The sequence below is a fragment of the Paenibacillus sp. JZ16 genome (genome assembly GCF_015326965.1).
Classification (GTDB): Bacteria; Bacillota; Bacilli; order Paenibacillales; family Paenibacillaceae; genus Paenibacillus_AQ.
This window is the reverse complement of sequence record NZ_CP017659.1, coordinates 2768229-2825899: the sequence shown is the minus strand read 5'-3', so window position 1 is coordinate 2825899 and position 57671 is coordinate 2768229. Positions and strand designations below refer to the sequence as shown.

The 57671-nt window shown below is 51.2% G+C and carries 54 protein-coding genes and 1 pseudogene (2 of these 55 cut by a window edge); 41 read left to right on the top strand and 14 right to left on the bottom strand.

What is annotated here, in order from left to right; all coding sequences use genetic code 11:
* The 10 genes from BJP58_RS12720 to BJP58_RS12675 form a co-directional block, all read left to right on the top strand.
* Window positions 1-1381, top strand: partial view of a bifunctional metallophosphatase/5'-nucleotidase gene (locus BJP58_RS12720; RefSeq protein WP_194544216.1) — the 3' portion only. 53 nt of this gene lie to the left of the window's left edge; 1381 of the gene's 1434 nt are visible here — the last part of the coding sequence; its start codon lies beyond the left edge, outside the window; its stop codon occupies window positions 1379-1381.
* A gap of 69 nt (window positions 1382-1450) precedes the next feature.
* Window positions 1451-2275, top strand: coding sequence for an undecaprenyl-diphosphate phosphatase (locus tag BJP58_RS12715; RefSeq protein ID WP_071218035.1), 825 nt, complete (start codon window positions 1451-1453; stop codon window positions 2273-2275).
* 108 nt (window positions 2276-2383) lie between these two features.
* Window positions 2384-3469, top strand: coding sequence for an HD-GYP domain-containing protein (locus tag BJP58_RS12710; RefSeq protein WP_194544215.1), 1086 nt, complete (start codon window positions 2384-2386; stop codon window positions 3467-3469).
* A 29-nt stretch (window positions 3470-3498) separates the two neighbouring features.
* On the top strand, window positions 3499-5760 hold the full coding sequence (locus BJP58_RS12705; protein WP_194544214.1) for an MMPL family transporter: 2262 nt from the start codon (window positions 3499-3501) through the stop codon (window positions 5758-5760).
* A 139-nt stretch (window positions 5761-5899) separates the two neighbouring features.
* Entirely contained in the window at window positions 5900-7039 is a 1140-nt protein-coding gene (gene yfkAB / locus BJP58_RS12700) for a radical SAM/CxCxxxxC motif protein YfkAB (RefSeq protein ID WP_071218038.1), read from the top strand.
* A gap of 25 nt (window positions 7040-7064) precedes the next feature.
* Window positions 7065-8390 (top strand): hemolysin family protein, encoded by a 1326-nt coding sequence (locus tag BJP58_RS12695; protein ID WP_194544213.1) that lies wholly within the window; start codon window positions 7065-7067, stop codon window positions 8388-8390.
* Window positions 8391-8424: 34 nt separating this feature from the next.
* Window positions 8425-9456, top strand: coding sequence for a sporulation integral membrane protein YtvI (gene ytvI / locus BJP58_RS12690; RefSeq protein WP_071218040.1), 1032 nt, complete (start codon window positions 8425-8427; stop codon window positions 9454-9456).
* A 150-nt stretch (window positions 9457-9606) separates the two neighbouring features.
* Entirely contained in the window at window positions 9607-9828 is a 222-nt protein-coding gene (locus BJP58_RS12685) for a spore coat associated protein CotJA (protein ID WP_074961779.1), read from the top strand.
* Window positions 9829-9834: 6 nt separating this feature from the next.
* The gene (locus tag BJP58_RS12680; RefSeq protein ID WP_071218041.1) at window positions 9835-10110 is read left to right on the top strand and encodes a spore coat protein CotJB; all 276 of its coding nucleotides are present in this window, start codon (window positions 9835-9837) and stop codon (window positions 10108-10110) included.
* 96 nt (window positions 10111-10206) lie between these two features.
* Window positions 10207-10776, top strand: coding sequence for a manganese catalase family protein (locus BJP58_RS12675; RefSeq protein WP_071218042.1), 570 nt, complete (start codon window positions 10207-10209; stop codon window positions 10774-10776).
* A 79-nt stretch (window positions 10777-10855) separates the two neighbouring features.
* On the opposite strand, the gene BJP58_RS12670 is transcribed toward BJP58_RS12675, so the two are convergent.
* Complete coding sequence (locus BJP58_RS12670; RefSeq protein ID WP_194544212.1) at window positions 10856-12250, bottom strand: sensor histidine kinase; 1395 nt, start codon at window positions 12248-12250, stop codon at window positions 10856-10858.
* Window positions 12247-12933, bottom strand: coding sequence for a response regulator (locus BJP58_RS12665; protein ID WP_194544211.1), 687 nt, complete (start codon window positions 12931-12933; stop codon window positions 12247-12249). Before BJP58_RS12665 ends, BJP58_RS12670 begins: the two co-directional genes overlap by 4 nt.
* 182 nt (window positions 12934-13115) lie before the next feature.
* Here BJP58_RS12665 and BJP58_RS12660 point away from each other — a divergent pair, with 182 nt between their 5' ends.
* The gene (locus BJP58_RS12660; protein WP_194544210.1) at window positions 13116-13508 is read left to right on the top strand and encodes a DUF6220 domain-containing protein; all 393 of its coding nucleotides are present in this window, start codon (window positions 13116-13118) and stop codon (window positions 13506-13508) included.
* Window positions 13509-13515: 7 nt separating this feature from the next.
* The gene (locus tag BJP58_RS12655; protein ID WP_071218045.1) at window positions 13516-13722 is read left to right on the top strand and encodes a DUF5957 family protein; all 207 of its coding nucleotides are present in this window, start codon (window positions 13516-13518) and stop codon (window positions 13720-13722) included.
* A gap of 15 nt (window positions 13723-13737) precedes the next feature.
* On the opposite strand, the gene BJP58_RS12650 is transcribed toward BJP58_RS12655, so the two are convergent.
* Window positions 13738-14016, bottom strand: coding sequence for a hypothetical protein (locus BJP58_RS12650; protein ID WP_194544209.1), 279 nt, complete (start codon window positions 14014-14016; stop codon window positions 13738-13740).
* Between the two features lie 188 nt (window positions 14017-14204).
* Here BJP58_RS12650 and BJP58_RS12645 point away from each other — a divergent pair, with 188 nt between their 5' ends.
* A complete protein-coding gene (locus BJP58_RS12645; RefSeq protein WP_194544208.1) occupies window positions 14205-14891 on the top strand; it encodes an HAD family hydrolase in 687 nt (228 codons plus the stop codon).
* A 107-nt stretch (window positions 14892-14998) separates the two neighbouring features.
* Here the strand turns inward: BJP58_RS12645 and BJP58_RS12640 are convergent, their stop codons facing one another.
* The 6 genes from BJP58_RS12640 to BJP58_RS12615 are packed head-to-tail and all read right to left on the bottom strand — an operon-like array spanning window position 14999 to window position 21707.
* A complete protein-coding gene (locus BJP58_RS12640; RefSeq protein ID WP_194544207.1) occupies window positions 14999-16114 on the bottom strand; it encodes a YheC/YheD family endospore coat-associated protein in 1116 nt (371 codons plus the stop codon).
* A complete protein-coding gene (locus BJP58_RS12635) occupies window positions 16096-16635 on the bottom strand; it encodes a GNAT family N-acetyltransferase (protein ID WP_194544206.1) in 540 nt (179 codons plus the stop codon). Before BJP58_RS12635 ends, BJP58_RS12640 begins: the two co-directional genes overlap by 19 nt.
* Before the next feature lie 53 nt (window positions 16636-16688).
* Window positions 16689-17795 carry a YheC/YheD family endospore coat-associated protein gene (locus BJP58_RS12630; RefSeq protein WP_194544205.1) on the bottom strand — a complete coding sequence of 369 codons (1107 nt, stop codon included), beginning with the start codon at window positions 17793-17795 and terminating at the stop codon, window positions 16689-16691.
* Entirely contained in the window at window positions 17792-19165 is a 1374-nt protein-coding gene (locus BJP58_RS12625) for a YheC/YheD family endospore coat-associated protein (RefSeq protein ID WP_071218051.1), read from the bottom strand. The genes BJP58_RS12630 and BJP58_RS12625 overlap by 4 nt, the downstream gene beginning before the upstream one ends.
* Complete coding sequence (locus BJP58_RS12620; RefSeq protein WP_194544204.1) at window positions 19162-20298, bottom strand: YheC/YheD family endospore coat-associated protein; 1137 nt, start codon at window positions 20296-20298, stop codon at window positions 19162-19164. Before BJP58_RS12620 ends, BJP58_RS12625 begins: the two co-directional genes overlap by 4 nt.
* Before the next feature lie 14 nt (window positions 20299-20312).
* On the bottom strand, window positions 20313-21707 hold the full coding sequence (locus tag BJP58_RS12615) for a YheC/YheD family endospore coat-associated protein (RefSeq protein WP_194544203.1): 1395 nt from the start codon (window positions 21705-21707) through the stop codon (window positions 20313-20315).
* A 137-nt stretch (window positions 21708-21844) separates the two neighbouring features.
* Here BJP58_RS12615 and BJP58_RS12610 point away from each other — a divergent pair, with 137 nt between their 5' ends.
* The 4 genes from BJP58_RS12610 to BJP58_RS12595 all read left to right on the top strand — a co-directional run bounded on the left by BJP58_RS12610 (window position 21845) and on the right by BJP58_RS12595 (window position 25378).
* On the top strand, window positions 21845-23011 hold the full coding sequence (locus tag BJP58_RS12610) for a DUF445 domain-containing protein (protein ID WP_194544202.1): 1167 nt from the start codon (window positions 21845-21847) through the stop codon (window positions 23009-23011).
* A gap of 80 nt (window positions 23012-23091) precedes the next feature.
* Window positions 23092-23439 carry a YlbF/YmcA family competence regulator gene (locus BJP58_RS12605; protein ID WP_071218055.1) on the top strand — a complete coding sequence of 116 codons (348 nt, stop codon included), beginning with the start codon at window positions 23092-23094 and terminating at the stop codon, window positions 23437-23439.
* Between the two features lie 138 nt (window positions 23440-23577).
* Complete coding sequence (locus BJP58_RS12600) at window positions 23578-23865, top strand: hypothetical protein (protein ID WP_076324342.1); 288 nt, start codon at window positions 23578-23580, stop codon at window positions 23863-23865.
* A gap of 178 nt (window positions 23866-24043) precedes the next feature.
* A complete protein-coding gene (locus tag BJP58_RS12595; protein WP_194544201.1) occupies window positions 24044-25378 on the top strand; it encodes a DRTGG domain-containing protein in 1335 nt (444 codons plus the stop codon).
* Window positions 25379-25460: 82 nt separating this feature from the next.
* On the opposite strand, the gene BJP58_RS12590 is transcribed toward BJP58_RS12595, so the two are convergent.
* The 3 genes and pseudogenes from BJP58_RS12590 to BJP58_RS12580 form a co-directional block, all read right to left on the bottom strand.
* Window positions 25461-25772 (bottom strand): YtpI family protein, encoded by a 312-nt coding sequence (locus BJP58_RS12590; protein WP_194544200.1) that lies wholly within the window; start codon window positions 25770-25772, stop codon window positions 25461-25463.
* A 137-nt stretch (window positions 25773-25909) separates the two neighbouring features.
* Window positions 25910-26413 (bottom strand): sporulation membrane protein YtrI, encoded by a 504-nt coding sequence (locus BJP58_RS12585; protein ID WP_113057501.1) that lies wholly within the window; start codon window positions 26411-26413, stop codon window positions 25910-25912.
* Window positions 26414-26416: 3 nt separating this feature from the next.
* A pseudogene (locus BJP58_RS12580) lies at window positions 26417-26742 on the bottom strand (YtrH family sporulation protein).
* A 178-nt stretch (window positions 26743-26920) separates the two neighbouring features.
* On the opposite strand from BJP58_RS12580, the gene BJP58_RS12575 reads away from it, so the two are divergent.
* The 8 genes from BJP58_RS12575 (at window position 26921) to BJP58_RS12540 (ending at window position 36158) form a co-directional block, all read left to right on the top strand.
* Entirely contained in the window at window positions 26921-30646 is a 3726-nt protein-coding gene (locus BJP58_RS12575) for a DNA polymerase III subunit alpha (protein WP_194544199.1), read from the top strand.
* A gap of 146 nt (window positions 30647-30792) precedes the next feature.
* Complete coding sequence (locus tag BJP58_RS12570; RefSeq protein WP_194544198.1) at window positions 30793-31287, top strand: phosphatidylglycerophosphatase A family protein; 495 nt, start codon at window positions 30793-30795, stop codon at window positions 31285-31287.
* A gap of 156 nt (window positions 31288-31443) precedes the next feature.
* Window positions 31444-31632 (top strand): hypothetical protein, encoded by a 189-nt coding sequence (locus tag BJP58_RS12565; RefSeq protein WP_006212044.1) that lies wholly within the window; start codon window positions 31444-31446, stop codon window positions 31630-31632.
* 92 nt (window positions 31633-31724) lie between these two features.
* A complete protein-coding gene (gene accD, locus BJP58_RS12560; protein WP_071218063.1) occupies window positions 31725-32618 on the top strand; it encodes an acetyl-CoA carboxylase, carboxyltransferase subunit beta in 894 nt (297 codons plus the stop codon).
* On the top strand, window positions 32618-33601 hold the full coding sequence (locus BJP58_RS12555; protein WP_194544197.1) for an acetyl-CoA carboxylase carboxyltransferase subunit alpha: 984 nt from the start codon (window positions 32618-32620) through the stop codon (window positions 33599-33601). Before accD ends, BJP58_RS12555 begins: the two co-directional genes overlap by 1 nt.
* A gap of 120 nt (window positions 33602-33721) precedes the next feature.
* Complete coding sequence (gene pyk, locus BJP58_RS12550) at window positions 33722-35149, top strand: pyruvate kinase (RefSeq protein WP_071218065.1); 1428 nt, start codon at window positions 33722-33724, stop codon at window positions 35147-35149.
* Window positions 35150-35251: 102 nt separating this feature from the next.
* On the top strand, window positions 35252-35761 hold the full coding sequence (locus BJP58_RS12545; RefSeq protein WP_194544196.1) for an acyl-CoA thioesterase: 510 nt from the start codon (window positions 35252-35254) through the stop codon (window positions 35759-35761).
* A 4-nt stretch (window positions 35762-35765) separates the two neighbouring features.
* On the top strand, window positions 35766-36158 hold the full coding sequence (locus BJP58_RS12540) for an FxsA family protein (RefSeq protein ID WP_194544195.1): 393 nt from the start codon (window positions 35766-35768) through the stop codon (window positions 36156-36158).
* Window positions 36159-36265: 107 nt separating this feature from the next.
* On the opposite strand, the gene ytvI (BJP58_RS12535) is transcribed toward BJP58_RS12540, so the two are convergent.
* Window positions 36266-37384 carry a sporulation integral membrane protein YtvI gene (gene ytvI, locus BJP58_RS12535; protein WP_194544194.1) on the bottom strand — a complete coding sequence of 373 codons (1119 nt, stop codon included), beginning with the start codon at window positions 37382-37384 and terminating at the stop codon, window positions 36266-36268.
* A 376-nt stretch (window positions 37385-37760) separates the two neighbouring features.
* On the opposite strand from ytvI (BJP58_RS12535), the gene citZ reads away from it, so the two are divergent.
* From citZ to BJP58_RS12510, 5 genes are all read left to right on the top strand, one after another.
* On the top strand, window positions 37761-38873 hold the full coding sequence (gene citZ, locus BJP58_RS12530) for a citrate synthase (RefSeq protein WP_194544193.1): 1113 nt from the start codon (window positions 37761-37763) through the stop codon (window positions 38871-38873).
* Between the two features lie 144 nt (window positions 38874-39017).
* The gene (icd, locus tag BJP58_RS12525) at window positions 39018-40310 is read left to right on the top strand and encodes an NADP-dependent isocitrate dehydrogenase (protein ID WP_071218070.1); all 1293 of its coding nucleotides are present in this window, start codon (window positions 39018-39020) and stop codon (window positions 40308-40310) included.
* 14 nt (window positions 40311-40324) lie between these two features.
* Window positions 40325-41266 carry a malate dehydrogenase gene (gene mdh, locus BJP58_RS12520; RefSeq protein ID WP_113057492.1) on the top strand — a complete coding sequence of 314 codons (942 nt, stop codon included), beginning with the start codon at window positions 40325-40327 and terminating at the stop codon, window positions 41264-41266.
* A 152-nt stretch (window positions 41267-41418) separates the two neighbouring features.
* Window positions 41419-41844: a hypothetical protein gene (locus BJP58_RS12515; RefSeq protein WP_194544192.1), complete on the top strand. Its 426-nt coding sequence runs from the start codon at window positions 41419-41421 to the stop codon at window positions 41842-41844.
* A 288-nt stretch (window positions 41845-42132) separates the two neighbouring features.
* Window positions 42133-42999 carry an SDR family oxidoreductase gene (locus tag BJP58_RS12510; protein ID WP_194544191.1) on the top strand — a complete coding sequence of 289 codons (867 nt, stop codon included), beginning with the start codon at window positions 42133-42135 and terminating at the stop codon, window positions 42997-42999.
* Between the two features lie 108 nt (window positions 43000-43107).
* On the opposite strand, the gene BJP58_RS12505 is transcribed toward BJP58_RS12510, so the two are convergent.
* Window positions 43108-43482, bottom strand: a complete 375-nt coding sequence (locus tag BJP58_RS12505; RefSeq protein WP_071218073.1) for a hypothetical protein — start codon at window positions 43480-43482, stop codon at window positions 43108-43110.
* A 221-nt stretch (window positions 43483-43703) separates the two neighbouring features.
* Between BJP58_RS12505 and BJP58_RS12500 the strand changes: the two genes are divergently transcribed.
* The 11 genes from BJP58_RS12500 to polA form a co-directional block, all read left to right on the top strand.
* Window positions 43704-45257, top strand: coding sequence for a fumarate hydratase (locus BJP58_RS12500; protein ID WP_194544190.1), 1554 nt, complete (start codon window positions 43704-43706; stop codon window positions 45255-45257).
* Window positions 45258-45420: 163 nt separating this feature from the next.
* Window positions 45421-46392 (top strand): bile acid:sodium symporter family protein, encoded by a 972-nt coding sequence (locus BJP58_RS12495; RefSeq protein ID WP_194544189.1) that lies wholly within the window; start codon window positions 45421-45423, stop codon window positions 46390-46392.
* Between the two features lie 25 nt (window positions 46393-46417).
* Window positions 46418-48232, top strand: a complete 1815-nt coding sequence (gene pnpS, locus BJP58_RS12490) for a two-component system histidine kinase PnpS (protein ID WP_194544188.1) — start codon at window positions 46418-46420, stop codon at window positions 48230-48232.
* 70 nt (window positions 48233-48302) lie between these two features.
* Window positions 48303-49034: a response regulator transcription factor gene (locus tag BJP58_RS12485; protein ID WP_071218077.1), complete on the top strand. Its 732-nt coding sequence runs from the start codon at window positions 48303-48305 to the stop codon at window positions 49032-49034.
* A gap of 174 nt (window positions 49035-49208) precedes the next feature.
* Window positions 49209-50399, top strand: coding sequence for a methyl-accepting chemotaxis protein (locus BJP58_RS12480; protein ID WP_194544187.1), 1191 nt, complete (start codon window positions 49209-49211; stop codon window positions 50397-50399).
* Window positions 50400-50527: 128 nt separating this feature from the next.
* On the top strand, window positions 50528-51532 hold the full coding sequence (locus BJP58_RS12475) for a PstS family phosphate ABC transporter substrate-binding protein (RefSeq protein ID WP_071218079.1): 1005 nt from the start codon (window positions 50528-50530) through the stop codon (window positions 51530-51532).
* 59 nt (window positions 51533-51591) lie between these two features.
* Window positions 51592-52524, top strand: a complete 933-nt coding sequence (gene pstC, locus BJP58_RS12470; RefSeq protein WP_071218080.1) for a phosphate ABC transporter permease subunit PstC — start codon at window positions 51592-51594, stop codon at window positions 52522-52524.
* Window positions 52525-53400 carry a phosphate ABC transporter permease PstA gene (gene pstA, locus BJP58_RS12465; protein WP_194544186.1) on the top strand — a complete coding sequence of 292 codons (876 nt, stop codon included), beginning with the start codon at window positions 52525-52527 and terminating at the stop codon, window positions 53398-53400.
* Window positions 53401-53449: 49 nt separating this feature from the next.
* Window positions 53450-54205, top strand: coding sequence for a phosphate ABC transporter ATP-binding protein PstB (pstB, locus tag BJP58_RS12460; protein ID WP_009594645.1), 756 nt, complete (start codon window positions 53450-53452; stop codon window positions 54203-54205).
* 53 nt (window positions 54206-54258) lie between these two features.
* Window positions 54259-54918, top strand: coding sequence for a phosphate signaling complex protein PhoU (phoU, locus tag BJP58_RS12455; RefSeq protein ID WP_194544185.1), 660 nt, complete (start codon window positions 54259-54261; stop codon window positions 54916-54918).
* Between the two features lie 268 nt (window positions 54919-55186).
* Window positions 55187-57671 carry the 5' portion of a DNA polymerase I gene (gene polA, locus BJP58_RS12450; RefSeq protein ID WP_194544184.1) on the top strand. It continues 176 nt past the right edge of the window, so the window shows 2485 of its 2661 coding nt (coding positions 1-2485); it begins with the start codon at window positions 55187-55189; its stop codon lies off the right edge, out of view.

Here is a 57671-nt window from a genome sequence, read left to right as displayed (position 1 = left end):
ACATAGCCATTTTGAGATGATGAGCAGTGTGGCGGCACTTATTTCCCGGGAAAAGGCGGCTGCCGGCAACGGGGCAATCGTACTGGATATCGGTGATCATATGGACCGGGCATCGGTGGAAACCGAAGGCACCATGGGCCAAGCCAATGTGGATGTCATTAATTTGACAGGATACGACGCCATTACGATTGGCAATAACGAAGGGCTCACCATTTCATATGATGTTCTGGAGAGTGTATACGCCGGACTGCAGTGTCCCGTTGTGTGCTGCAACATTAGTGAGACTAAGAGTGGTAATCCTCCTCGATGGATGAAGCCGCATGTGATCCTGGAACGAGAAGGCATTCGAATCGGGCTCACCGGCGCAACGGCTGCTTTTGCAGGTTTTTATCAATTGTTAGGCTGGGAAGCCGGAGATCCGGTGATGGCTATTGCTGAGCAAGTGCGAGCGCTTCAGGGCCAGTGTGATATCATAATTGTTTTATCCCATTTAGGACTAACGATTGATAAAAGATTAGCAGAAAATGTTGAGGGGATTGATGTTATTCTTGGCGGTCATACCCATCATATACTCGAGGAGCCCCTGATGATCGGAAAGACAGCCGTGTGCGGTGCAGGCAAGTTCGGACAATATGTAGGTCGCCTCGTCATGCAGCGCAGTCATGCTGAAGATCGCTTTACCTGTATAGAGGGAAGTTTGCTCCCTGTGGATAAAAACTTAATAGAACCCATCGTAGAGCAGGCGATCATGAGGCACCATGAGCTGGCAAGGGAGAAATTAACGGAGACTGTTGCCGTTAATGATCGTAGTCTGCCCATCCACTATGAGGAGGAGTCGCCGTTTGCAAACCTGCTGGCTCAGGCCGTGCTGCAGCATACGGATGCGGATTTTGCCATCGTGAACTCGGGGCAGCTGCTCGGGCCGCTGCCGGAGGGCGAGATCAGCACCGGTATGCTGCATGGCCTGTGCCCGTCACCGATTAATCCCTGCATCGTGAAGCTACGCGGAGAACATATCTATCAGGCGCTTGAGGAGAGTTTGCTTCAAGAGTTCAGCGGAAAGAAGATAATGGGCTTTGGTTTCCGCGGTTATATATTAGGCGGCCTGGCAGTCGATGGGTTGAAAATTCACTACGACAAGAACGGAGAGCCTTACCGAAAGATTACGCATATCTCCATGAAGGGGCAACCGCTAGAGCCGCAGCGGGAATATAAGGTGGGGACACTCGATATGTTCACTTTTAAAATCGGATACGAGTCGTTGTCACTTGGTAAGGATACGGTATATATGCTGCCGGAGTTTATTAGAGACCTGCTGCGAAGTGAGCTATCGAGGCCCGGTTCGCTTGAAGAGTCCATGATTCCACGCTGGATATCCTGACAATCCCGACTAACTTCCTTTGGCCGAGCATACATATGAGGAGGACAAAGGTAAGGGAGGGGAAGGACGATGGATTTTATCACATCCATTATACTGGGGATCGTGGAAGGACTAACCGAATTCATTCCGGTGTCTTCCACAGGTCATATGATCTTGACGGCCAAGGTGCTCGGTTATGACGATCAAACTCCGATCATGAAGACGTTTGAGGTTGTCATTCAGCTTGGCGCCATTATGGCGATCGCGATCGTTTACTGGAATCGAATTTTGAACCTGCTCGGCTGGAGCCGAAGTGAACCGTTGACCAAGAAAGAGCCTCGAAAAAGATTGAATCTGATTCATATATTTTTGGGGATTGCTCCGGCCCTGCTGGTTGCATTTTTCGCGAGGGATTTTATCAAGAGCCTGTTCCATGCGCAGACGGTGCTGTTTGCACTCGTTGCCGGCGGTATTTTTATGATTTTTGCAGAATGGTACAATAAGCATAAAGTTCAAGTGACATCACATGATTTGGATGATTTGACATACAAGCAGGCCCTTCAGATTGGCGTCTACCAGATCATCTCCGTTTTATGGCCGGGCTTTTCCCGCTCGGGCTCCACCATCTCCGGAGGAATGCTTAGCGGGGTGAGCTATAAGGCATCGGCCGATTTCTCGTTCATTATTGCAATTCCCATTATGTGTGCTGCATCCGGATATGAATTGCTGGATTCTTACCGATATTTTACTTTAGATACGATCGGCGTATTTCTTGCCGGATTTATCGTTTCGTTTGTTGTTGCTTATTTTGTCGTCTTGGCCTTCATGAAGCTCATACAGAAGATAAGGCTTACTCATTTTGCGATCTACCGTTTTGTTCTCGCTGCCGTTTTTTGGCTGTTTATCATGCATTAAGCAGGAGTAGACACAAGGAGGAGATCCGGCTTCTTCGTATCGTGATCCACTGAAGACTGGACGCTATATCCCACACAAGTTTGAGAATAGCAGAGGAAGTGACGGATTTTGCGTCTTATACCTATCAACGCGTTGAGGCCGGGAATGGTTCTTGGTAAGAGAATATATAATAGTGACGGTTTAATTCTGCTTGCCGAAGGCGTGGAGCTGACGACAGGACTGATTCGCCGTCTGGGCACGTTGGAAATCGGGTATGTCTATATCGAGGAGCCGATGACAGAGGATATCGTGGTTCCGGAGTTGTTGACCGAGGAGACCCGGCTGCAGGCGATCCAGTCGATACGGACGAGCTTCAAGACCCTGGAGAGCCAGGCTGCTCTGAAGGGAAGCTTCCTTCATTTAGGCAAAACGTTCTCCGGGATGATGGAGTCTATTATGGATGAAATATCGGATCATGACGAGGGCATGGTACTCCTGACGGATATGAATACCAACGATTACAACCTGTATCGTCATTCGCTTAACGTCTGTCTATATTCAACGGTTCTTGGGGTGTCTTACGGCTATAATCGGGAGGATCTGAAGGTGCTGGGCTTGGGGGCATTGCTTCACGATATCGGCAAGACGAGGATATCCCAGAAGCTGCTGAATCATCCAGGACGGCTGAGCGAAGAAGAATTTCGCGAGGTCCAGAAGCATACCGAGTTCGGGTTCAAAATATTGAAAGACGAACCGAACATTCCGTTGTTATCGGCGCATTGCGCCCTGTCGCATCATGAACGCCTGGATGGCAGCGGTTATCCCAGAGCCTTGAAGGGACCTGAGATTCATGAATACGCCAAATGGATTGCGATTACGGATTCTTACGATGCGATGACCACGCAGCGGGTGTACAAGCCTGCCTTATTGCCGCATGAAGCGGTAGAGGTGATGTATGCAGGCTCGGGAACACTGTATGAACAGTCATTCCTGGCCATGTTTCGGGATCGGGTAGCGATATATCCTCCAGGGATCACCGTGAAATTACATACGGGTGAGAGTGGAGTGGTATCCAAAATTCACGCACATGTGCCGCATCGACCCGTTGTCCGCGTATTAACGGATGCCGAAGGCACCCCGCTATCCGCACCTTATGAATTGGATTTGTCTGAAACACTGGCCATTATGATCGCTGGTATCGGGCGAGCACCATAGATCAAACTTACACTGAAGGAGGTAGACTCGTGAGACGTAACAGCCATACAACATTGCTGCATACATGGGGGCGACAGATATACCGCTACCGTAAAGCCATTGTTGTAACCTGGCTTCTTTTGTTTTGCGGGCTGCTTCCGTTTGCATTCAAGCTGCCGTCCATTCTGCAGCACAACGGGTTTACGCCGAAGGATAGTCCGGCCCAGATCGGGATTGAGAAGCTGGAAGAGGGATTAGGACTGTCGGCAGCTTCGCTGGATATTGTCGTAGTGAGCCAGCACGATGAGAATTTGACGGCAGGCACGGCGCAGAGGCGAATATTGACGGAGCTTGAGCCTTTGCGAGCCCGTCCCTATGTCAGGGATATTTATATGAATATGGCAGCTCATAAGGCAGGCCAGGATCATATCGTATCCGTGACGGTGCTGCTGGATCTGGATTCCACGGAAGCCTTGAAGCAGTTTGAAGAGATTCGTGACTCGGTTCCGGGCATCACGGGAGCGGATACTTACATAACAGGGAATACCGCCATCTTCGCCGATATGAACCAAGCCGTCAAAAGCGATATCATCCATGCCGAGATGATAGGCATTCCCGCAGCTCTGCTCATTCTGGCGGTCGTATTCGGAACATTGACTGCCGCGATCCTGCCATTGTTAGCCGGTGTTGCCAGTGTGGTGGTCACGATGGGAATCCTGTATTTTGTCGCTTTGGCCGACGGCTCGATCAGCAATTTCCTACCGAATGTCGTAACGATGCTGGGCCTGGCCGTGGGGATCGATTATGCGTTGCTGGTCGTAAGCCGATTCAAAGAAGAGATGCGGACACGGAGCGGAGATGTGGGCACTGCCCTGGCTGTCACTTGCGCAACCGCCGGCAAAGCGGTGATGTTCTCCGGGGCAGCCGTGTTGATCGGTTTTGTGGCGATGAGTTTCATAGATCTGCCGATCTTCCGTTCCTTCAGCATAGGCGGCATTACCGTGGTGCTGTTATCAGTGCTGGCCGGTAATACGCTTCTTCCCGCATTATTGGGAATATTGGGCCCGCGTATCGATGCGCTCCCTCTATTCCCTGCCGCTTACCGGACGCTCCGGGCACGGCAGACCTCCGGTTTGTGGAGAAGGCTCTCCAAATTTGTCATGGCGCATCCTGTGACCATCTCTATCGCAGCGATCGGTTTACTATTGGTGGCGATTTATCCGGTTCGGGACATGAATATCGCCATCCCCGCAGCCGAAGTGCTTCCCCCCGCCTATGAATCCCGATATGGACACGACCTGCTCACACAGGCTTATGATGAACGTGAATTGAATTCGATCGTTGTAGCGGTCGAACTTCCGGCCTCTTATGAGGATTCGCGCAGCATCGAGCTAATGAAGGCATATACGGATGAAATCAGGATGATGCCGGGTGTGAAGCAGGTAGAGAGTTATCTGAGCATCGGCAGAGGTTCGGTGGAAGAAGCCTCGAAATATTTATCCCGCGAAGATATCCGCCAGCAGCTGGAGCAGCATCGTTTTGTGAGGGGGAATTTCGCAGCCGTCGCCGTGATCCCGGAGTATGGCGAATCCCATGCATTGACTATGCAGCTCGTCCGAGCGTTACGGACGATGGATACGAACGAGCTGACGACCTATGTCACCGGAAGCCCCGCCTATAAACTGGACATCATGGAAGCCATCCATCAGAATATCACCTACGTTCTGGTCTTTGTATTTGTAGTTACCTACGTCATTCTCCTATTGGCGTTTCGATCGGTCGTGCTCCCTTTAAAAGCAAGCATAATGAATATGCTCAGCCTCGGCGCCGGACTCGGTATCGTGGTATGGGTGTTTCAAGAGGGGATTGGCGCGCAGTGGCTGGGTGTATCCTCTACGGGATCCATCTTTGCGCTTTTGCCAATCCTGATATTCTGCGTGGTGTTTGGCATATCGATGGATTATGAAGTCATGATGCTCTCGCGAATCATGGAGAATTACGAACGGACGGGAGATAACGAATTCAGCACAGCCGAAGGCTTGGAGAGTACGGGCGGGCTGATTACAAGCGCAGCCCTGATTCTGGCTGTCGTCGTAGGTGCCTTTGTATTTACGGATAATGAAGTGATGAAAGCGATCGGTTTAGGCCTGACTGCAGCCATTCTACTGGATGCCACCGTGATTCGGGTGCTGCTTGTGCCTGCGTTTATGAAGATGATGGGCAGAGCGAATTGGTGGAGTCCAAGATGGATGTTTCCGGCCCATAAGCTTACTTCCAAGGAAAGCGCGGACCAACATGGGGACAGTGGATGATTTCCCAGCCGAATCAAGCAGAGGCCTTCTGTTCGGGTATGTTATAATCATATAATGGACATTATCAAAACCGTAGAGTACATATTGCGTAAGTTGTACTGAATGAATCGGTAATTCAAAGAAATAAGGTGAGTGAACCATGAGTAATACAGCACAGCCATTTCCATCAGCCGTAAGGCCCATTTCGCCGAGTTATGATCCGTGGGATCCGATAACTTCACTGCGCGAGCATGGTCGTCATGTGCTGACCAGTGTGGAAATGACAGTGACGCATCTTTGCAATATGCGCTGTGAACATTGCGCTGTCGGTGATATGCTTGTCATGAAGGAAGCGCCGATGCTGCCCCTCGATACGATGCTGAAGCGACTGGACGAGGTAGAGCATCTGCAGACGATCAGTCTGACGGGCGGTGAACCGGCATTTCTTGGCAAGACGGTGGATAACGTGATTGTTCCCTTGCTGAAGTATGCCAAGGAAAGGGGCATTCGGACCCAGATTAACTCCAATCTGACGCTTGATATAAGTCGGTATGAGAAAATGCTGCCTTATCTGGACGTTATGCATATCTCATTCAATTATTTGAACGGGGACGACTTCTATGAAGTCGGGTTTGCGAATAGTGCGCGTCCCGTCTCCAAGGAAACGGCATACAAAATGTACGATACAATGCTGGTCAATTCGGAGAAACTGAGTGCAGCAGGGATGTACATATCCGCTGAATCGATGATTAACTACCGGACGCATACGAAACTCAGCGGCATCCACAAGCTGATCAAGGATATGGGCTGCAAGCGGCACGAGGTTCACCCGATGTATGCCTCAAACTTTGCTTCCGCTCTGCCCGTATTGTCCTTGGACGACACGAAAGCTGCCATCCACCATTTGCTGGATGTCCGGGATCGGGACATGTGGATGCTGTTCGGAACACTGCCCTTCTATGCCTGCAGCTCCGATGATGATGACCAGGAGATCATTCGCCGCCTGCGGCAAGAACCGAACGTAACGGTCCGGAATGATCCGGATGGCCGTAACCGGGTGAATGTGAATTTATTCTCGGGCGACGTATATGTAACGGATTTTGCTGATATCCCGGCTTTTGGTAATATTAAGGAACAGAAGCTTGACGATATTTTTAACGAATGGACAACAGGACACCCGCTGAACCAAACGGTTAACTGTCACTGCGATGCAGTGAGCTGCTGTGGGCCGAACCTGTTGGTGGCCGATATGTACTACCGGGGTGTGGATTTCAAGTCAAGGCAAGCAAAGACAAACTAGAACCCTAGAAAGAAGGCGTGTCATCATGGCGGAGGAATTTGAGGTCGGGAAACTGATTTTGAATTTGCTCTTGGTTTTCCTGCTCGTTTTGTTGAACGGCGTGTTTGTAGCGGCCGAATTTTCACTGGTAAAAATGCGTCAATCCCGATTGACCCAGCTCGTTAGCGAAGGGAACCGGCTGGCAGGCATTGCCCTGAAAGTAAACCAGAAGCTGGATGCCTATTTATCCGCAACCCAGCTTGGGATCACATTAACTTCCCTGGGTCTTGGCTGGATAGGGGAGCCTGCCATTTCAGAATTGCTGGTGGCCCCCATTATGCATAGCATTGGATTTACGGATGAGCGATTGATCGGCACAATATCGGTGGCGGTGGGCTTCTGTATTATCACTTTCCTGCATATTGTGTTAGGGGAGCTTGCACCGAAATCGTTGGCTATTCAGCGGACGGAGGGCACGGCTTTGATCCTGTCGGCGCCGCTGCTTTGGTTTTACCGCATTTTTCTGCCGGTGATCTGGGTCCTGAATGCTTCCGCTAATCGGATTCTGAAGATGGTTGGCATCGAGCCGGCAAGCGAGGCCGAAGCGGCCCACTCCGAGGAAGAGATTCGGATTCTGATGAACGAGAGCGCAAAGAGCGGTGTCATTGACGAGAACGAGATGAAATTAATGGACAACCTGTTCGATTTTTCTGACTTGAGAGCCAGAGAAATTATGCTGCCAAGGACGGACATGGACGTTCTTTTCACCAATTATACCTTGGAAGAGAATCTTCGGATCGTCAATGAGACGAAGCACTCCCGCTACCCGGTCGCAACGGACAACAAAGACCGCATCATCGGATTTGTCCACATTACCGATCTCTTGCTGGCGGAGCCTGAGAAGCAGCGTGATCTGGCTTCCTTGATGAGACCGATTATGGACGTATCGGAATCAACGGAAATCAGCGAGGTGCTGCGGAAGATGCAGGCAAGACATGAGCAGCTTGCGCTCGTGGTGGACGAATATGGGGGGACGGCAGGCATTCTCACAGCCGAGAAGATTTTGGAGGAGATTGTTGGGGACCTGTACGATGAATTTGAAGATGAGCGGCCTGAAATTGAAGTGTATGATGAGTACTTTTCAGTGGATGGGCGGATGCTCATTGAAGAAGTGAATGATTTGACCGGTTTAATGATTGAAGAGCATAACGTGGATTCCATCGGCGGTTGGTTGTTCAAAGAGCTTGAAGGGAACCCGGTGGTCGGGAAGAAAACCACCTTTGACGGGGTGATCTTTGAGGTAGAAGAGTCTACACGGTTGCGTGTAACTCGCGTCATGATTCATCAGAAGCTCGAGAGCAGCTTCATTTAGAACTAGCAAGACTCTATTTGTTAGGAAGTGGATTATGTCGATTAAGCAGCTGATCTTTATCGGTCTCAGTCTCCTGTTGCTGTACGGAATGTTTACGGTTGGAGCTCCGTTCTTGCTGGCCATCGTGATTGCTATTGCATTGGAGCCGTTAAATCGGCTCTTAATGAAAAGACTTCGCATGAACCGCATTGCGGCCGCAACGGTAACAAGCACGCTATTCCTCCTTTTGATGCTGCTCCTGGCTTATTTGATCGGTCTGCAGGTGTTTAACCAGCTGGTCGAATATTGGAGCCGGGCTCCGCAATATTTTGAAGGGGCTAACGAATTCCTTCAGCATACGATTATACAAGCGCAAGACATGCTGAACGGCATTTCGCCGGGTCTTGCCGACAGTCTTACCGAATTCATGTCGAATATTTCTTCCTATATACGGTCGCTTGTCAATTCAGTATCCTCAACATTTTTGTCCTTTGCCAAAACGCTGCCGAACCTGTTCGTCACGTTCATTGTATTCTGCGTAGCGGTGTACTTGTTCGCTTTCAGCCTCGATACGATGCGTGAGAAAGTGTTGTCGCTGTTTGATGAGACATCACAGTCGCAGGTGAACGAAGTGCTGATCAGCCTGAAAAAATCAATTTTCGGCTTTTTGCGGGCACAGCTGATCCTCAGCCTGTTTACGTACGTGATTACGCTGCTCGGCTTGCTGGTATTAGGGGTTAACTATCCGCTTGCCATCGCTTTGCTTGTCACCATTGTCGACATTCTGCCGATTCTGGGCGTAGGTTCCGTTTTGATACCATGGTCCATCTACCTGCTCGCGGTAGGCGATATTTTTACAGGAGTCGGCTTGATCTTCATGTTCATTCTGATTACGGTGATCCGCCGCGTGCTGGAGCCGAAGGTCATCGGGGATGCTGTCGGTATCGGCGCATTGCCTGCCCTGGTCAGCATGTATATCGGATTTAAATTGGTTGGCGTGATCGGATTTTTTATCGGCCCCCTGGTCGTCATTATCTATTCCGCTATGCGTAAAGCGGGCTTGTTCCAAATCAAAATCAAATTTTGAGGACAACTCCATGAAGACCCTTTTCCCGGAAATATTCCAGGGGAGAGGGTTTTTTTGTCATTTTGGAGTTCATTTTCTGGGCGGAAGACATATGTTAAATACGAAGAGTCCTTGATAACGACGGATCGTAACGATAAGGAGGAAATCCCTTTGAAGGAAAATCCAGAGGTGCGCGTATACCCGGTATTTCATTCGCCATTTGATCCATGCCCGCCCAAGCTTTACAGATCGTATGTGGTACCTGTTAACCAGTATGTCGTGTTTCAACCGCCGGGTCTGCCCCAGTTTAGCCCTGCTGAGGCGCTAAGGCACGGAACGTTATGGCCATCCTTGTATAGCCCGTATACTTCGCGAAAATTTAAAGGAGAGTGATATGCGGTGAATGAAGCCAGACCCCAGGTTGGAGATCTGAAGTATTACGAAATGCTGGAGCAGCTTCAGGCATTGGATTTTGTCCTGGTGGAGCTGAACCTGTTCTTGGACACTCATCCGAATGATCTCAAGAGCATCGAGCAGTTCAATAAACTGACCCAGGAGAGAACGGTGCTAGCGAAGCAATTTCAAGAGCTGTATGGGCCGCTGCAAAATTTTGGCCGTGCTTATTCCAAGTATCCGTTTGAATGGGCCGAGGGTCCTTGGCCTTGGCAGGTTTAACAATGACGGTATGGCAAGGGGGCTGCGGCTTTTTTTTACCTCATGCATGCAGCCCTCATGAAGAGGAAAAGCGAGAACAAGGAGGCGGAAGAGCCCATGTGGGTATATGAAAAAAAACTTCAGTATCCGGTGCGCGTCAGTAAATGTGATCCGAGAATGGCAAGATTTCTGATGGAACAGTATGGAGGCGCTGACGGCGAACTGGCTGCTGCACTGCGTTATTTGAACCAGCGGTATACGATTCCAGATAAAGTGATCGGATTGCTCAACGATATCGGAACCGAGGAATTTGCACACCTCGAAATGATTGCCGCGATGGTGTATAAATTGACGAAGGATGCCAGCGTGGCAGAGCTGGAGGCTGCCGGGTTGGGAGCGCACTACGCCAACCATGACAATGCGCTGTATTATGAGAATGCGGCCGGGGTCCCTTGGACAGCAACCTATATTCAAGCCAAGGGTGATCCGATTGCGGATTTGTATGAGGACATTGCGGCAGAAGAGAAGGCACGCGCTACATATCAATGGCTCATCGACATGACGGATGATGTGGACTTGCAGGACAGTCTCAAATTTTTGCGGGAACGTGAAATTATCCATTCCATCCGCTTCAGGGAAGCCGTCGAGATCATCAAGGAAGATCGGGCAACGAAAAAAATATTCTAGGGAGAGGGTATCGTTTCGACATCCAAATGGATAAACAATGACAGGCCGGTCGATATCTGTCCGGGCCTGTCTGTTTATGTTAGATAGGATTTATGGGGGCCGTATACCCCGTGCTGCTCTCCGAGTCATGATCATGATAGGGCAGCCGGACCGTAAATGTAGTTCCTTGGCCCTGCAGGCTCTGTGCCTGAATCGTGCCGCCATGCGATACGATAAATTCCTTGGCAATCGCCAGACCCAGTCCCATACCGCCTTGATGCCGCGCACGTGCTCCGTCCGTACGGTAGAAGCGGTCAAAGAGATAGGGAAGATGCTCCTCCTCAATCCCTGGGCCTGTATCCCGAATATCAATCCGAAGCATGCCGGAAGCCGGCTCTTCTTGGATCGTGGTATGGACAAGCCCGCCTTGGGGTGTATACCGAACCGCGTTGATGAAGAGATTCAGAAATACCTGTGTGATTCGGCTTGGATCCACAGGAACGGAAGTGTGTTCCGTAGCGCTCGTCAAACGCAGGGTCAAGTTCTTGGCATCGGCATCTGGCTCGATGCGCTCCTGTATTTGACCCAGAAGATCCAGCATGTCCGTGGGTTTCCGAACCAGCGGCAGCTGCTTCGCTTCGGCCAAAGATAGTTGATGAAGATCGCCCACAAGACGGGTTAAGCGAATCAACTCATCCTGGATGGGAAGCAATAGTTCCGGTTGGATCGGCTGCCTGCTCTGTTGAAGCAGATCCAGCTTGCCTCTTATGATCGTCAGCGGTGTTCGAAGCTCATGGGCGACATCAGCCACCAGATTGCGGCGGACCATCTCGGACTGCTCGAGCCTGGAAGACATGCCGTTGAAAGCAACCGCGACCCTCCCGTATTCATCCTCCGAGGTAACGGGAGCCTGAACACCGTACTCGCCTTGACCGAGTCGTTCGATAGCCGGGACGAGTTTGCGCAGGGGCGCAGTGAGCCTCCGAGATATCCAGTAGGCCGCCCCGAGGGAAAGCAGGACGAAGAGGACGGTGCCTCCTCCCAGCAAAATGATGATCGATGTGGGCGTGCCGATCCGAAGCTTGGTCAGGTTTGCCACATCCGTATCATAATAATACAGCTCCGCGACCGGTTTGCCTTCAACATGCAACGTCCGCTTTACACCGAGGCGTTTGATCTGCTTCTCCACAGCCTCCCCCTCATGCAAAAGGGTCTTTTGTTCCCCGGATGTCAGAAGGATGCTTTCCAGGCGGTCGGCTGAACGGGGACTGTCCGCTAACCACGCCTGATCCTGAACGGCGCGGAAAGTATGCCCATTCTTCACGTAGTAACCGAGCAGCCGCTCCTGTAGCTGATCCAGCTCTTCTTCGCGCGAGGTTTGCAGCATGGCATCCATGGAATCGCGGATGACGACATAAGTAAGAAGAACGAAGACGGTGCTGAAACCGATAATGAACGATGAGAGGACGATGAATATTTTGCGGCCCACGCTCATGACTGCTGCTCAAACCGGTAACCGAATCCATACACCGTTTTGACAAAAACGGGCTCAGCCGGGTCATCTTCGATTTTTTTGCGGATTCGGCTGATATGGGCGTCCGCGGTCCGTTCATCATTGTGGATATCATCCTCCATGGCCGCCTGAAGCAGCTGCAGGCGGCTGTAAACCACGCCAGGCCTTGAAGCAAGGGTCAGGAGTAGTTTGAATTCGGTAGGCGTAAGCTGGATCTCCCGGCCGCGTTTCCATACCCGGCATTGGTTTTCCGAGATCATCAACTCGCCGCGCTTCAGCATTTCTTCGGTAACCGTTTCGCCTTCTATTCTGCGAAGGACCGACCGGATACGCGCGGCGAGCTCCCGGAGGGAGAAAGGCTTGGTCATGTAATCGTCTGCCCCTACCTCCAGCCCGATCAGCTTATCGGTTTCCTCAACCCGGGCGGTAACCATAATGATGCCGACACGGCTTGATTTTCTGAGCTCCCGGCATACTTCAATGCCGCTTAATTCCGGCAGCATCCAATCCAATACGACCAGCGACGGTTTAAAGTCCCTCACTTTGGCCAAAGCCTCCGTGCCTGTCGCAGCGGTAATGATGTGAAATCCCTCCTGCCGGAGGAACGGCTCCATAAACTCAATGACTTTTCGTTCATCGTCCACAAGAAGCAAGGTATGTGCCATGCAAGGATCCTGCCTTTCCATTTTGATTCGTTAGGTTCAGCCGTAAATCCACCCCATTATATACGGTTTCCAGCCGCAATTGGAAAATTTCACGGAATCCGCAAGCCATCATCACAAGATCGCAACATTTCGGTGATAGGATGATTTCGTAAAGATATTTGAATTAAGAGAGGGATGTCGACATGACGCAACAAGCTGTAGGAAAAACACCGCTGGTCGTATGGATATCGTTAGGGCTGGCATGGATATTTGTTGTATGTATTGCCATTCAGACGCTGTTTGCCGGCATGGCGCTGTTTGACGATGGATCGATGTGGAGAAGCCATACCCTGTTTGTCCATTTTTTTGAAATCGTGCCGGTCCTCATGCTGATATTTGGTATTGCAGGCAAACTGCCCGCCCCGTACAAATGGAAATCGCTGGTTCTGTTGTTATTGGTCTTCAGCCAATACCTCACCGCCAACCTGCCTGGCGCCGGGGCCTTGCATCCGGTCATCGCCATCGGATTGTTCTGGCTTGCGGTGGATACGGCGCGTGGTGTCCTGCCGTCCGATCGACGGGAACAGAAGGGGTAGCACGAACATGAGAAGCCTTGCCGCGGTGGTTATGGCTTTAATTGGAGGTTTTGCGGGCGGGGTCGTTCTGAATGCAGCGATTGCCGTTATGTCGCACATCATATATGGAGGAGACGAGAGCGGGTTGAAGGGTCTCAAGTACCTGCCGTTTGTTACCTCGGCATGGTACGCCGCTACTTTAATGATCTGGCGGCGCCCGGAATATAAACCATAGCGCTTCGTTCCGCCTTTACCCTTCAACCGCCAGCGATACCCAAACGAACAGGATATAGAATAGAATGGGAATCATCACTCCCATGGACAGCAGCAGCCATACAAGCGGCGTCCGGATCATATCCTTAACAATTATGATCGGGCTGCGGACATATCGCCCCTTCTTGAGGCGGTACACCATCCGCTTGAGAATCGCAGCTTGTTCATGGGGCTCATAGCGGCTCAGCTCTGCGATCAGCTCGACTTCCAGCTGCCTGATTGGCGGTGCAGGTTCAGACTCCCTTGTGCCAGGCATGTAAATCCTCCTCTCGTTAGTACGCGTTATATGTATAACAACGATAAAGCTCCCTCGGTTATGCATATTTTATGTACAGAAGATCAAAAGTAATGAGGAATTGGGGTTTGCAGATGTGATATGGTTCCTATATGATGAGGAAAGATTAGACTAGAATCAGATTATATGGAGCGAAGGGAAGGACCAAATTGGAAAATACAGCAACGTTGATCAAGCCGGAAGCGATGATATTTGACATGGATGGAACGCTGTTTCAGACGGAGACCCTGCTGCTGCCCGCCTATCACAAATTGTTCGACATTTTGCGTGAAGAGGGGCACTATGAAGGAGAAACGCCGGATGAGGAGCTCATGCTTGGATGTCTGGGAATGCTGCTCGAAGACATTTGGAAGATTGTCATACCGAATGGAACGCCGGCAGCCCATCGACGTGCAGACGAGCTGCTGCTGCAGCTTGAGCTCGAAGGCTTAAGCAATGAAGCAGCCGTATTGTATCCTGAGGTGAAGGAGACGCTGGAGGAGCTTCATCGTCGGGGCGTCCGATTGTTTGTTGCCAGCAACGGCCTGGAGCATTATGTGAAAGGCATAGCTGAAGCGAGAGGGATCATGTCGCTCTTTGAAGGAGTCTACAGTGCCGGAGAGCATGGAACGGCTTCCAAGGTGGATTTGGTTAGGCTGCTGCTGGATGAACACGATATCCGGGACGCCTGGATGGTAGGGGACCGGTCATCGGATGTGGAGGCGGGCAAAGAGAACGGACAAACCGTCATTGGCTGCCGCTATGCAGGCTTTGGCGGGGAGCAGGAGCTTAAGGGATCAGATGTCGTTATTCATTCTTTTTCACACCTGCTGAGGCTTCACGATCTAGCCGAATAGATAGATAGGAGTCACAAAGGCTGTTTCCAAGGGTAGCAAGCAACCCTCTTGGAAACAGCCTTTGCGCGTTTTTTGGATTCTTTAATTACGGTTTTCTACGAATTAACTTAAGCATTTTTCGCGGATTTTTTCTGGCTGTACACCCACAGTGCATATTCTAAAGGCCTTACCATCGATTCACGGTATGCAGCCATATCGCCGATTTGAGAGAAGACTTCCCTTGATGGCTTCGGATTCACCTCGAGAAGAAGAACTCTTCCGGTTTTATCCACGGCCAGATCCAGGGCAATCTCGCACAAGCCTCCATACTGTCCGTCAAGAAATTGGGCCACATCCACACCGAGGGAGTCGGCTTCCTCGCGGATGCTGGCGCGCTTTGCCGGATCTGCGATCCATTTGCTTAACAATTCTTCCATCATGGTCGCACGCCCGCCGCCATGCAGGTTGGAGGTCACGCTTTTCGGCGCTCCGACGCGTCCCACGCAGCCGGTCACCTGCCATTGACCGGATCCATTTTTCTGTACGAGCATCCGGTAATCATGCACTCTTCCATCCGGCAGCTCCAGCTGGATCCCCTCTTGAACCAAATATCGATCTCTATTGCCCCAGCCCGACAGATATTGCGCCAAATGGCCTGAAGGCATTCGCTTCGGTCTGATGATGCTCCGGTTGGAATTGCGTCCCCGGATTTCATACGTGCCCGCAACACCAGGTACCTTCGTAATCCGCAGAATTCCGCGTCCGCCCGTTCCGTTTATCGGTTTAAAATAGACGGTAGGATGAACGTTGAGCATCCGGTGGATGTCGCTTGTGCTGGTTACGATCCGAGTATCCGGCAGATGGGGACGGAAGCGTTTCTTGGTGGATAATACTTGATGAATCGTCCATTTGTTGCGTAAAGGTCTGTTCAGAAACAGTAAATGCCGATAGCGTGAACGAAAGCGCAGCAGCTGTTGAAAGCGAGGGCTCTTTTGAATGCGGCAGCGATCAAAGATCATATTGGGAAACGAGCGCCATCTGCGGCCCCATCTCCGGCGATCCGGATCGTATTCCATGGCGTTGATCAGGCCTTGCGCACTGTTAACGTCAGCGGGGGTGAAGACGTAAACGTCAAGGCCCATCGCTTTTCCTTCCCTGATCATATGCTCGTAGATATGCCGCTCCTCCAGCGTTTTCCGTTCATCCAAGTATAACGTCATAATACCTAAGACGGGTTTTGACACAGAAGTTCACCTTCTTGAACAGAGTCAGCACGAGATGCTGAAGAACTGTGGAATGGGTGCAGGGGAAGGGTTCCGCTCATAACGAGCGTAGGTTTGCCCGTCGGACCTTGCTCAAGCGCTATGGCCTGTAGCCCTGCATGAAAGCACATTTGCAAACTTGCCGAATGATCGGCGGCTACTTTGCATCGCAGCCGCCCGAATTTGGATAATTGTGAGCGGATCAGGGAAGAACCGATATGCCGGTTGCGGTATAGAGGGTGTACAGCAACCATGCAGGCACCTTCCCCATAATCCGCCGCAAAGCACATCCCCACAGGTATGCGGCCGACATCGCTTCGAACCGTAGCGGCCATGATCGAGGTACCGGGCTGCAGCAGCTCGTCATAGGATAGCAAGGCCAGGCGCTGGTAACCTTCGCGGGTTAGGCGTTTGTTGCTGTACCGCCGGAAGAATTCGCTGCACTGCTGTCTGGCATGCGGCCATTCTTCCGGGCTTGAGAGAGCTAGACATGAGATTTCCACACGATCCCCTCCTTTCATGTCTTTCTTAACCGTTGCTCTGGCTGATGCAGGGCCTACCTTTGATTGATCAGGTATTCGGAATATTGAAAAATCCGCTCCAGTGACTTTTTCCGGATCGCGGGTTCGTCAAATTTCATGGGTCTTGAATTGGCTTCGAAGAACCAGAGAACGCCTTCGCTATCAATTCCGAGGTCCATGGACATTTCGCCATGGATCTGACCAGAGCTCTTCTCAATCTGCCGTGCCATATGCACGGCTGCTTTTTTAACTTCGCTAAGGATGGCGTCGGACCGTTCCTGACCGAACACGATCGGCAGCAGCTTCTCCGGATCCTCAATCGTTCCTCCGCGAGGAACATGTGTGGTGATGCTTTTGGCGCCTGCCATTCGAGCTCCAATGCCTGTAACTGCCCAGGAGCCGTACTCGTTCTTTTGCACAAGTATGCGGAGGTCGAAGGCGCGACCGTGGACCTGGGCCAGCTCGATTCCTTGCTGGATCAGGTATGAGCTTCCTTTAGTCTCCTGATAAACACGGTTCCAAAGCCGCTCTAAGGAGGCTGCTTTGTAGGTGGTGCTGTTTTTGTTGTTCTGTATCTGTATGCGGTAGGGGAGCGATTTGTTTTTCTGATACCGCACCCTCATGATTCCTTGCCCGGCCTTGCCGTCCTCTGGTTTAAGATACAGGTAGGGCTTCCGCTTGATCATTTCATATAAAGTAGGGTAACCCTTCAATCGCTTTGTCAAGGGTGCCCACTTTTTGGTTAACCGTGATTTGTTCAGCCAAGCAAAGAGACGCCACTTATTGAAAAAGTGTGGGTTATAGATATCGATATGGGGATGTTTTTGGCATTCCTTGATTTTGCGTCGGACCCAGGGAAGGGCTTCATCCTCTCGGTAAGGGATCCGGTTATATATAACCTGGGGCAGAGGGCATAGCCTCTGCTCCCAGGAATGGTCGCTGTTCAGGATATAGCCTTTGACAGTACCCGTATCAAGCTTCAGATCACGTACGGTGACCACATAGACGATAAAGCCCATATCCTTTCCCGTTTTGATGATTTCCTGAAAGTTTTGCCGGTTGCCTCTGAACATCGTATGCGAGTCGTGCATGGTCAGGATGGCTACAACCGGTCTTCCATCACTCTCCACTCGGTTATTCACGAGTCATTCCCCCTGTGGAAGCCGCTGAGATACATACTGTGTTCAAATATATGCTCCACCGATGCTTTTCCTTCCCCTTTAAGAGAAGGGTGGTTGAATATCGATCGGCCCGGCTTCGAATTCGCTTCAAACATCCATATCCTCTCGTTATCATCTATTCCTATATCGAACCCGATTTCTCCTAACAGATGCGGATGATGATTCTCGATGGCCTCCGACATCGCGATGGCGGCGTCCTTGGCACGCTCCAGCACATCCCGAGCTTTGGAGCCGAAGGCCCGGCTGAGCGCCTGCTCCGGCGTCATCAAGGAGCCCCCGTTCTTGATATGCGTTGTGACGCTGCCCCGACCGGCTTTTTTGGCGCCGATACCAACCACGGACCACCGGTTTTTGCTGTTCTTATGCATATGAAATCTGAAGTCGATAGGGCAGCCATCGATTTCAATGAGGCGGATTCCTTGCTGGATAACATAGTTACGCAGCTTGGAGCCATGCTTGGCCTGTAGCATACGCATCAGACTGTTAAAGCTTGGGAACTTGAGAAGGGTGTTACCCCCGTTTCCGTGATATCGCGCAAAGTATCCTTTTTTGGGAAGATAGGTTAACCGGTAAATCCCGAGGCCTAAGCTTCCGGCTGAGGGCTTATAATATACAAAGTTATGGCGCTCCATCATATCCTTAATCCGCTCGGGACTAGGATTGTTATGCGTTTCCGGCAAATATTTGCCTGCCTGCACGTCGCCGTCCAGCTGGGAGTACACATCGGATTTATTGAAGAAGGCCCAGTTGAAAAATTTAATGTTGCGCTTCAGAAACCGATCTCTCAGTTGATTGGTAAAAGGGGAGAAGTCGGTTTTTCGGCTAGGCAGGCGATTATAGACGACATTAGGGAGCGGAACGGTTTTGCGGACAAAACCACCGCCGGAACCGAGCATATAGGCATGCACCGTTTCGCGCTGCCAGTTGATATCCCGGGGGGCAAAGGCATAAACGAACATTTTTTTGTTGCCCTCACGAAGAAGCTGACGAATATACGAGGTTCGGGCTCCAAAGGGGCTGGATGGATTATGCGGTCCGTCGGAGAGAACCCCAACCACGGGCCCCAGCTCGATTTCTCCTTCACGGGGGGAATGGATATAGACAGGGCCCTGTCTGGGAACGTGGATACCGTTGCGGACACCGTTGCTTAAATAGATGTGTTTCCCCGATCGATCGATCGGTTTTACAGCAGCGGACACCGTGTTGGTCCCGATGCGTAGCTTAATCGATTTCCTGCTTGATAGCCCCAGGCTCTTTAAAAGCGAACCGGATAAAAAGACGACTTTTTCGGGCTGCTGCGAGAAATGAATATTTCCGAAATTCAAACTCATGTATTTACCCTCCTAAGTTGTCGAAGCAATAAATAACGGGCGTATTGAATCGGATGTTCGACGGACAGCCGGGCTGCGTGACCATCTCCCGTTAGTGTAAATGCGCGGCGGCCCGGTTTGGAATTAACCTCCAGGATCCAGACCCGTCCCTTTGTATCCACGCCAAAATCGATTCCCAGCTCGCCAAGTCGGCCGAATCCTTCTTCGAGCAGAGATGGAAGCTGAGCGGACAGATCTCGGATGGTCTGAATGATCTTCATGGCCTTTTCTTCTCCGAAATCGGCCGTTAGATAGGGAAGGGCCGGAAATGCGGTGCCTCCCCCGTGAAGGTTCGAGGTCAGTCCTTGGCTTACGCCTTGCCGTGCAGCGATTCCTGTGATGGACCATCTGCCGCGGTCATTCTTTTGAACCAATGACCGAATATCAAACGGATCTCCGTTACGGTTATGAAGCTCCAGATAGGGTTGAATGATAAACCGGCGTCGACCGGTAAATCGACTCACCCATTCGTTCATCTCTTGTGCGGGAATAGTCTGCTGGAACATGCGATTGCTCCGGTCCCTTCCTTGCAGTCTGACACGCTGTTGATCTGTCAAAGCGAGGTACAAAGTATGACGACCCTGAGAGCCTCCGCTAGGCTTCATGAAAAGTCCGCTGCCAAAAGCCAGCAGGGCCCTGCTCAGTGATTCCGCTCCGGTATAACTTAAGGTTGCCGGCAGATATGGCCTTAAGGCGGAGGAGCGCTTTAATAGTTGATGCACTTTCTGCTTGCCGGGCAGACCGCGTGCCCACAGTCTTACGCCCTGCTGCAGCATTCGGTTCAGATACGCACCGGCGGCAGCCGTTTCCTCACCGTTTCGGTGCAGACATCGGTCATAGATGACGTCTGGAGGAGGAAAGGTGCCGAAACTCCAGCCTTTTCCAGGATTGAATTGATATCCTTGTATCCTGTCTATGGAGCTTTCAACACCAGAAGCAGGAGAGGCATCATCCGGACAAAAAACAAATACCTGCATGCCGAGTCCCTTGGCCTTCGAGCTAAGTTCACGGAGGAATTCCTTCTCTGCGAAGGGAGGGAAGCCCGGTTTGCGGCATACCATGACACCCAGGGTGCCTATCTTGTTTGACGACATAATGTTCTCCTTTTTTAGAACCCCGTCAAGTATTGACAGTACTGAACGAGCCGGACGGCTGACGGTCTTACTTTGGAGTCGGCATTCAGCGGTGCATTTTCACCTTTGGACGGCTTGGAGTTGACCTCCAGGAGCCAAATGCGGCCAGCCGTATCAATTGCCAAGTCAATGCCGAGCTCCCCGAAATGATAGGGAATGGCAGCCTCCAGTCCATGAGCAATATCGAGCGCCGCTTGATTCATTCGGGCGGGGGCTGTTTGTTTGGAGCTTAACGGAATACTGCTCATGGCAAGTGCGTCCTTGACGGAAGATAGCGTACCGCCTCTGGCAAGATTGGAAACAAAATGGTTTCCGCCGGCAATACGGGCCACGACCGAAGTCACTGCCCACTTGCCGTTTTTGTCTTTATGAACAAGCGCGCGAAAATCAACGTTTCGCCGGTTGATGCGGATCAAATCCAGCCCTTGCTGAATTTGATAACGCGTTTTTTTTATTTTCCCAGATAAGCTGCTGAACAGCTTTGGAAGTGAGGAGTAGGTATTCTTCTTGCTTCCTTCAAGAGAGGTGGTCATCGTTTGATATTTGCCGTTCTCTTGGCGGGATATCCGGATGATCCCTTTCCCCAGACTACCCCGCACCGGTTTCAGGAAGACCGTCCGATAAGTGGCGCACATTTTTTTGAGCGTCGGATAACCGCTGAGCAAATAGGATTCGGGCAAATATTTCTGCAGTTTCACATCAGGCCCGAGTGCCTCGAAGACATCCGATTTATCGAGAAATTTCTCGTTAAAGATTTGGGTGCCGAATCGCGATTTTACTTCTCTCATAAAATGCTGTACGCTAGGACTATTCTCCAGTTTGCGGGTAGACAGCCGGTTATTAATGACGTCCGGAGCTGGAACGCTGAGCTTTTTCCATCCCGCGTCATAAGCAATGGCTTCAAGTGTCGACGGGTTCGAACCGATCATGTCAGGTGTGAAAAAATATACATATGCGCCCTGTTTTTTAGCCGCGTTGACCATTTCCAGGCAGAAAGCTGAGATTGATCCGAAAGGTTTATCAGGTTCATCCGGTTGATATCGGCTGACCATGATCCCGATAAGCGGACCGAGCTTCAGCGTTCTTTCCGTTGGATAATATTTGACATTCATGACGGTACGAGGAAGAAGTCCCGAATGGCTGAATACCGAAGGGCTTAAGGCCAGCGAGTTCGATTTTCCTCCTGAGATAACGCGGACTTCCTGCTTGAAGGAGCCAAAGGCAAGCTGTACCTTTGAATCTGTCGGGATACGGAGCTGTCTGATGAGCCGGTCACCAAGCTTGATATCGTTATCCGAAAGCTGGGCTGAGCGGATTAATTGAGTCGATATCTTGGATTTGGTGTTGGATTTGATCTTGGATTTGCGCATGGTGGATCTCCTTCCGACAACAACTGGATACTTAAGTGAACAGACAAAAGACTTCATCTGATCATTGCATGTAATGCATCATATGAGGACATATATCCCTTGGTGATTGTACTGCTCGGGAAAAAGGAGTGCTTAAAATGCAGAACTGGCTGTTTATTTTGGTGAACGTGTGCGTTGCTGCTTTTGTTGGCGGCATCACGAACCACTTTGCAATAAAAATGCTGTTTCATCCCCGTGAAGAAAAAATTATCCTGGGCCGCCGCGTACCCTTCACGCCAGGGCTCATTCCAAAGCGAAAGGACGAAATAGCCGAGTCGTTGGGACGTGTGGTCTCGGATTACCTGGTGACAAGCGAGGGCTTGCAGGAGCTTATTCGAAAGCCGGTGTTTCGGGGTAAGATAGAGGACAGCCTCTATCGGAAGCTGGAGGAATGGAGCCAGTCGGAGCTGAGCTTCGAAGACTTGGCGCTAAAGGTATGGAGTTCCGAACAGTGGGAGCAATTGAAGGTCCGTGCCGAACAATCGGCCCGCCAGCTCACAGCCCGGGGTGCCGCAGCAGTATGGCACGGATACGGATTAGAGGCAAAGCCGCTGAAGGAGCTTGTTCCCGGTTGGTCCGAGGAAACGATCCAGGGCTGGAGCGGGGCTGCCGCCGATATTGTGCTGAAGGAGCTGAGGAGCACGCTGTTGTCCGCGAAGGGGCAGCTTATGCTATCGGATGTGGCTTCTTCACTCATCGATAAGGCAGGCGGATTTTTGGGGACGATGGCTTCGATCTTTGTGGATGAGGATAAACTGGTCCAGAAGCTGACGCCCATGCTGATTCAGCAGCTGGAGGGTGAGAAGATCCGCAAGACCATCACGGATATTATCTCAGGAAAGCTGTCGTATTACGGTGAGATGCCGCTCGGGAATTTCATCGAACATGCCGCTGGTGAGCCGGGCCTCGCTTGGATCTCCCGCACATTGGATGACAAGCTTCCTTGGTCCAAGTGGATTCAGCAAATCGAGTCTCTTCGCGTAGGCGAGCTGATTGGACCGCGAATGCCTGCCATCGAAGCAGCTCTGCCTGGACTGCTCGATAAGGGACTGGGCTTCCTTGAGCGAAGCATCCCGGCGGCCATGAAGGCTGTAAACTTACCGCAGCTCGTTCAGGAGCAGGTGGAGAAGTTCCCGATTGAGCGGCTGGAAGAGATCATCCTGAGTGTGTCCGGCCGCGAATTCAGGGCCATCACCTGGCTTGGGGTGCTGCTTGGCGGAGTGATCGGATTGTTCCAATCCATGCTGACCATACTGTGGAGATAAGAATTTTGATGGAGTAAGGATTAAGGCAAGAGGCGAATTCAAATACGGCGTTTAAGCCGAATATATTGGAGGAATTACGAATGAACATTTATGACAAGGCACATGATTTGGCAAAAGCGATGAAGGAAAGCAAGGAGGTGGAAGAAATTACCTCTGCTATGAAACTCGTGGATGCAGATCCGGAGAGCAGACGCATGCTGGATGACTTCCGACAGCGCCAGATGGAACTTCAACAGCGCATGATGTCCGGCGATATGCCGGCACAGGACGAAATGGAGAAGATGGAGAAGCAGTTTGAGGTGCTGAGCCTGAACCTGAACATCCGCCGCTTGTTCGACGCTGAGCGCCGTCTGAGTGTCATCATCGAAGACGTGAACAAGATTATATCGGATAGTCTTCAGCATCTGTATGGTCCAGCCCAACCCTAGACGTTCCCTTTTTTAAGGCTGCGGACAATAAACTTCAACACAAATTCGGTACATTTTTAAAAACTTGTCTCATAAATTGCGCAAGCTCCTCATAGAGTAGAAATATAGATTTCAGAGAGTAGAGGAGCTGCGTTTACAATGAAAAAAAAGAAGAACAAGTTTAAACACACCGCTTACTTATTGGTTGCACTCGGCATGTTGATATACGCCCTTCCCAGCATTTCTTTCTCTGGCGGGTTCTCATGGGTTTCGCTGTTCGGTGCAGTCTGGGCAGGATTTGCCCTGCTTGTGATCGGTTCGCATCTCTATTACCTTATCGGTGTAGATGAAGCGAAACAGAAAGCGCTCGATGAGATCCGCAAGGAGAAATTGCGTCAATGGGAATTGAAATGGCCGGAGGAACAGAAGAGCCAAGAAGCCAATTAAGCGTTGGATCACAGCGAGAGCTGTGACGAACAAAAACCTCCCTTTAAGGGGTACGGTTGGATCGCCCATCCGTTAACCTTCAGGGGAGGTTTTTTTGTGTCTGACGGGTATGGGAGCTTCATAGGACGTGATATAATAGATACAGTATGGTACAGATAGTGTTCTGGGGGTGTAACAGTTGGACGTTCGAGATGATACGATTACCAAACACGAGCAATTGGTTCAACATATTGAAAGTTTGAAGGTTGGAAGCAAAATCTCGGTACGACGGTTGGCCAAAGAGATGGGCGTCAGCGAGGGAACCGCTTATCGGGCGGTAAAGGAAGCGGAAAGCCTGGGCATCGTGGTCACGAAGGAAAGGATCGGCACGGTTCGTGTGGAACGGAAGCCGCGTAACATATCCGAGCAGCTTACGTTTGCCGATGTCGTTGAAATTGTGGAAGGGCATGTGCTCGGCGGTGCGGAAGGGCTTAATAAAAGCTTGCATAAATACGTGATTGGCGCCATGAAGGTGGAGGCGATGATTCGATATATCGATGCCGGAAGCCTCATGATTGTCGGTAACCGCGAAGATGCCCATTCCCTGGCACTCGAGCAGGGGGCGGGCGTGTTGATTACGGGCGGTTTCGGAACCAGCCGGGAAGTGAAACAGCTGGCAGACCAGCTGTATCTGCCCATTATATCGTCCAGGCATGACACATTTACCGTCGCCTCCATGATTAACCGCGCCATTTTTGACCGATTAATCAAGAAGAAAATTATGCTGGTGGAGGATATCGCTCATGATAAGCCGAAGAATCACCAGTTGAAAAACTCCGTCACCGTTCAGGAATTCAAACGGATTTCACAGGCGACCGGGCAAATCCGGTATCCGGTAACAGACGAATGGAACCGGGTCATCGGCATCGTCGGGGTTCGGGATGTGGAAGGGCTCGCCGAAACTCAGCCGATCGAGAAAGCGATGACCCGCAATCCGGTAACGGCAAGCATGAAAACGTCGCTCGCATCTGCGGCGCAGATTATGATGTGGGAAGGGATCGATTTTCTTCCGATTGTGGATCGGAACCGCAAGCTGCTTGCAACGGTTACTCGTAAAGAAGTGTTAGGAGCACTGCGGGATGCACGAAACCAGCCTCAGCTTGGCGAGACGTTTGATCAGCTGATCTGGAATGGGATTGCAGAGGATCGGGATGAGGAAGGGCGTTTGTTCTTTCACGGTTTTATCACGCCCCAAATGGCTTCAGAACTTGGAACGATTTCGCAAGGGGTGCTCACGACCGTCATGAGCCAAGCTGCGGTTAAAGCGGCCAAGGATATTAGCGGCTGGGATCATGTGCTGGACCATCTGTCGACGTATTTCATCCGGCCCGTGCAGATCGAGGATCCGATCGTCATTATGCCAAAATTGCTGGAGATCAGCCGCCGTACCTGCAAGATGGAGATCGAGATCCAGCATCAGACAAACCTGATTGCAAAAGCGGTCATGACGATGCAGGCGATCGATCACGGCTAACGTTAAACTCCGGACAAAATAAAGGGGCATCCCGCGGGTCTTCATGGACCTTGCGGGATGCCCCTGTTCCGTTCAATTTGACTTAGCTGGCCGTCCGCGAATTCTTCAGTCTGCTGTAATAGGTGCGGCTTCTTATGCCGGCAAATATATTAAATGCGCCAAGCACCAAGAACACAGCTTCTACAATGACAGCCGGCGTGGAGCCGCTGAACAGAAACATGCAGACCAGCGAAAGGGAAACCAGCATAATGCCCATACAGAGGTTCATCATGGACATATAGATGCCGCGGTCCGCGGGATCCGCTACTCGGCGTGCGCGAATGCTATAGAGCGCGGCAGCTACGACGGACAGGACGAGGATAATATACAGGATATAGTGGATGACGGTTATCATGGAATGGAAGGCTCCTTCATATTCGGTAACATGCTCGCAATGTGGTGTTCATGTGCTGCTTCGTGATCTAAAGATGACTTTTTGAACAACCTCTAAAAGCATGTTAGATTCGATCATTTACAATAGTATGTATTGTATCATGATCCGGTTGACTTTGCATCCACATGATCAACGCTAACCCAGATTTGCAGCACGCCTTCCATGACGAGCATGGTCTTGATTTGGACCTTGTAATCTTTCTCGCGGACGGTATAAATTTTGTCGCTGAGGAGTGAGCGCGTCAGCTTGCTGTCCGCGTCGATATCAAACACGTTGCGGCCGCGAAGGGCAGCCAGATCTTCGCTCATAAGCCTGACGAGCTCTTTGATGATGACGGGATCCAGCGGAACCCTGTCGTTTTGTTCGCTGCGGATCTTGATTTCCTTGATGACCGTGGATTGTTTATTGTATTTTTTTAACGACTCGATATCTTCTTCGTATTGCGTTATTTTGAGCTGCTGCTCCTGATTCGTTAACCATAATTTATTGTAGGCTGCATGATAAACCGAATTGTAGACGATGCTGCCGACAACCATTCCCAGCACGAAGATGGATGCGATCTGATAGAAGGGGCGGAAGCGGTGGGCTGGAGGTACGCGCATCATTCAGCTCCGGCTGAAGCACACCCATTTGACCAGCTCGCTGCCCATATGTGCTCCAAGAAATGCAAAACCCAGATATAAAACCTGCTTGATGGCAGGGGATAAATTCCCGTCAAGCACGTTGCTTTCAATGACCCGCATCGGATCAATGGTGCCCCCGATCGCGGCCGCAAGAGCCCATATTTTAATCCGGTCGGCCACTTCAACCATGGTCAGGGTCGGGGGCTGCAGGGACAGCACGGCGCCCACGCCTCCCACCATGGCTCCCCCAGCACGATGCCGAAGGCTATAAAAAAGTCCAGGATCGCTTTGGATAAAAAAACGCTCATGCCCTCATGTCTCCTTTCTACTCTCGGTGGATGTTATGGCAAACGCCTGTCCACGTACTCCCTAGTTTCATTCTATGGGCGGGCCTAGCGGGATTATGATAAAATGGTATAAAGACTTTTTCAGATATTTCTGGATGGATTTCAAATATACATGTACCGGCGAAAGGAAGGCGTTACGATGAGCTCTTTCGTGCATTTGCACGTGCATAGTGAATACAGTTTGCTCGATGGAGCGGCACGTATCGGTGACCTGGTGCGGGAAGCGGCGGCGCTTGGCATGAAATCGCTGGCCCTGACGGATCATGGCGTGATGTATGGTGCCATTCCGTTCTATAAAGCCTGCCTGGCGCAAGGCATCAAACCGATTATCGGCTGCGAGGCCTATATTACGGCAGGCTCCCGCAAGGAGCGGGGAAGCCGCAAGGATCAGCCGATCTATCATTTGATTCTGCTTGCCAAGAATGAGACCGGCTATCGCAATTTGATGAAGCTGTGCTCGATCGGGCATTTGGAGGGGTACCATTACAGACCCCGAATCGATATGGAGGCGCTGGCCGCCCATCATGAAGGCATCATATGTCTCAGCGCTTGCTTGGGCGGCGAGGTTCCCCAGCATCTGCTTCACGGACGCGAAGCGGAAGCGAAAGCTGCCGCGCTTCGTTATCAGGCGATTTTTGGAGAAGACTACTATCTGGAGCTGCAGGATCACGGAATTCCGGAGCAGAAACGCGTGAATCCCCAGCTGATTCAGCTTAGCCGCGAGACCGGCATTCCGCTGGTTGCGACCAACGATGTGCATTATCTGACCGAGAGCGATGCCGAGGTACAGGACGTCCTGATCTGCATCGGCACGGGAAAGACGGTCGAAGATGAGGATAGGCTGCAGATCCAGACGAATCAGCTCTATTTGAAGAGCGGCAGCGACATGGAGCGATTATACCCCCATGTGCCTGAAGCTATATTGAATACGGCTAAGATTGCGGACCAATGCAACCTGGAGCTGGAATTCGGCAAGTCGATTTTGCCGGAATACAGCTCGCTACCGGAAGGGAAGAATGCAGCCGAATACCTGCGGGAGCTCTGTTTGAACGGTCTGCAAGAACGTTACGGGAATACGGAGCGGTGGCAGGATGAAGCAGAGCGCAGCGAGCTGGAGCAGCGACTGAACTATGAGCTCGGCGTCATCGAGAACATGGGCTTCAGCGATTATTTCTTGATCGTATGGGACTTTATCGCCTATGCCCACAGGCAAGGCATCGCGGTTGGACCGGGCCGGGGTTCATCGGCGGGCAGCCTGGTGGCCTACACCCTTCAGATTACGAATGTGGACCCGATGAAATATAAATTGTTGTTTGAACGCTTCCTGAATCCGGAGCGGATAACGATGCCGGATATTGATATCGACTTCAGTGACGAGCGCCGGGAAGAGGTCATTGATTATGTGGTGGATAAATACGGGAAAGAGCATGTCGCCCAGATTATTACGTTCGGTACGATGGCGGCAAGGGCGGCCGTCCGAGATGTTGGACGTGCGCTGAATGTGCCGTTCGGGGATGTGGACAAGGCGGCCAAGCTGATCCCTAACCATCTGGGCATCAGCATCGCGGGAGCGATGGAGCAAAGCCCGCAGCTGAAGGAGCAGTACGAGACGAAGCCGAAGGTGCGCGAGCTGATCGATATGGCGATGAAGGTTGAGGGCATGCCCCGTCATGCTTCGACGCATGCAGCAGGCATTGTCATTTCCCGCGATCCGCTGACGGATGCGGTTCCGCTGCAGGAAGGGAGCGAGAAGACGGCGCTGACGCAGTATTCCATGGAGAATCTGGAGAGCGTGGGCCTGCTCAAGATGGATTTTTTGGGTCTGCGGACGTTATCCATCATAGAGCGTACCCTGAGATGGATTCAAGAATTGACCGGCAGAACACTCGATTTCGAACAAGTGCCGGATGACGATCATCTGACGTATGAGATGCTGGGACGCGGCGATACCACGGGCGTATTTCAGCTTGAATCCGCGGGCATCCGGCGGGTGCTGAAGGATCTGAAACCTTCGGTGTTTGAGGATATCGTATCCGTGAATGCCTTGTACCGTCCGGGTCCCATGGAGTTTATTCCGAAGTTCATTCAAGCCAAGCACGGCCGGATTGAGCCGGAGTATCCCCATTCGGACCTGATCCCGATATTAGGCGATACGTACGGCATTATCGTCTATCAGGAGCAGATCATGCAGATCGCTTCGACGATGGCCGGCTTCTCGCTCGGGGAAGCGGATTTGCTGCGAAGAGCGGTGTCGAAGAAGAAGCGCGAAGTACTGGACCGGGAGCGGAGCCATTTCGTTTCAGGCAGTCTCAAGCTCGGTTATAGCGAGGATGAGGCCAACCGCGTGTACGATATGATCGTCCGGTTCGCGAACTACGGATTTCCCCGTGCGCATGCCGCCGCTTACGGCGTGCTGGCCTTCCAGACGGCTTATCTTAAGGCGCACTATCCGGTTCCGTTCATGGCTTCCATGCTGACGGCCGTTATGGGCAGCCACCGGAAGGTAGCCGAATACGTGCTGGAGGCACGGCGCCTCGACATCGAGGTCATGCCGCCGGACGTCAACGAAAGCGGAACGTATTTTACCCCGGTCATGAGCGGTTCTGCTGCCGAGGGCGGTGATAATGAAGGCCAACGTCCGGCCGGAGGCGGAATCCGATTCGGGCTAGCCGCGATCAAGAACGTAGGCACGCAGGCAGTGGAGAATATCGTCGAGATCAGGCGTGAAAAGCCGTTTGAAAGCCTGCTCGATTTTTGCCGCCGGGTAGACCTCCGCGTATGCAACAAGCGCGTGATCGAGTCGCTTATCCAGGCAGGGGCTTTTGATTCCTTGCAGGGACACCGTTCCCAGTTGGTTGCCATGCTGGACGAAACGGTCGAAGCGGCCGTGAAGTGGAGAAAGGAACGGGATGATCTCCAGATTCAGCTCTTCGACTTCGTGGAAACCACGAATTGGGACATCGAATATCCGGACATCCCGCCATATACCACAAGTCAGCAGCTCGAATTCGAACGCGAGCTGCTGGGCATGTATTTGTCCGGCCATCCGCTGGACGGCTTCGAAGATACGCTGACGGAGTCCGGAGCTGATCGGTTAATGGATCTCCATGAAGCGGAAGATGAATCGATGGCTACGGTTGCCGGTATGGTGGTTACACTGAAGACCATTACGACGAAACAGGGAAAGGCGATGGCCTTCATGGAGTGCGAGGATCAAATTGAGCGCTGTGAGGTCGTTCTCTTTCCTGAAGTGTGGAAGCGAAGCGCGCATCTGATTGAAAAAGGCGCGCTGCTGGCGATCCGCGCGAAGGTTCAGCTGCAGGACGAAGGCTTTAAGCTGCTGGCCGAAGAAATCGCGCCGCTTGAGCCGCAAACCTTGAGTCAACTGGTTCACCGGAGCAAGGTTCGGGGAGCAGCGGGCGGCAGAGGAAGATCCGGCGGAGAGAATAACGGCCGTAGTGGTAAATCGGGCGCCGGCATCCAGCCAGTTTCGGCCGGTAATCCATCGGCAGTCCAGAATCCGGAGCGGCTTGCCGCCCGGAGTGGACAGGATTCGACCTCTATCCGAAACGAGGCGTCGGGTGGCAGCCTATCGCCCGAGAAGGAATCTCGTACCGTCGTATCGAATCATAAGGCTGAGCAGCGTGTGTTTGTGAAAATAACGGCCGATGCGGAGCAATCGGAGCTGCTGGTGAAGCTGAAAGAGCTCCTGCAGCAGCATCCGGGGCATGTGCAAACGGTGCTGTTTTATGAGCGAAGCCAGAAGGTGCTTGCGCTTAGCGAAGCTTATCGAATCAAGCCTTCCACAGAGCTTTTTGCCGAAATGGAAAGCATGCTGGGCAAGGACACCGTTAAAGTGAAGTAACATGAAAATTTAAGAACGTTTCGCATCCCTCCCGCATACAATTAGGACACTACAGGTAATGTTGGCCGAGTACTCGCATGAAGAAGGCTCTTTCATGATAGAGAAGGATTGAAGGAGCGCGGCCAAAGACGCGGGGGGGATTTGTGATGTCAATGGACTTGGCAGAGAGCATGCTCAGCCGCAGAGGAGTCAGCGTAAGCTCCATCGCGGATATTGTGTTGAAGCTTCAACAGCGTTATCATCCGAAGTTAACCATCGAGCAGTGTGAAGAAAGCGTCCGGGCCGTTCTCGGCAAGCGCGAAGTGCAGTATACGCTGTATACAGGCATTGCGCTGGATGAATTGGCCGAGAAGAAGCTGCTGCCGGAGCCGCTGCAATCGATTATGGAGCAAGACGAACCGCTTTACGGAGTGGATGAGACCATGGCGCTTGGCGTCACGAGCATTTATGGCATGATAGGACTGACCAGTTTCGGTTACCTGGACAAGGAAAAAATGGGTGTAATCGAGATATTAAATGAAAAGTCGGACGGGATCCATGTGTTTCTGGATGATCTCGTTGCAGGCATCGCCGCTGCCGCTTCCTCGCGCATCGCGCATAACAATCCTGATGCGGCGCATTATACCGCGGGTTCTGACTGATTTGCGCGAGCGGTGTCGAATGGCTGCCTGAGGGTATAGATTTGGCTTTCAGCCCCCTGCTCTCTTTGTTGAGGTAAAAACTGAAGTATGTTATCATTATCCATTATATCGGCTCAGGATATGCCTGTGGGACGAGATTAGGGGGATCTGAAAGGCATGTGGACGGTAATCTATATTGCGCCAACTGCAAAGGTGGCGGAAATGATCAAGACCAGGCTAACGGAAGAAGGTTTTTTGGTTCAAAGCCGTCCTGTGAATCTTTCCAAACAGCAGTTTGAGATTTTGGTACCCTCCGGAGAGCTTGAGGAAGTACAGGAAGTGTTGAATTCGATATTGCACCCCTAGTTTCATCTGGGTTACATAGCGAAGCTTAGCGTACGGATCGGCGATGTGCTATTGCGGCGGCCATTCAAATTTACGGCTGGAGAGGTGTAGTTGTGTTTAAAGACTTGTTTCAGAAAAAAAGGAAATACGCAACGATCCCATCGGAACGACTTGGGACAGCAGGGCAGCCTCAGGAAGGCGAACGCCCGAAACGGGAAATTCCGGAAGGTCTGATGAATAAGTGTGCTAAGTGCGGCACCATTCAATACAGCAAAGAGCTTGAGAAGAATCTGAAAGTGTGTCAGGAATGCGGACATCATATGCGCCTGAACGCGGTAGAACGGATTGCCATGACCCTGGATGAGACAGGCTTTGAAGAGTTTGATGCGGATATGATCTCGGTGGATCCGCTCAAGTTTCCGGGATATGCGGCCAAGCTCGAGCAGCAGAAGATGAAATCCGGTCTTCATGATGCGGTTATTACCGGTCAAGGGTCGATTCTCGGCCAGCCTGTTGTAGTAGCTGTCATGAGTTTTGATTTCTTCACGGGAAGCATGGGCTCCGTCGTCGGGGAAAAAATCACCCGAGCGATCGAGTTTGCGACGGACAAGCGTTTACCGCTCATTATTTTCTCCACCTCCGGCGGCGCCCGGATGCAGGAGAGCATTCTCAGTTTGATGCAGATGGCCAAAACAAGCGCAGCCTTGTCCAGGTTTAACGAGCTCGGCGGGCTCTATATTTCAGTGATAACGGATCCGACGACCGGCGGTGTATCCGCCAGCTTTGCGACGCTTGGCGATATCAATATTGCCGAGCCGGGAGCCGTATTCGGTTTTGCGGGTCGTATCGTTATTGAACAGACCATTCGCCAGAAGCTGCCGGATGATTTCCAGACAGCGGAGTTCAACTTGGCGCATGGTCAGCTTGACATGGTTATTCATCGGAAAGATATGCGCTCCATGCTTGGTAAGCTGCTGGAGATGCATACCGTGAAAGGGGGATTCTGATGTCAGGCGAATTGCCTTTTGAAATGCCACTTGCCGAAATGCGCAAGAAGATCGATGAATTGAAACAATTCGGACAGGAAAAAGGGATCGATTTCACGGATGAAATCGCCCGCCTGGAAGAACGATATAGTCGCTTGGAGGAAGAAATCTATTCTTCGATTTCGCCTTCCCAGAAAATGCATCTGGCCCGTCATCAGCAGCGACCGACGTCGCTTGATTTGATCCAGCTGATCTTTACGGATTTTATCGAGCTGCATGGAGATCGTCTCTACGGGGACGATCTTGCCGTTGTCGGTGGCTTGGCCAAACTTGACGGTGTTCCCGTCACGGTGGTCGGTCAGCAGCGCGGTAAGGATACGAAAGACAATATTGCGCGTTTCTTCGGAAGTCCGCATCCGGAAGGCTTCCGTAAAGCCCTGCGGCTTATGCAGCAGGCGAACAAGTTCAAGCGTCCTATTATCACGTTTATTGATACAAAAGGCGCATATCCGGGTAATACAGCAGAAGAAAGAGGTCAGTCCGAGGCGATTGCTCGTAATCTACGGGAAATGTCGTCACTTGGGGTGCCTATTGTTTGTGTGGTCATCGGCGAAGGTGGAAGCGGCGGTGCTCTTGCGATGGCTGTAGGCAATCGTGTCCTGATGCTTGAGCATGCTATCTACTCTGCCATTTCACCGAACGGCGCCGCATCCATTCTGTGGAAGGACGCATCCAAAGCGGATCAGGCTGCGGAAGCCATGAAGATCACTGCTAAGGACCTGCTCGAGATGGAAGTCATTGAGGAAATTATACCGGAGCCTAAGGGCGGTGCGCACCGAAACTATGAAGAGACGGCCGCCGCGATTCAAAGCGCACTGATCAGCCAGCTGAAAGAACTATCCGTTATGGATGCCTGCGAGCTGAAGGAAGACCGGTACCGCAAATTCCGCAAGATCGGCGAATTCGATTTTGCGAAAGCGGAACAGGAAGACGTGATTATGTAAAAGTTCTGATGAGTATGTGACGATATGACAAAGTTCCTATACAAATTAGACTTTTTGTAGTAGATTTAGTTGTTGGAAAAAGAGATATAGAGAACCCTTTAATAAACGGAGGAAACCCAAATGCGCAAAACAAAAATTGTATGTACCATCGGTCCTTCCAGTGAATCGTTGGAAAACACCAAGAAGCTCATTATGGCCGGCATGAACGTGGCTCGTCTGAACTTCTCTCACGGCGACTTCGAGGAGCATGGCAACCGGATCAAGAACATCCGCCAAGCTTGCGAAGAGTTGAACAAAACGGTAGCGATCCTGCTTGACACCAAAGGACCGGAAATCCGTACAGGCAAACTTGAAGTGGAACCGATTGAGCTTGTACAAGATGAATATATCACCCTTACTACCGAGGAAATCCTTGGTGATAAGAATCGTTTGTCCATTACTTATAAAGAGTTGCCGCAAGATGTTCAAGTCGGATCCACGATCTTGATCGATGACGGTCTGATCGGTCTGACCGTGGTGGAGATTCAAGGCACCGAAATCAGATGCCGCATCGTCAATGGCGGAACCATTAAGAGCAAAAAAGGTGTAAACGTACCGGGAGTCGCGATTTCTCTCCCAGGCATTACGGAAAAAGACGCCAACGATATCATTTTCGGGATCGAACAGGGCATCGATTTTATTGCCGCTTCCTTCGTTCGTAAAGCAAGTGACGTGCTTGAAATTCGCGAATTGCTGAAGAAGCATAATGGCGAGCACATCCAAATCATCTCCAAAATCGAGAACCAGCAGGGCGTTGACAACCTGGATGAAATCCTCGAAGTATCCGACGGCTTGATGGTAGCCCGTGGCGACCTCGGCGTAGAGATTCCGGCAGAGGAAGTTCCATTGGTTCAAAAACGCATGATCGAAAAATGTAACCTGGCTGGCAAACCGGTTATTACGGCTACGCAAATGCTGGATTCCATGCAGCGCAACCCACGTCCTACCCGTGCGGAAGCAAGTGACGTTGCCAATGCGATTTTTGACGGTACCGATGCGATCATGCTGTCCGGCGAAACGGCTGCAGGTAAATACCCTGTAGAATCCGTATTGACTATGTCCCGTATCGCTGAGAAAGCGGAATCCGCGCTGAATTACCGTGAAATGTTCTTGAAGCAGCGTATTGCTCAAGATACCAGCGTTACCGAAGCAATCAGCCAATCCGTTGCGATCTCGGCACTTGACCTGAATGCCAAAGCCATCATTTCGTCCACGGAATCCGGTCAAACAGCTCGCATGGTATCCAAATACCGTCCAGAGGCTCCTATCGTCGCCGTCACGACTCAAGACAGAACATTGAGACGTTTGGCACTGACTTGGGGCGTAACGCCGGTTAAAGGCGAACAGGCTTCTTCTACGGACGAGATGTTTGATTACGCGCTGCAAGGCGGCGTGAAGTCCGGTCTCGTGAAAGAAGGCGATCTTGTTGTGATTACAGCAGGCGTGCCACTGGGCCGTTCCGGTTCGACCAACCTCCTGAAAGTGGATCAAATTCCACAGGAGAAGTAATACAACGTCAAGAATCCGTTGGATTCTGAATATAGCAGCATATAAGCAATGGACGATGATTCTGTCGACCATTGCTTTTTGCATAGATAAGGGGTGATGTTGATGCCTAAACCATCCGTACCGACACTAAGCCGCTGGTTCTGGACGTCATTTCGGGTGCGTTACCAGGAAAGCGATCAAATGGGTGTCGTATACCACGCGAACTATTTAAACTGGTTCGAGATCGGACGTACCCAAATGATCCGTGAAATGGGATTTACGTATCGCGGAATGGAAGAAGAAGGTGTCCTCCTCCCGGTGGTTGATCTTGATATCAAGTACCGTCAGCCTGCGCGGTATGATGATCTTGTAACGGTGTTTACCAGAATGACTGCTTTCTCCCCGCTTCGAATACACTATGAATATGAGGTCCGTTTGTTAAGCGAACAGGAGCAGGCAGATTTGGAGGCGATGGATCTGTCTCCCGAATCCGAGCTTCCCGGTTCCTTGTTAACGGCCGGCGCGACCCGTCATGTATGGCTGAATAGAGAGTGGAAGCCGGCCCGACTGGATAAATGCGCGCCAAAGCTGTATGATGCATTGAGGGACACCCTTTGGGGGAGGAAGGAGTAGCTTCATGTTCAAATGGTTGCTGGCAGCGATGATCTTCGTGCCTGCTATTGAAATATTCGGCTTTCAGTTTGTTGCGGATCGCGTGGGCGGCATGAATACCTTGCTATTGACACTGCTAACCTCTGCGGTTGGCGTGGCCATGATGAGGTTCGAAGGTCGCAAAGCGATGGAAGATGCCAAGCAGAGAATGAACTCAGGCATGGTTCCGGGTGCTTCCATGGCCGACGGCCTATGTATATTTGCGGGTGGAGTGCTACTTATTCTGCCGGGCTTTGTAACTGACATAATCGGATTTACGCTGATATTTCCGCTGACTCGCCCGCTGTATCGGATATTGCTGTTGAAATGGATGAAGAAAAATATGAAAAACGGCAAGATTACGATCTTTCGCAGATAATACAAGCAGGATCACCCATAAGACCGGCCCATCATGGGCCGGTCTATTTATTTATGGAGTACGAGGAAATATCAGGAATCGGCAATTCCCATGAGTTCGTCCGACTGCTATCTGAACCTGCCTCCGATAATATAATTCCTTAGGTCCTTGAATACGTGGGCCCGGTGAAAGGCATCCAGGATGACAAGCGACACTGGACCTAAAATCAGTCCCAGAATGCCGAACAGTTTGAGCCCGACGAACATGCCCAGCAGGGCGGCGAGCGGGTCCAGTCCCACACTGCTGGCGAGCACCTTGGGCTCCATAATCTGTCTGACGATCAGGATGATGCTGTACAGGACGGTTAGTCCGATGCCAAGCGTCAGGTCGCCCGACATAAAGGCATACAGCGACCAGGGGATCAGAACGATGCCGACGCCCAAGTAGGGGAGGAGATCCACCAAGCCGATCAGAAGACCGATGGAGAAGGCGGAATCGACCCCGAGCGCATAAAGCGTGATCATGACGATCAGGGCCGTGATGGAGATCAGAATCAGCTGGGCCCTCGCGAATCCGAACAACGCTTTTTTTAGATCCGTGAAAATATAGATCATGGGTTTGCGAATGACGTCGGGCAGGATGCGGATAAGCGCGCGATTATGGCGCTCCCAGCTGTTGCTGAGAAAGAACGTGGACAGTAAAACCACAATGAGAATCGTGCCCAAGTTGGGCAGGTAATAAATAATTTGCAGAATTCCGTTAAAAATACCGGTAACGAGGTCGGTCACGGCCGTGCCAATCGTTTGCGTCGTGCGGGTAATGTTCTGATTGATGGTATCGTGATAATTCGGGTTGTTCTGATAGAACCGGCTAATCTCATTGATGATATTCTGGAAGCTATCATTCTGGGTCCATGCGGTCAGCCATTCCATCCAGGCATCAATATGAAGATTGAAGGACTGGGACAGGATAATAAGCTCCTTGACCAGTCTCGTGACAGCCGCCGTGAGAATCAGCAGAGCCGCTCCGAAATACAGCAGCAGGGACAACATGACAGCGAGCCACCGCGGCAGCTTCAAACTCCGCTGAAGCAGGCGGACGCAAGGATTCATGGCATAAGCGATGATCCAGGACAGGAGGAAGGGGTAAAGCAGCGGCAGCAGTACATATATCAAATAGGCGATCACGAAGATGGAAGACAGCACCCACACTCCCCGGCCAAAACGCTTGAGCATCAATCGTTCCAAACAATCACACTCCTTTGCAGCACTTCAGGGACGAGCAGAAACGCTCATTCCTATACGTATGCAAGGAGATTCAATATAAGGATAAAGAGTTGGAAAAGGCTTGTCTTCATGATTCGACAATGAGAATTATCACAGGTATAATGGAATTGTAAGTGATTTCAAAAAAATGTTTATGGTGTCGATAAAACAATTTGATGCGGCGAATGTCGCTGCTCATGTTCACATATCAGACAAAATCCAGTATGATATGAGAAGGTTTGTGACTAGGACCATAGCAATTTTTTTCGCGTTTTTCTTTTTTATCCGACTTCATGAAAATGTTTTCATGAATGTCAAAATAGTTCAGTTTATCCCGATCATAAAGGAGAGATGTTGCATGACAGCTACCAAGGGTTTGGAAGGCATTGTAGCTACCACCTCCGCGATTAGTTCGATCGTCGATGGCGTTCTGACTTACCGTGGATATGATATTGACGATCTCGCAGAACATGCAAGTTTTGAAGAGGTAGCCTATCTGCTCTGGTTCGGAAAGCTTCCAAATGCCGAAGAGCTTAAGGCCCTTCAACAAGATTTGAGCGACTATGCTGCCATTCCGGATGAGCTTATCCAGCAGATCAAATTGTATCCGAAGGATACCAATACGATGGCTGCGCTTCGCTCGGCTGTATCCGCGCTTGCTCTGTATGACGCCGAAGGCGACGATATGAGCCGTGAATCGAACGAGAAGAAAGCGGTTAAACTTCAAGCTCAGCTTCCAACGATCATTGCTGCCATCGCCCGTGTTCGTCAGGGCAAAGAGCCGGTGGCTCCGAAAGCCGGCGTCTCCATCGCGGAGAATTTCCTGTATATGCTCAGAGGCGAAGATCCTGATCAGACTTCAATCAAGGCTCTGGACCAGGCACTGGTATTGCACGCGGATCACGAGCTTAACGCATCCACGTTTGCTGCTCGTGTAACCGTAGCCACGCTGTCCGACATATATTCCGGTGTTACTTCCGCTATTGGCGCGCTTAAAGGTCCTCTGCACGGCGGCGCGAATGAAGCCGTCATGAAGATGCTGAACGAAGTCGGTTCGATCGATCGGGCCCAGGCTTACATTCAGGAGAAGCTGGACAACCGTGAAAAAATAATGGGCTTTGGACACCGCGTATACAAAAACGGCGATCCGCGCGCGAAGCATCTCCAAAAAATGTCGCGCGAGCTTGGTGAAATGAAAGGCGACACCACGCTGTACGACATGTCGGTGCTGATCGACGAAACGGTTACCAACCAAAAAGGGCTGAAGCCGAACGTTGATTTCTATTCCGCATCGGTTTATACGCAGCTCGGCATCGAGCATGAACTGTTTACGCCGATTTTTGCCATCAGCCGTGTATCCGGATGGACCGCGCATATTCTTGAGCAGTATGAAGGCAACCGTATCATCCGCCCGCGCGCAGAGTATACAGGGATGACCGACCAAAAATATGTGCCGATAGAACTTCGCTAAGTGGCTGGCAATCATGTACAATAGGCTAGAGAACCGCTCAAACGTGAGTGAATCGCGGGTGGCGGGTTTCTCTGTGCCTATTCACGCGAGTATTTTGGAAATGGCTAGAGACAAGAACCATATTCGAAGGAGGAACTCATACTCATGAAATTGGAAAAATTCGCATTACCAACTGAAGGCGAGAAAATCACGATTGATAACGGAACCCTGCAGGTGCCTAACAACCCTGTCATTCCTTTTATTGAAGGCGACGGCACAGGCCGTGACATCTGGAAAGCTTCCAAGCGCGTCCTGGATGCAGCAGTAGAAAAAGCATATAACGGTTCCAAGAAAATTGCCTGGTATGAAGTATTTGCCGGTGAGAAGGCATACAATACATACGGTGAATGGCTCCCGAACGATACGCTTGAAGCGATTCGCGAGTACATCGTTGCTATCAAAGGACCACTTACAACGCCAATCGGCGGCGGTATCCGTTCCCTGAACGTTGCCCTTCGCCAAGAGCTGGACCTGTACACTTGCCTGCGCCCTGTTCGTTACTTCAACGGCGTACCGTCTCCGGTAAAACGCCCTGAGCTGGTTGACATGGTTATTTTCCGTGAGAACACGGAAGACATCTACGCAGGTATTGAGTACAAAGAAGGCTCCGAAGAAGTGAAGAAAATGATCAAGTTCCTTCAAGACGAAATGGGCGCCAACAAAATCCGCTTCCCTGAAACGTCCGGTATCGGGATTAAGCCTGTATCCTCCGAAGGTTCCAAGCGTCTTGTACGTGCAGCGGTTGAGTATGCGATCAAGCATGGCCGCAAATCCGTGACACTGGTTCACAAAGGCAACATCATGAAATTTACAGAAGGTGCCTTCAAAAACTGGGGTTACGAAGTGGCTGAAGCTGAATTCGGCGATAAAGTGTTCACTTGGGCACAATACGATATCATCAAGGAGAAAGACGGCGTAGATGCAGCTAATGCGGCTCAAAAAGCGGCTGAAGAAGCTGGCAAAATCATCGTTAAAGATGCGATTGCCGACATCGCGCTGCAGCAAGTTCTGACTCGTCCAACCGACTTTGATGTCATTGCGACGTTGAACCTGAACGGGGACTACCTGTCTGACGCGCTGGCTGCACAAGTTGGCGGTATCGGTATCGCTCCGGGTGCTAACATCAACTATGTAACAGGACATGCAATTTTCGAAGCGACTCACGGTACGGCTCCGAAATATGCAGACAAAGACGTAGTAAACCCTGGTTCCGTTATCCTCTCCGGCGTCATGCTGCTTGAGCATCTCGGATGGCAGGAAGCGGCTGACCTGATCTACAAAGGCATGGAAACGTCCATCAACAACAAAACCGTAACGTATGACTTCGCCCGCCTGATGGAAGGCGCTACGGAAGTGAAATGCTCCGAGTTCGCAGACGAAATCATTAAAAACCTGTAAGGAGGAGATTCATCGTGGCAATTACTCGTAAAAAGATTACGGTAGTAGGTGCTGGCTTCACAGGTGCGACTACCGCCCTGATGCTTGCTCAAAAAGAATTGGGTGATGTGGTGCTGCTGGATATCCCACAGCTCGAGAACCCGACAAAAGGTAAAGCGCTGGATATGCTCGAAGCAAGTCCCGTTCAAGGATTTGACAGCAACATAGTCGGTACATCCAACTATGAAGATGCAGCTAATTCCGATATCGTAATCATTACAGCAGGTGTAGCCCGCAAGCCGGGCATGAGCCGCGATGACCTCGTGAATACCAATGCAGGGATCGTGAAATCCGTATGCGAGAATGTGAAGAGTCACGCACCGAACGCCACGGTCATCATTCTGAGCAACCCGGTGGATGCCATGACCTATGTGGCATACAACACGCTCGGATTTCCCAAGAACCGCGTTATCGGCCAATCCGGCGTGCTGGATACGGCCCGCTATTGCACCTTCATCGCGCAAGAGCTGAACGTATCCGTTGAGGACGTCCGCGGATTCGTACTTGGCGGTCATGGCGACGACATGGTTCCGCTCGTTCGCTACTCCAGCGTGGGTGGCATTCCGATCGACACGCTGATTCCGGCTGAGCGCATTGAAGCGATTGTGCAGCGTACCCGAGTTGGCGGCGGCGAAATCGTGAACCTGCTGGGTAACGGCAGCGCATACTATGCGCCGGCTGCTTCCCTCGTACAAATGACGGAAGCGATTCTGAAGGACAAAAAACGGATCATTCCGGTTATTGCTCTTCTGGAGGGTGAGTACGGTTATGACAATCTGTTCATGGGCGTACCGGCCATTCTTGGCGGAGACGGCATTGAGCGAATTTTCGAGCTTGAGCTGACGGCCGAAGAGAAAGCGGCGCTCGATAAGTCTGCGGAATCCGTACGTAATGTAACCTCGGTCGTGACCCTGTAATTGAATCAGGATTCACAAAATCGTCTAATAATGCAATCCCGTCCCGTGATTCGGGGCGGGATTGCTTTTCTTTGGATGATCTCTCCAGTATAATAAGAGACGATGAACTTAATGTAATAAAAATCACACTAACGACTTTGGAGGAATTATTTATGTGGAACGTGACATTTTTTCTGCATATGGTCGGTACGGCGGCTCTAGGATTTTACTTGATTCTGCCGTTTGTTGTTGGCGGTATTCAGAAGCTGTCCCTCGGCGCTCAAGAAGGAGCCGTTAATACGATTCGAGTAGCGAACCGTTTTGCTCAGTACGGCTTGGTTATTCAGTTATTGACTGGCGGATACATGATGTCCCAAGGCGAGTATTCGGTTCCTTGGATGATCATTGTAACGTTATTGCTGCTGGCGATGTTTGCTATTGGAGGCATCATGAGCAAGCCATTGAAGACTGCGCTTGCAGGGATCCGCGAGAAGCGTGAAGTGAAGGAAGAAACAAGCAAGCTGGGTACGCTTAGCGCACTTCTTGCCTTGCTGCTCTTGGTTATGATCTTCTTCATGGTATTCAACCATATCATCTAAGAATAGCTACATACGAAAGAGAAGTCGTTCCGTTTATCGGGCGGCTTTTTTTTTGACATTTAGAATTGTTAAATGACCGGGGGCTTGCCAAGGATCTGAACGGTCCTCGGAGCAAGGCCTCGTTTTTGGGACTTTTTTTGTTGGGCAAAAAGAGCTTTACTTTCGTTTGATCTCGTACAATCTGGGTAAAAACAATAGCGAAGGGCTTTTTATGAGAATAAGAAGCCGCGTCGAACGCATCCTATGAGAGGTAGTTTGAGATACTGACCTGAAAGGAGAAATGTTCATATGCCACAAGATCAACCAAAACAAACCTTGCCGCCCCAGCATCAGGATCACAGACCCGGAACCGAATCGGAGATGCACCCGAAGCCGGAGTTTGAGAGTAACGAATACAAAGCAGCCGGTAAGCTAAAAGGAAAGGTAGCGCTGATTACCGGAGGCGACAGCGGGATCGGCCGTGCGGTTGCGGTGTACTACGCCAAGGAAGGCGCGGACGTATCCATTGTGTACCTGAATGAGCATAAGGATGCGGAAGAGACCAAACGACAGGTGGAGCAGGAAGGCCGAAAATGTCTGTTGATCGCCGGTGACGTCGGTGATGACGTTTTTTGTCGCGATGCGGTTACCGAAACCGTGGAGAAGCTCGGTAAACTCGATATTCTCGTTAACAACGCAGCCGAACAGCATCCGCAGAAGAAGATTGAGGATATTACCAAAGAACAATTGGAGCGGACCTTCCGTACGAATATTTTCGGTATGTTCTACCTGACGCAGGCGGCGATGCCGCATCTGTCCAAGGGCAGCTCCATTATTAATACGACCTCCATCACGGCTTACCGGGGAAGCCCGCAGCTGCTGGATTATGCATCGACGAAGGGGGCCATCGTTGCCTTTACACGCTCGTTATCGATGAATGTGGTCGGTCAAGGGATCCGGGTAAATGCCGTTGCCCCGGGACCGATCTGGACGCCGCTGATTCCTTCAACATTCCCGCCGGATCAGGTGGCCGAGTTTGGGGCGACCCAGCCGATGAAACGACCGGGTCAACCGGAAGAGCTGGCCCCAGCCTATGTATATCTGGCCTCAACGGACTCTTCCTATGTGAGTGGACAAGTCATTCACGTGAATGGCGGCGAAGTAATTAATGGGTAAAGCCCTTTGAGGGAACAACAGGGTCATCCTTTCACGAAAAAAACAGCGGACATCCGGGACTTCAGCCCGAATGTCCGCTGTTTCAATATGGGGGCAGCTTGCGCAGAATCAGATGCTTCTAAAACCGGAAGGCAGCACGCCTGCATCCCGGATCGCTCTGATCTGGGCGAGCGTCAAACGGCGGTTGGTGCTGATGATGGATTCAGGTTCTTCATCGCCGCCGATGATATCGCCAAGGTCAGCGATGTTGGTGTTTCCGCGGAATACTCTGAATGCGCCTCGGAAATTCGGCTCCGAGAACAGGACCAGGGTGGCATTGGAGCTTGTCGAGAAGAATCTCAAGCTTTCAATGTCGCCGAAGGTACGCTCGAGATTACGGATGCCTACATTGCCGCGCACGATAAACCGGCGTCCGTTGTAGAACTCGTCTCTAAACAGGGCAAGCCTTGGAAAGACCACCTGGGAGATTGAGGCTTTCATCATAGCAATCACCTCCTTTTCTTAACCAATATATGCGAGATTAATAGAAGGGGTATGGTCGATAAAAGGGGGGAGTATCAACACATTTTCTCTACTCTTTCATTTTTTGAAGTAAACCCTTTCATGTGCGAAATGATATGATATGATAACAATATTGGCAGTTTATAATGATTCTTATTTTGCTATCATGTCTGGGTTATGAAAGAGAGGAGTTTACCAACGTTATGAAATTATTTGAAGAGAGTATGTATCGACTGATTGTAGAAACCTCCACGAATTTGCCCGGGGATGTGCGAAGAGCAGTCAACCGCGGCCGAGCGTCTGAGGATGCGGCAACGCGAGCGGGGCTGGCACTGGCAACGATCGCTCAAAATATTGAGATGGCCGAGCAGGAAGTATCGCCGATCTGCCAGGATACCGGCATGCCAACATTCATCGTACATACACCTGTGGGTGCGAACCAAATCGAGATGAAGAAGGCGATTTACTCTGCGGTGATTCGCGCCACGAAGGATGGCAAGCTGCGTCCAAACTCGGTGGATTCGTTGACTGGCGCTAACAGCGGGGATAATCTCGGCCCTGGCACGCCCGTCATCCATTTCGAGCAGTGGGAGCAGGATAAGGTGGACGTCCGTCTCATCCTGAAAGGGGGCGGCTGCGAGAACAAAAACATTCAGTACAGCCTTCCTGCAGAGCTTGAAGGGCTCGGGAAAGCGGGCCGTGATTTGGACGGGATTCGCAAATGCATCATGCATGCCGTGTACCAAGCTCAAGGCCAAGGCTGCAGCGCTGGATTTATCGGCGTAGGCATCGGCGGCGACCGGACGACAGGTTATGAGCTTGCGAAACATCAGCTGTTCCGTCATGTCGAAGATGTGAACCCGAATGAAGATTTGGCGAAGCTCGAAGATTACATATTGGAAAATGCAAATAAACTCGGGATCGGCACGATGGGCTTTGGCGGAGAAGTCACGCTGCTCGGCTGCAAAATCGGTGCGATGAACCGTCTGCCGGCAAGCTTTTTTGTATCGGTTGCTTATAACTGCTGGGCGTTCCGCCGTCAGGGCGTAATGGTTGAGCCGGACACGGGGGAGATCACGGAATGGCTGTATGAAGCAGGCAGTCAGGTGCAGATGAACGCCAATTCCGAAACGGCTGTTTCCCAAGTCGAAGACTCCGGTCCAAGTGATTCCAAGGGCCGCGAAGTGGTGCTGCAGACGCCAATCAGCGAGGAGCAAATTCGTTCCCTGCGCGTTGGGGATGTGGTGGTGATCCGAGGCGAGATGCATACCGGACGGGATGCGCTTCATAAATATCTGATGGATCACGAGGCCCCTATCGACCTGAACGGGTCCGTCATTTATCACTGCGGTCCGGTTATGATGCAGGATGAAGAGGGATGGCATGTCAAGGCAGCAGGCCCGACAACCAGCATTCGAGAAGAACCTTACCAGGGCGATATTTTGAAAAAATTCGGCATTCGCGCGGTTATCGGAAAGGGCGGCATGGGTCCCAAGACGCTTCAAGCCCTGCAGGAGCATGGCGGCGTATATCTGAATGCGATTGGCGGGGCCGCCCAGTATTATGCGAGATGCATCAAAAAAGTAAACGGCGTGGATTTCATGGAGTTTGGCATTCCGGAAGCGATGTGGCATTTGGAGGTTGACGGCTTTGCCGCGATCGTCACGATGGATTCGCACGGAAACAGCCTGCATGCCGACGTGAGCAAGGATTCGGCAGAGAAGCTGGCCATGTTTAAAGAGGCGGTGTTCTCCTAATCCGGAGCATCTGAAGAAGCATCGATTGGCCTTCATGTGCCAGTCGATGCTTCTTTGTTGAATACGGGAATGGGGGCCTTATTTCGAATTTTCGTTGCGGTTTTCGGACACTCCGGTTTATGATGAAAGTCAAATACGTCAATTCAGTCATAGGAGGAAACAGGTGAGAAGTTTTGGACTAGCCTTTGCATCTTGGTTTGAAAAGTACACCTTTCTCTTGATTCCAGGCTCGCTGGTGCTAGGCTGGCTGCTCTCGGATGTTTTGGTGGACTTTGTTCACTGGATTCCTTATCTATTCGGTTATATTACACTGGTGATGGCACTTGGCTGTGGGATCCGTCATCTGCAAGGGGTTCTGAAGCGCCCCTTTGCTGTTATATTAACGCTCTTTCTAGCCCATGCGGCCGCTCCGGTGCTTGCCTATGGACTGGGCTCGGCCGTGTTTGGTGCGCACTCGGATTATACGATTGGCTTGCTGCTGTTCGCGATCATTCCCCTGGGGATATCCTCGGTGATGTGGGTCGGAAGCTCCGGCGGCAGCGTTCCGTTCATCCTGGCGGTAGTTGTGCTGGATACCATACTCAGTCCCTTAGTCGTACCGGCTCTGATGGATATGTTTATCGGGGATGCACTGGTCACATGGAATGCGTCTGAGCTGATTCTCGATTTGCTGACCATGGTGGTATTGCCCACTCTGATCGGGGTGATGCTGTATGAAGGTTCCAAAGGACGGATCAAGGACTGGTCGGCTCCTGTAGCCCAGCCCATATCGAAGCTGTTTTTTATGCTCGTGGTGATGCTGAACGCGGCAGCCATCGCTCCCCATGCAGCAGGCATGAAGGAGGAGATGCTGGTAGTGATCCCGGTTGTCGTTACGCTGATTGTGATCTGCTATTTGCTTGGCTATTTTGGCTCCTATGCGATGCTCGGACCGACACAGGAAATGCAAATTACATTTACATACGCGTCCGGAATGCGTAATATATCACTCGGGATGGTGTTAGCTACAACGTATTTCTCACCCCAGGCTTCCATCCCGGTGGTGCTGGGCATTATGTTCCAGCAGCCGGCGGCAACCATCATTCATGCGTTATTCCACCGAAGACGCACACGAGCGGTAAGTTATCCAAAATGATCACGCGGCAGAAAGAGGAGAGACCATGAGGCAGTATCGCAATCGTTTGACTCTGATTATGCTTACTTTAATTGGGTTATCTATGCTCGCGGCAGGACTGGCTATGGTGACGGTATTCAAGCAGTCCCATATTCAGCTGCTGGAGGACAATATGGTCCGGGAGATTCGGCTTCTGCAGACCATGATGGAGTTTCCGGATACGGACAGCGCGGATGCTCTTTCGTATTATACCGAAAGATCCTTGCAGCTTGAAGAACTGTCTGATGCGAGAGTGACCTTTATATTGAAGGATGGTAAAGTTATCGGGGATTCGGAGAGTGATCCCTTAACCATGGATAACCACGCTTATCGTGAAGAGATGCTTCAAGCGGTAAAAGCGGGGCGCGGGAGTACCATTCGTCGGAGTGATACGCTTGGGCAGGACATGCTGTACGTCGCACTTCCGGTCAAGGCCGGAGAGAATTTCGACGGATTCGTCCGCTTGTCCGTCAGTCTCAAGGAAGTGGACCAGGGAGTCAAACAAGGCTGGACCGTGATGGGGATCGGCCTGCTGGTGCTGTTCCTGCTAGCTGCCTTGGTGAGTTATCGTGTCGCCAAGGGCTTGACCTCGCCGCTTGAGAAAATCACGCGCGTAGCCAGACGGATATCGCGTCTTGAATATGATGCGAGGGTAAAGATTCACCGTAAAGACGAGATCGGTCAATTGGCGCACGCCATTAATGGAATGGCTGACAGCCTGCAAACCCAGCTGCGGACGATACGGGATAATGAAGATTTGCTGCAAAGCGTTCTAAACAATATGACAGGCGGTATTGTCATGGTGAGCGGGGCAGGCCAGATCATTCTTGTGAACCGTGCTGCCGAGAGAATGCTCGGCATTAATGCTGAAGTGATAACAGGCAAATCGTACCGTGAGCTTAAGCAGCATTATGAATTGACCAAACTGATGGAGGAAGGCCTTGAGAGCAAGGAGGACTTCCATGAAGAGCGCAACATTTATTATCCTGTGGAATCAATCATCCGCCTGGATGGGGTTGCGATGATGCAGGAGGAAGAGCAGGAGTCCTATCGCGGGATGCTGTTCCTGCTGCAGGATGTAAGTGATATCCGCAGACTTGAACGCATGCGGAGCGAATTCGTAGCCAACGTATCTCACGAGCTGAAGACTCCGCTCGCTGCGGTGAAAGGGTTTGCCGAAACGCTGCTTGGCGGCGGGGTGACCGATGAGAAGACATCGCGCTCCTTCCTCCAGATTATTTATGACGAATCCGAACGGCTAAATCGGCTGATCGGTGACATTCTGGAGCTGTCCAAAATCGAATCCAAGCGGATTCAGATGGATTACTCGCCGATTCATTTGTCGGCATTCTTTGATACAATATCCGAAATGATGCGCACGGTGGCGGAGAAGAAGCGGATCAGCCTGGAGCTTGACATTCCGGAAGAGCTGTTTATGGAGGGGGACGAGGACAAGCTCCGCCAGATTTTTATGAATCTGCTCTCGAATGCGATCAATTACACGCAAGAAGGCGGACGAGTAAAATTAACGGCTCGTGAAAAGCATAGTAACAGGAACGCCGAGGATATTGTGGAGTTCCTTGTTAAGGATTCCGGGATTGGCATTCCGAAGAAAGATCTTCCCCGTATATTTGAACGTTTCTATCGGGTGGATAAAGCCCGTTCGCGCGGATCAGGCGGAACGGGGCTTGGACTGTCGATCGTAAAGCATCTGGTGGATCTTCATCACGGAACCATCAAGGTGGAGAGCGAACTGGGAATCGGCAGCTCCTTCATCATTGAGCTTCCGATCCTGCAGGAAACGCACGATACAGGAAGTTAACACTCCGTTAACATTCTGTTGATATACTTGCATAAGCAGTCCAATTATCAAGATAAGGGCGGGGGTAACATTGACGCAACGCATGCTTGTTATTGAAGATGAGCCGACACTATCGCGGCTGTTGTCCTACAATCTGACGCAGGAAGGTTTTCAAGTCGAGGTAGAGGAACACGGTACCGCAGGTTACGAGAAAGCGTCGAATCATGAATATGATCTGATTCTGCTGGATGTCATGCTGCCTGGCATGAACGGCTTTCAGATTTTAGAGAAGCTCCGAAGTAACGGAATTACCACGCCGATCATTATTCTGACCGCGAAGAACGCCGAAGAGGAAGTTGTTCAAGGTCTGAAGATGGGGGCGGATGACTATATTACCAAGCCATTTGGCGTATCTGAGCTGCTGGCCCGTGTATCAGCCGTCATGCGCCGGGTTTCCGGTCACGCCGATGAAGCAAAGACGACAGACCACCAGGGAAACGTCATTTCGCTTGGAGAATTGGAAATCTATCCTGAGAAATACGAGGTCCGGCTTGGCGGTCAGAGCATTAATCTCCGGCCGAAAGAATTTGAGGTGCTGCTCTACCTGGCCAAAAAACCGGGCGTTGTGTTAACGAGGGATGATCTGATGAACGTGGTCTGGGGCTTCGATTATATCGGCGGTCAGCGAACCGTGGACGTTCATGTGAGTTCCCTGCGCAAGAAGCTTGAGCTCGATCCTGAATCTGTACACATTGACTCCATTCGCGGGGTTGGTTATAAACTTGTAGTGAATCCGAAAAAAGGCTCCCATCATTCCGTTTGAAATGATGAGGAGTCTTTTTTTGGGCCTTTGGTCAGATCCTGACATGTCTAATGTCTCATTTCCGCGCCATTATCCTTCCGCAGTTTACACTCCCTTAATCATTCGAGTATATTCCCATAATACTTGTCCGGTAAGATGCGTCTAAAGGACCAGATGAAGAAGGGGTGAAGGCGCATGACACTGCTTCAAACCATACCGAATCAGACAGAGAGAATGAAGGTGGAGGTAGAGCCGGTACTTGATGGACATGCAGCAAACGAGCCTGAAGCAGGCGCATTATATCGGCAATACATAAGAAGGGTCCCTGTTATAACGAAATCTGAATCCTGCCTCGATGTGCTGAATGTGTTTGCGAAGGATCAGCGTATCCCGTGTGTTATTTATTGCGATGAGGCAGATACACCAGCAGGACTGATTATGCGGGATGTGTTTTACCAGCGAATGATGGGCAGGTTTGCCGTGGACCTGTATTATTCCAAGCCCGCCTACCAGTTTGCGGACCATCAACCGACGCGTGTCGATATATTCGAGAAGGTCGGAACGTTGCTGGAATTGTCCCTGCAGCGCCCGGATTCCAAATTTTATGATTGTGTCCTGATCACGGATGAAGGACGACTGCTAGGCGTGCTTACCGTCAGGGATCTAATGAGTCTGTCCAGTATGCTCCAAGCGGAAGCGGAAGAGAAGCGGGAACTGATCCTGCAGGAAAGCTACCGGCATACCCGGAACATTCAATCCTCTTTAACCGAGGTCCGAACGGCAGCAGCGAGAACAAACTCGGAATGTATACGGATGAGGGAGTGGTCACAAACCGGGAAGGAGAAACTGGATCTTGTCCGAACCTCGTACCTTGGTCTTGTAGAGGATATGACGAAGCGTGAAGGCCAGGCCTCCGAGCTCGCAGCCGATGCCAGCCGCATATTTTCCATCACCGGCATGATTACCGAGCTTGCGAACCAAAGCAGTCTGCTGGCCATGAATGCCTCGATTGAAGCAGCGCATGCCGGAGAGCATGGGCGTGGATTTCAAGTGGTTGCGGCAGAGGTACAATCGCTAGCAAAACAAACGCGTAAGCTGTCAGGGGATATATCGCAGCTGCTCGAGCAAATCCAGGGGCTGGCAGCAGATACAGCCAAGGGGGCTGTATCGTCGCTGAAGGAAATCCAATCCTGCGAGGGGTATGTAACGGAAGGTGCCCAAATGTTTAATGAAATGGACAATGCCGTTCAAGAGGTTCAGAAGTCCGGTAATCAGGTTTATCAACTGGCCGAGGAAACCGTGAAGCGTGTGAAGCGGGTGAAGGATGAGCTTGCCGGAATGAACACCGGTGAAGCTTCGATCATGGAAGATAGGTCGAATCTATAACTCTACTATGATTAAAATATTTTACACTGCGTTTACATTTCTCAGAAACTGCTATTACATTCCGGGATTAATATCAATATTGTAAGTAGGAAGTAGAGACAACAACCATTTTGAAGGAGTGGATTCGTTTGTTTAAAAGAAGGGGTCGTAAACCAGCAGGTATTCTCGTACTGGTGTTAATGCTGAGCACGCTTTTGGCGGCATGCGGCGGAGGAACAACTTCCGGCGGTGCTTCAGGAGAAAATACAGACAACGGTTCAGCACAGCAAAATGAAGGAAGCACAACAACAGCTTTGTCGGGAACGATTGAAATTGACGGTTCCAGTACATTGCATCCATTAACTGAAGCCATCGCTGAAGAGTTCGGCGCAGCGAACCCGGATGTCCGCATTCCGATTGGAACAGGCGGAACAGGTGGCGGTTTCAAACGCTTCAATAATGGAGAGATTCCAATTTCCAATGCATCCCGTCCAATTAAAGACAGTGAAGCTGAAGAAGCAAAATCCAAGGGCATTACCTATCATGAGGTTCTGGTAGCTTATGACGGACTATCCGTTGTTGTTAACCCGAGCAATGAATTCGTAGATAAATTAACGGTAGATGAGCTGAAGAAAATTTACGAGCCGAACAGCACTGTAAAAACATGGGCTGACGTTCGCGAAGGATGGCCGGCAGAGGAAATCAAAATTTACTCTCCTGGTACAGACCACGGAACATTCGACTACTTCACAGAAGCGATTAACGGTGAAGCTCAAGCAAGCAGAAACGATAGCCAAATCACGTTCAGTGCCGATACAAATGCAGTCGTACAAGGGGTTGCTGGCGACAAGAACTCCATCGGATACTTCGGATTCTCCTTCTATGAAGAGAACCAAGACAAATTGAAGCTGGTTCCGATCGATAACGGTACGGCTACAGTAGCTCCAAGCATGGAAACGATCAAGGATAACAGTTATGCTCCATTGTCCCGTCCGCTGCTGCTCTATGTAAACGATAAGGAGCTTGAGCGTCCGGAAGTGAATGCATTCATGAACTTCTACCTTGATAATGCCGCTAGTCTTGCTGGCGAAGTTGGTTTCGTACCGCTTCAAGATGAACAATATCAAGAAGAAAAAGACAAGTTGGCAAAATAATTAAAGACTTCATGCCCGAAGGGGATCCTTCGGGCAACCCATAGAAAGGGAAGAGGAGAATGAACAAAACTTCACCCGTGGCGGCAAACACTAAAAGCATGACATTCCGTCGAAGCAAAACACGCCTCTCAGACAAAATCGTTCCAATCCTGCTCGGCTTGTGTGCCATGCTTTCGGTGTTTACCACCATCGGTATTGTATATACACTTCTACAGGAATCCGTGATCTTCTTCAAAGAAGTGCCGGTATGGTCCTTCTTGACTGGAACGACATGGAGTCCAATTCTCCCTCCAAAAGAATTCGGCGTGCTGCCCCTGCTGGGCGGCACATTGCTGATTACAGGCATTGCGATCATTTTCGCAGTGCCTATCGGCTTGGCATGCGCTATTTATCTCAATGAATACGCTCCTGCCCGGGTTCGGGGGGTTGTAAAGCCAGTGCTTGAAGTGTTGGCTGGTGTACCAACGATTGTTTACGGATATTTTGCGCTTGAAACGGTAACGCCATTCCTTCAAAAGATTTTTCCCGACATGGGGATATTCAATGCGCTTAGTGCGGGTCTCGTGGTCGGCATCATGGTCCTGCCGATGATCTCGTCTTTAAGTGAAGACGCGATGCGTGCGGTGCCTAAGAGCCTTCGTCACGGAGCATACGCGCTGGGTGCTACCCGATTTGAGGTTGCCCTGAAAATTGTACTGCCTGCCGCTTTATCGGGGGTTGTATCGTCCTTCGTATTGGCATTCTCGCGCGCGATTGGCGAGACGATGATCGTTACGGTGGCTGCAGGTGCTACGCCGCAGCTGACACTGAATCCGCTGGAAAGCATTCAGACCATGACTTCTTATATTGTTCAGGTAAGCATGGGAGACGTTCCGCGAGGAACGATTGAATACGGCACGATTTTTGCGGTAGGTCTGACCTTGTTTGTCATCACCTTCTTGCTTAATATATTGGCGCAGTGGGTCGCTCGCCGCTTCAGGGAGGAATACTAGATGAAACAATTGAATCTGGGGGATAGCAAAGGAATCAACCGGAGACGTCTGGGTGACCAAACGCTGCATATGATATTCCTGGCTTGTACCAGTATCGGTATTCTAGCCTTGATGGCTTTGATTGTTACGATCGTGATGGATGGCGTTCACAGACTCTCACCCGATCTGTTCACGAACTTTCCGTCACGTATCGCGGATAAAGCAGGCCTGAAATCGCCGATTGTCGGCACGATTTATCTGCTCCTGCTCATGGCCCCGCTGTCTTTTGTATTAGGCGTGGGCGCGGCAATCTTTCTTGAAGAGTATGCGGGCCGCAGCCGCTGGGTTCGGCTGATCCAGCTGAATATCAGTACGCTTGCAGGGGTTCCTTCTATTATATATGGTATCCTGGGACTGGCGATTTTCGTGCGCAGCATGAATCTTGGCCGCAGCCTGTTGTCCGGGGTATTAACGATGACGCTGCTGGTGCTGCCAATTATTATCGTTGCCGCTCAGGAGGCGCTTCGCGCCGTGCCTAAGAACCGGCGCGATGCTTCTTATGCGCTGGGCGCAACGAAATGGCAAACGGTGTCCAGCGCCGTGCTGCCATCAGCGATTCCTGGAATTATGACCGGGGTTATCCTGGCCTTGTCTCGTGCGATCGGCGAAACCGCACCGCTGATCATGATCGGTGCTTTAACGTACGTGGCCTTCTTGCCGGAAAATCTGCTTGATTCGTTTACTGTCATGCCGATCCAGATCTTTAACTGGGTATCAAGACCAAGTGAGGCTTTCCACGAGCTGGCGGCTTCGGGTATTATTCTGTTGCTCATCATGCTGTTCATCATGAATATTGCAGCCGTGTGGATCCGGAACAAGTATTCGAAGAACATCTAAGAGACGCATAAAGCAGATCTAATCGTGAAAAAGGAGACATGAATAAGATATGGAATCCATCATACAGATTAAGAAATTAAATCTTTACTACGACACGTACCATGCGCTTAAAAACGTGGATCTGGACATTCCGGAGAAAACGGTGACGGCGTTCATCGGACCGTCGGGCTGCGGTAAGTCTACGCTGCTGCGCACGCTGAATCGCATGAATGACATGATTCCTTCCACTCGGATTGAAGGCAGCGTGCAAATCGGAGGAACCGAAATCTACAGCGAGGAAGTCCACGTTGAAGCCTTGCGCAAGCAGGTAGGGATGGTATTCCAGCAGCCGAATCCGTTTCCTAAATCGATTTATGACAACATCGCCTACGGGCCGCGACTTCACGGTATCCGCAATAAAGCGGAGCTGGACCAAATCGTGGAACAGAGCTTGAAACAAGCCGTGCTGTGGGATGAAGTCAAGGATTATCTCAAGCGGTCCGCGCTGAGCTTGTCCGGCGGCCAACAGCAGCGCCTATGCATTGCCCGGGCACTTGCCGTACAGCCGGATATCCTGCTGATGGACGAAGCAACTTCCGCGCTGGACCCGATCTCGACTTTGAAAATCGAAGAGCTGGTGCAGGAGCTGAAGAGCAAATACACCATCGTCATGGTTACGCATAACATGCATCAGGCAGCACGCGTATCCGGGCAGACCGTATTTTTCCTGAATGGCGAAGTGGTTGAATCTGCAAACACCGATACGCTGTTCTCGACGCCGTCGGATGCACGTACCGAGGATTATATCTCGGGCCGGTTTGGTTAAGCCATTATCACGACTATGATCTTTCTTAAAAGTAGATAGGAGGAGCATCACACATGATCCGGAGAATTGAGTTTGATCAGCAGCTTGATGAGCTGAGAAGTTTGCTGCAGGATATGGGCAAGCATATGGAGGAGGCACTGGCAAACAGCGTGGAGTCCCTTCAGACCTTGGATGCGGAGAAAGCGCAGGCGGTTATCAAGAACGATGTGCAGTTAAACAACATGGAAGAGCAAATCATGGACATCGGCTCCCGTCTGATCGTGACCCAGCAGCCTGTGGCAAAGGATTTGCGCCGGATTTTAGTGGCTTTCCGGATTGCAAGCGATTTGGAGCGTATGGGTGACTTGGCGCGGGATGTCGCTAAAGTGACGATCCGTCTGCAAGGCCAGAAGCTGATCAAGCCACTGGTGGATCTTCCGCGGATGTCGGATTTGGTGCGCGCGATGGTTTCGGAATCGATCGAATCCTATCTGACGGAAAATACGGATCTTGCCTATAAAATGGCCCAGGACGATGATCAGATCGATCATTTGTACAGCGTGATTTTGCAGGACCTGTATGCGCATCTGACCTCCGATCCGGATTCGGCCAATCAGGCGATGCTGCTGATCATGGTGGGACGTTACATCGAACGGATCGCCGACCATGCAACCAACATTGGCGAGAGCACGGTGTACCTCGTAACGGGTCATCGTCCCGACCTCAATCAATAGCATAATGATAAGTCAAACGCTGGCGAAAGCTGGCGTTTTTTTGCGAGAATTTAGAAAGCTCCAGCGAAGCGGAAGCAATTCTTTAATCGCATTTATATATTGGGGGCCCCCGCAAAGTATTTGGAATAAGCATCGAAGCGCAGGCCCCACTTTGTGGGGATATTTTGCGTATTCTTAGGAATTCACCGTTAATCGAACGGATTGTTCGGAATTGGCGGTAACCTATGTTATCATGTGGAAAGGAAGTAATATTGGTGCGAGGTGTTCTATGGACAAGCTGATTTTAATTGATGGAAATAATATCATTTACCGGGCATTCTTCGCGATGCCGCCGCTGACCAATGCCAGCGGACAGCAGACGAATGCGGTTTACGGCTTTACGACGATGCTGCTTCGCTTGATTGAGGAACACAAACCGACCCATATGATGGTCGCATTCGATGCAGGCAAGGAAACATTTCGGCATGCGGATTTTCAGGATTACAAGGGTGGCCGCCAGAAAACGCCTCCCGAGCTCTCCGGACAATTCCCGCTGCTGAAAGAGCTGTTGAAAGGCCTTGGCGTCTCCCAATTTGAAATCGGCGGTTATGAGGCCGATGACATTATCGGGACCATTACCCGTCAGGCTGATGAAGCTGGCCGGAAGGTGATGGTTGTATCCGGGGATAAGGATATGCTGCAGCTGGCTTCGGAGCATACCACGATCGCCATGGTCCGCAAGGGCGTTACCGACATCGAGTATTACGGACCGGAACAAATTAAGGAGCGATATGACCTGACGCCTGATCAGATTATCGACCTTAAGGGACTGATGGGCGATGCTTCCGATAACATCCCCGGCGTTCCAGGAGTGGGTGAGAAGACGGCTCTGAAGCTGCTTCATGAATTTGGATCCGTTGAAGCCGTGGTGTCACGCACCGACGAGCTGAAAGGCAAGATGAAAGAGAAAATTGAAGAGCATGCGGATTCCGCCATACTCAGCAAGAAGCTGGCTACGATCTTTCGCGAAGTTCCGCTGGAGCAGTCGCTGGATGACATGGCGTTTACAGGCTTGAATGAAGAGACGGCAGGGCCCGCACTGGCGAAGCTGGAGTTTAAATCGCTCATTGAACGGTTAAACCTGAGCACAAGCGGAGTGGGCGGGGATGCGGCTGAGTCGAAGCCCGAAGCGAAGATTGAAGTGACCCTTGTAGACACGAAGGGGCTTAAGGAGGTTGCGGATAACCTGGCCCACGTCACCATACTCCATGTAGAGACGCATGGGGACAATCCCCATCATGCCGAGGTGATCGGGCTCGCACTCGCTACGGAGGAACGGCAGTACTTCATTCCGTTTGAGGTTCTGAAGTCGGAAGAGGCCGAGCCTGTTCGAGCTTGGCTTGCCGATAGCGGGATCCCTAAACGCGGATATGATCTGCACCGCATTGATCTGGCCCTCCACTGGCAGGGCATTGCTTTTGCCGGCGCGGCATTTGACGTTCATCTGGCTGCCTACCTGCTGGACCCAACCGAATCGAATCAAAGTCTTAGCGGTCTGGCCTCCAAATACGGGCTTGCGTATCTTCAAGCCGATGAGGATGTTTTCGGTAAAGGGGCAAAGTACAAGGTTCCCGATATGGAGAAGCTCAGCGAGCACATGGCCAGAAAATGCCTGGCTGTATCCGAACTGGTTCCCGTTCAGGAGAAGGAGCTGGCTGCCAATGAAATGCTGCCGCTGTTCCATGAGCTGGAGATGCCGCTGTCCCGCATACTGGCCGATATGGAGAAGCAGGGAATTGCCGTGAATGCGGAGGATTTGAAGGAGCTGGGTCGCGAGTTTGAAGGACAGATCGAGAAGCTAGTTCATGAGATATATGAGATCGCCGGAACGGAATTCAATCTTAATTCGCCTAAACAGCTGGGCGAGATTCTGTTTGTGAAGCTGGAGCTTCCGGTCATCAAGAAGACCAAAACCGGTTATTCCACCGATGCCGAGGTGCTCGAGAAGCTGGCGCCTTATCACGATATTGTCCGCTTGATTCTGAAGTATCGTACCTTGGCCAAGCTGCAATCCACTTATGTGGAAGGTCTTCTGAAGGAGATTTCGTCACAAACGGGCAAAGTGCACACGTACTATCGTCAGACGATTGCCGCGACGGGCCGTCTGAGCAGCCAATATCCGAATTTGCAGAACATTCCGATCCGTCTGGAGGAGGGCCGCAAGCTGCGCAAGGTCTTCGTTCCGTCCGAGCCGGGCTGGAGCATTTTGGCGGCGGACTACTCCCAGATCGAGCTGCGCGTGCTTGCGCATATCTCGGATGATGAACGGCTGAAGGAAGCCTTCGTCCACGATATGGATATCCACACGAAGACCGCAATGGACGTGTTCGGAGTCGGCGTGGATGAGGTGGACTCCAATATGCGCCGATCCGCCAAGGCGGTTAACTTCGGCATCGTGTATGGAATCAGCGACTATGGCTTGTCCCAGAACCTGAATATTACCCGGAAGGAAGCCGCGGCCTTCATTGACCAGTATTTCGAGGTGTTCCAGGGCGTCCGGCGTTATATGGACGTGATCGTCAAGCAGGCGAAACAAGACGGCTATGTGAAGACATTGCTTGAACGCAGACGCTACCTGCCGGAGATTAACGCCAGCAACTTCAACCTGCGGTCTTTTGCCGAGCGGACAGCAATGAATACGCCGATTCAGGGAACCGCGGCGGACATTATCAAGCTGGCCATGGTCCATATGGACAAGGCGCTGCATGATCGTC

What these genes read in the sequence shown, in the direction of transcription:
- BJP58_RS12665 (WP_194544211.1), bottom strand. Translation starts at nt 12,933, where the DNA reads ATGGCACATACCTTGCTTCTTGTGGACGATGAACGAAAAGTCATTGAG.
- ytvI (WP_071218040.1), top strand. Translation starts at nt 8,425, where the DNA reads ATGTCGATTAAGCAGCTGATCTTTATCGGTCTCAGTCTCCTGTTGCTG.
- BJP58_RS12670 (WP_194544212.1), bottom strand. Translation starts at nt 12,250, where the DNA reads ATGAGCGTGGGCCGCAAAATATTCATCGTCCTCTCATCGTTCATTATC.
- pstA (WP_194544186.1), top strand. Translation starts at nt 52,525, where the DNA reads ATGAAACAATTGAATCTGGGGGATAGCAAAGGAATCAACCGGAGACGT.
- BJP58_RS12515 (WP_194544192.1), top strand. Translation starts at nt 41,419, where the DNA reads ATGTGGAACGTGACATTTTTTCTGCATATGGTCGGTACGGCGGCTCTA.
- icd (WP_071218070.1), top strand. Translation starts at nt 39,018, where the DNA reads ATGAAATTGGAAAAATTCGCATTACCAACTGAAGGCGAGAAAATCACG.
- BJP58_RS12610 (WP_194544202.1), top strand. Translation starts at nt 21,845, where the DNA reads ATGCAGAACTGGCTGTTTATTTTGGTGAACGTGTGCGTTGCTGCTTTT.
- BJP58_RS12500 (WP_194544190.1), top strand. Translation starts at nt 43,704, where the DNA reads ATGAAATTATTTGAAGAGAGTATGTATCGACTGATTGTAGAAACCTCC.
- BJP58_RS12715 (WP_071218035.1), top strand. Translation starts at nt 1,451, where the DNA reads ATGGATTTTATCACATCCATTATACTGGGGATCGTGGAAGGACTAACC.
- pyk (WP_071218065.1), top strand. Translation starts at nt 33,722, where the DNA reads ATGCGCAAAACAAAAATTGTATGTACCATCGGTCCTTCCAGTGAATCG.
- BJP58_RS12590 (WP_194544200.1), bottom strand. Translation starts at nt 25,772, where the DNA reads ATGATAACCGTCATCCACTATATCCTGTATATTATCCTCGTCCTGTCC.
- BJP58_RS12600 (WP_076324342.1), top strand. Translation starts at nt 23,578, where the DNA reads ATGAAAAAAAAGAAGAACAAGTTTAAACACACCGCTTACTTATTGGTT.
- BJP58_RS12675 (WP_071218042.1), top strand. Translation starts at nt 10,207, where the DNA reads ATGTGGGTATATGAAAAAAAACTTCAGTATCCGGTGCGCGTCAGTAAA.
- BJP58_RS12570 (WP_194544198.1), top strand. Translation starts at nt 30,793, where the DNA reads ATGTCAATGGACTTGGCAGAGAGCATGCTCAGCCGCAGAGGAGTCAGC.
- BJP58_RS12660 (WP_194544210.1), top strand. Translation starts at nt 13,116, where the DNA reads ATGACGCAACAAGCTGTAGGAAAAACACCGCTGGTCGTATGGATATCG.
- pstC (WP_071218080.1), top strand. Translation starts at nt 51,592, where the DNA reads ATGAACAAAACTTCACCCGTGGCGGCAAACACTAAAAGCATGACATTC.
- BJP58_RS12545 (WP_194544196.1), top strand. Translation starts at nt 35,252, where the DNA reads ATGCCTAAACCATCCGTACCGACACTAAGCCGCTGGTTCTGGACGTCA.
- BJP58_RS12655 (WP_071218045.1), top strand. Translation starts at nt 13,516, where the DNA reads ATGAGAAGCCTTGCCGCGGTGGTTATGGCTTTAATTGGAGGTTTTGCG.
- yfkAB (WP_071218038.1), top strand. Translation starts at nt 5,900, where the DNA reads ATGAGTAATACAGCACAGCCATTTCCATCAGCCGTAAGGCCCATTTCG.
- BJP58_RS12615 (WP_194544203.1), bottom strand. Translation starts at nt 21,707, where the DNA reads ATGCGCAAATCCAAGATCAAATCCAACACCAAATCCAAGATATCGACT.
- BJP58_RS12585 (WP_113057501.1), bottom strand. Translation starts at nt 26,413, where the DNA reads ATGCGCGTACCTCCAGCCCACCGCTTCCGCCCCTTCTATCAGATCGCA.
- BJP58_RS12695 (WP_194544213.1), top strand. Translation starts at nt 7,065, where the DNA reads ATGGCGGAGGAATTTGAGGTCGGGAAACTGATTTTGAATTTGCTCTTG.
- pstB (WP_009594645.1), top strand. Translation starts at nt 53,450, where the DNA reads ATGGAATCCATCATACAGATTAAGAAATTAAATCTTTACTACGACACG.
- BJP58_RS12605 (WP_071218055.1), top strand. Translation starts at nt 23,092, where the DNA reads ATGAACATTTATGACAAGGCACATGATTTGGCAAAAGCGATGAAGGAA.
- BJP58_RS12510 (WP_194544191.1), top strand. Translation starts at nt 42,133, where the DNA reads ATGCCACAAGATCAACCAAAACAAACCTTGCCGCCCCAGCATCAGGAT.
- BJP58_RS12565 (WP_006212044.1), top strand. Translation starts at nt 31,444, where the DNA reads ATGTGGACGGTAATCTATATTGCGCCAACTGCAAAGGTGGCGGAAATG.
- pnpS (WP_194544188.1), top strand. Translation starts at nt 46,418, where the DNA reads ATGAGGCAGTATCGCAATCGTTTGACTCTGATTATGCTTACTTTAATT.
- BJP58_RS12625 (WP_071218051.1), bottom strand. Translation starts at nt 19,165, where the DNA reads ATGAGTTTGAATTTCGGAAATATTCATTTCTCGCAGCAGCCCGAAAAA.
- BJP58_RS12480 (WP_194544187.1), top strand. Translation starts at nt 49,209, where the DNA reads ATGACACTGCTTCAAACCATACCGAATCAGACAGAGAGAATGAAGGTG.
- BJP58_RS12505 (WP_071218073.1), bottom strand. Translation starts at nt 43,482, where the DNA reads ATGATGAAAGCCTCAATCTCCCAGGTGGTCTTTCCAAGGCTTGCCCTG.
- phoU (WP_194544185.1), top strand. Translation starts at nt 54,259, where the DNA reads ATGATCCGGAGAATTGAGTTTGATCAGCAGCTTGATGAGCTGAGAAGT.
- BJP58_RS12540 (WP_194544195.1), top strand. Translation starts at nt 35,766, where the DNA reads ATGTTCAAATGGTTGCTGGCAGCGATGATCTTCGTGCCTGCTATTGAA.
- BJP58_RS12620 (WP_194544204.1), bottom strand. Translation starts at nt 20,298, where the DNA reads ATGTCGTCAAACAAGATAGGCACCCTGGGTGTCATGGTATGCCGCAAA.
- BJP58_RS12555 (WP_194544197.1), top strand. Translation starts at nt 32,618, where the DNA reads ATGTCAGGCGAATTGCCTTTTGAAATGCCACTTGCCGAAATGCGCAAG.
- BJP58_RS12650 (WP_194544209.1), bottom strand. Translation starts at nt 14,016, where the DNA reads ATGCCTGGCACAAGGGAGTCTGAACCTGCACCGCCAATCAGGCAGCTG.
- BJP58_RS12575 (WP_194544199.1), top strand. Translation starts at nt 26,921, where the DNA reads ATGAGCTCTTTCGTGCATTTGCACGTGCATAGTGAATACAGTTTGCTC.
- citZ (WP_194544193.1), top strand. Translation starts at nt 37,761, where the DNA reads ATGACAGCTACCAAGGGTTTGGAAGGCATTGTAGCTACCACCTCCGCG.